52 protein-coding genes and 2 pseudogenes (2 of these 54 cut by a window edge) are annotated in these 56649 nt (G+C 72.3%); 23 read left to right on the top strand and 31 right to left on the bottom strand.

What is annotated here, in order from left to right; translation table 11 throughout:
* Positions 1-108: the end of an alpha/beta fold hydrolase gene (locus AB0M54_RS06675; RefSeq protein WP_364469564.1), read on the top strand. The gene continues 1152 nt to the left of window position 1, outside the view; 108 of the gene's 1260 nt are visible here — the last part of the coding sequence; the start codon falls outside the window, past its left edge; its stop codon occupies positions 106-108.
* Between the two features lie 123 nt (positions 109-231).
* On the top strand, positions 232-585 hold the full coding sequence (locus AB0M54_RS06670) for a hypothetical protein (protein WP_364469562.1): 354 nt from the start codon (positions 232-234) through the stop codon (positions 583-585).
* Between the two features lie 219 nt (positions 586-804).
* On the opposite strand, the gene AB0M54_RS06665 is transcribed toward AB0M54_RS06670, so the two are convergent.
* The 4 genes from AB0M54_RS06665 to AB0M54_RS06650 all read right to left on the bottom strand — a co-directional run bounded on the left by AB0M54_RS06665 (position 805) and on the right by AB0M54_RS06650 (position 4868).
* Positions 805-1644, bottom strand: a complete 840-nt coding sequence (locus AB0M54_RS06665; protein WP_364320299.1) for a class I SAM-dependent methyltransferase — start codon at positions 1642-1644, stop codon at positions 805-807.
* A gap of 71 nt (positions 1645-1715) precedes the next feature.
* Positions 1716-2639, bottom strand: coding sequence for an AEC family transporter (locus AB0M54_RS06660; protein WP_364469560.1), 924 nt, complete (start codon positions 2637-2639; stop codon positions 1716-1718).
* A gap of 10 nt (positions 2640-2649) precedes the next feature.
* Positions 2650-4215: an aminotransferase class V-fold PLP-dependent enzyme gene (locus tag AB0M54_RS06655; RefSeq protein ID WP_364469558.1), complete on the bottom strand. Its 1566-nt coding sequence runs from the start codon at positions 4213-4215 to the stop codon at positions 2650-2652.
* An 86-nt stretch (positions 4216-4301) separates the two neighbouring features.
* Positions 4302-4868: a hypothetical protein gene (locus AB0M54_RS06650; protein ID WP_364469556.1), complete on the bottom strand. Its 567-nt coding sequence runs from the start codon at positions 4866-4868 to the stop codon at positions 4302-4304.
* 114 nt (positions 4869-4982) lie between these two features.
* Between AB0M54_RS06650 and AB0M54_RS06645 the strand changes: the two genes are divergently transcribed.
* Positions 4983-6218: an alpha/beta fold hydrolase gene (locus tag AB0M54_RS06645; protein WP_364469554.1), complete on the top strand. Its 1236-nt coding sequence runs from the start codon at positions 4983-4985 to the stop codon at positions 6216-6218.
* A gap of 60 nt (positions 6219-6278) precedes the next feature.
* Here AB0M54_RS06645 and AB0M54_RS06640 read toward each other — a convergent pair whose 3' ends face one another.
* Positions 6279-6782, bottom strand: coding sequence for a cupin domain-containing protein (locus tag AB0M54_RS06640; RefSeq protein WP_364320291.1), 504 nt, complete (start codon positions 6780-6782; stop codon positions 6279-6281).
* Between the two features lie 321 nt (positions 6783-7103).
* Between AB0M54_RS06640 and AB0M54_RS06635 the strand changes: the two genes are divergently transcribed.
* On the top strand, positions 7104-7205 hold the full coding sequence (locus AB0M54_RS06635; protein WP_364469552.1) for a hypothetical protein: 102 nt from the start codon (positions 7104-7106) through the stop codon (positions 7203-7205).
* A gap of 16 nt (positions 7206-7221) precedes the next feature.
* Here AB0M54_RS06635 and AB0M54_RS06630 read toward each other — a convergent pair whose 3' ends face one another.
* Complete coding sequence (locus AB0M54_RS06630) at positions 7222-8706, bottom strand: M1 family metallopeptidase (protein WP_364469550.1); 1485 nt, start codon at positions 8704-8706, stop codon at positions 7222-7224.
* 348 nt (positions 8707-9054) lie between these two features.
* Between AB0M54_RS06630 and AB0M54_RS06625 the strand changes: the two genes are divergently transcribed.
* The 3 genes from AB0M54_RS06625 to AB0M54_RS06615 are packed head-to-tail and all read left to right on the top strand — an operon-like array spanning position 9055 to position 11772.
* Entirely contained in the window at positions 9055-10182 is a 1128-nt protein-coding gene (locus AB0M54_RS06625; RefSeq protein ID WP_364469548.1) for an acyltransferase, read from the top strand.
* Positions 10183-10213: 31 nt separating this feature from the next.
* Positions 10214-10918: an RNA polymerase sigma factor gene (locus AB0M54_RS06620; protein WP_364469546.1), complete on the top strand. Its 705-nt coding sequence runs from the start codon at positions 10214-10216 to the stop codon at positions 10916-10918.
* Positions 10915-11772, top strand: coding sequence for a hypothetical protein (locus AB0M54_RS06615; RefSeq protein WP_364469544.1), 858 nt, complete (start codon positions 10915-10917; stop codon positions 11770-11772). Before AB0M54_RS06620 ends, AB0M54_RS06615 begins: the two co-directional genes overlap by 4 nt.
* A gap of 11 nt (positions 11773-11783) precedes the next feature.
* Here the strand turns inward: AB0M54_RS06615 and AB0M54_RS06610 are convergent, their stop codons facing one another.
* The 4 genes from AB0M54_RS06610 to AB0M54_RS06595 form a co-directional block, all read right to left on the bottom strand.
* A complete protein-coding gene (locus AB0M54_RS06610) occupies positions 11784-13850 on the bottom strand; it encodes a S8 family serine peptidase (protein WP_364469542.1) in 2067 nt (688 codons plus the stop codon).
* Between the two features lie 2 nt (positions 13851-13852).
* Entirely contained in the window at positions 13853-14929 is a 1077-nt protein-coding gene (locus AB0M54_RS06605; RefSeq protein WP_364469540.1) for a S8 family serine peptidase, read from the bottom strand.
* Between the two features lie 150 nt (positions 14930-15079).
* The gene (locus AB0M54_RS06600) at positions 15080-15610 is read right to left on the bottom strand and encodes an EVE domain-containing protein (RefSeq protein ID WP_364320276.1); all 531 of its coding nucleotides are present in this window, start codon (positions 15608-15610) and stop codon (positions 15080-15082) included.
* Between the two features lie 45 nt (positions 15611-15655).
* Positions 15656-16885, bottom strand: a complete 1230-nt coding sequence (locus tag AB0M54_RS06595) for a cytochrome P450 (protein WP_364469538.1) — start codon at positions 16883-16885, stop codon at positions 15656-15658.
* 100 nt (positions 16886-16985) lie between these two features.
* Between AB0M54_RS06595 and AB0M54_RS06590 the strand changes: the two genes are divergently transcribed.
* Genes AB0M54_RS06590 through AB0M54_RS06575 form a run of 4 tightly spaced genes read left to right on the top strand, consistent with a single transcriptional unit; the run spans position 16986 to position 20095 of the window.
* Positions 16986-17795, top strand: coding sequence for an SAM-dependent methyltransferase (locus AB0M54_RS06590; RefSeq protein WP_364320272.1), 810 nt, complete (start codon positions 16986-16988; stop codon positions 17793-17795).
* On the top strand, positions 17792-18550 hold the full coding sequence (locus tag AB0M54_RS06585; RefSeq protein WP_364320270.1) for an SUMF1/EgtB/PvdO family nonheme iron enzyme: 759 nt from the start codon (positions 17792-17794) through the stop codon (positions 18548-18550). The genes AB0M54_RS06590 and AB0M54_RS06585 overlap by 4 nt, the downstream gene beginning before the upstream one ends.
* A 43-nt stretch (positions 18551-18593) precedes the next feature.
* Positions 18594-19265, top strand: a complete 672-nt coding sequence (locus AB0M54_RS06580) for a MerR family transcriptional regulator (protein ID WP_364469536.1) — start codon at positions 18594-18596, stop codon at positions 19263-19265.
* Positions 19262-20095: an alpha/beta fold hydrolase gene (locus AB0M54_RS06575; protein WP_364469534.1), complete on the top strand. Its 834-nt coding sequence runs from the start codon at positions 19262-19264 to the stop codon at positions 20093-20095. Before AB0M54_RS06580 ends, AB0M54_RS06575 begins: the two co-directional genes overlap by 4 nt.
* On the opposite strand, the gene AB0M54_RS06570 is transcribed toward AB0M54_RS06575, so the two are convergent.
* On the bottom strand, positions 20046-20291 hold the full coding sequence (locus AB0M54_RS06570) for a DUF3817 domain-containing protein (RefSeq protein ID WP_364320265.1): 246 nt from the start codon (positions 20289-20291) through the stop codon (positions 20046-20048). The genes AB0M54_RS06575 and AB0M54_RS06570 overlap by 50 nt on opposite strands.
* A gap of 1 nt (position 20292) precedes the next feature.
* Positions 20293-20694: a hypothetical protein gene (locus AB0M54_RS06565; protein WP_364469532.1), complete on the bottom strand. Its 402-nt coding sequence runs from the start codon at positions 20692-20694 to the stop codon at positions 20293-20295.
* A 114-nt stretch (positions 20695-20808) separates the two neighbouring features.
* On the opposite strand from AB0M54_RS06565, the gene AB0M54_RS06560 reads away from it, so the two are divergent.
* The gene (locus tag AB0M54_RS06560) at positions 20809-21774 is read left to right on the top strand and encodes a helix-turn-helix domain-containing protein (protein WP_364469530.1); all 966 of its coding nucleotides are present in this window, start codon (positions 20809-20811) and stop codon (positions 21772-21774) included.
* Here the strand turns inward: AB0M54_RS06560 and AB0M54_RS06555 are convergent.
* Genes AB0M54_RS06555 through AB0M54_RS06525 form a run of 7 tightly spaced genes read right to left on the bottom strand, consistent with a single transcriptional unit; the run spans position 21713 to position 27248 of the window.
* The gene (locus AB0M54_RS06555) at positions 21713-22408 is read right to left on the bottom strand and encodes a copper resistance CopC family protein (protein ID WP_364469528.1); all 696 of its coding nucleotides are present in this window, start codon (positions 22406-22408) and stop codon (positions 21713-21715) included. The genes AB0M54_RS06560 and AB0M54_RS06555 overlap by 62 nt on opposite strands.
* Positions 22409-22430: 22 nt before the next feature.
* A complete protein-coding gene (locus AB0M54_RS06550; protein ID WP_364469526.1) occupies positions 22431-22841 on the bottom strand; it encodes a DUF1257 domain-containing protein in 411 nt (136 codons plus the stop codon).
* A 19-nt stretch (positions 22842-22860) separates the two neighbouring features.
* Positions 22861-24381: an AAA family ATPase gene (locus AB0M54_RS06545; RefSeq protein WP_364469524.1), complete on the bottom strand. Its 1521-nt coding sequence runs from the start codon at positions 24379-24381 to the stop codon at positions 22861-22863.
* Complete coding sequence (locus tag AB0M54_RS06540; protein WP_364469522.1) at positions 24378-24950, bottom strand: 4Fe-4S single cluster domain-containing protein; 573 nt, start codon at positions 24948-24950, stop codon at positions 24378-24380. The genes AB0M54_RS06545 and AB0M54_RS06540 overlap by 4 nt, the downstream gene beginning before the upstream one ends.
* On the bottom strand, positions 24947-25159 hold the full coding sequence (locus tag AB0M54_RS06535; RefSeq protein WP_364320253.1) for a DUF2997 domain-containing protein: 213 nt from the start codon (positions 25157-25159) through the stop codon (positions 24947-24949). The genes AB0M54_RS06540 and AB0M54_RS06535 overlap by 4 nt, the downstream gene beginning before the upstream one ends.
* Before the next feature lie 11 nt (positions 25160-25170).
* Positions 25171-26760: an Hsp70 family protein gene (locus tag AB0M54_RS06530; RefSeq protein ID WP_364469520.1), complete on the bottom strand. Its 1590-nt coding sequence runs from the start codon at positions 26758-26760 to the stop codon at positions 25171-25173.
* Entirely contained in the window at positions 26760-27248 is a 489-nt protein-coding gene (locus tag AB0M54_RS06525) for a hypothetical protein (RefSeq protein WP_364469518.1), read from the bottom strand. The genes AB0M54_RS06530 and AB0M54_RS06525 overlap by 1 nt, the downstream gene beginning before the upstream one ends.
* Before the next feature lie 88 nt (positions 27249-27336).
* On the opposite strand from AB0M54_RS06525, the gene AB0M54_RS06520 reads away from it, so the two are divergent.
* Positions 27337-29208 carry a WD40 repeat domain-containing protein gene (locus tag AB0M54_RS06520; protein WP_364469516.1) on the top strand — a complete coding sequence of 624 codons (1872 nt, stop codon included), beginning with the start codon at positions 27337-27339 and terminating at the stop codon, positions 29206-29208.
* 239 nt (positions 29209-29447) lie between these two features.
* On the opposite strand, the gene AB0M54_RS06515 is transcribed toward AB0M54_RS06520, so the two are convergent.
* On the bottom strand, positions 29448-32228 hold the full coding sequence (locus AB0M54_RS06515; RefSeq protein WP_364469514.1) for an FAD-binding and (Fe-S)-binding domain-containing protein: 2781 nt from the start codon (positions 32226-32228) through the stop codon (positions 29448-29450).
* A 16-nt stretch (positions 32229-32244) separates the two neighbouring features.
* On the opposite strand from AB0M54_RS06515, the gene AB0M54_RS06510 reads away from it, so the two are divergent.
* The 5 genes from AB0M54_RS06510 (at position 32245) to AB0M54_RS06490 (ending at position 38556) form a co-directional block, all read left to right on the top strand.
* Positions 32245-32910: a GntR family transcriptional regulator gene (locus tag AB0M54_RS06510; RefSeq protein ID WP_364320243.1), complete on the top strand. Its 666-nt coding sequence runs from the start codon at positions 32245-32247 to the stop codon at positions 32908-32910.
* Entirely contained in the window at positions 32903-33463 is a 561-nt protein-coding gene (locus AB0M54_RS06505) for a hypothetical protein (RefSeq protein WP_364469512.1), read from the top strand. Before AB0M54_RS06510 ends, AB0M54_RS06505 begins: the two co-directional genes overlap by 8 nt.
* A gap of 10 nt (positions 33464-33473) precedes the next feature.
* Positions 33474-33941, top strand: a complete 468-nt coding sequence (locus AB0M54_RS06500; RefSeq protein ID WP_364320239.1) for a nitroreductase/quinone reductase family protein — start codon at positions 33474-33476, stop codon at positions 33939-33941.
* 111 nt (positions 33942-34052) lie between these two features.
* Positions 34053-37460 (top strand): DUF4020 domain-containing protein, encoded by a 3408-nt coding sequence (locus AB0M54_RS06495; protein WP_364469510.1) that lies wholly within the window; start codon positions 34053-34055, stop codon positions 37458-37460.
* A gap of 10 nt (positions 37461-37470) precedes the next feature.
* Positions 37471-38556 (top strand): Xaa-Pro peptidase family protein, encoded by a 1086-nt coding sequence (locus tag AB0M54_RS06490; protein WP_364469508.1) that lies wholly within the window; start codon positions 37471-37473, stop codon positions 38554-38556.
* Here the strand turns inward: AB0M54_RS06490 and AB0M54_RS06485 are convergent.
* Positions 38543-39379: a hypothetical protein gene (locus AB0M54_RS06485; RefSeq protein WP_364320231.1), complete on the bottom strand. Its 837-nt coding sequence runs from the start codon at positions 39377-39379 to the stop codon at positions 38543-38545. The two genes, AB0M54_RS06490 and AB0M54_RS06485, sit on opposite strands and share 14 nt — an antisense overlap.
* Before the next feature lie 38 nt (positions 39380-39417).
* Between AB0M54_RS06485 and AB0M54_RS06480 the strand changes: the two genes are divergently transcribed.
* Complete coding sequence (locus AB0M54_RS06480; RefSeq protein WP_364320229.1) at positions 39418-39804, top strand: nuclear transport factor 2 family protein; 387 nt, start codon at positions 39418-39420, stop codon at positions 39802-39804.
* Positions 39805-39828: 24 nt separating this feature from the next.
* On the opposite strand, the gene AB0M54_RS06475 is transcribed toward AB0M54_RS06480, so the two are convergent.
* The 8 genes from AB0M54_RS06475 to AB0M54_RS06440 all read right to left on the bottom strand — a co-directional run bounded on the left by AB0M54_RS06475 (position 39829) and on the right by AB0M54_RS06440 (position 48751).
* Positions 39829-41079, bottom strand: coding sequence for a flavin-dependent oxidoreductase (locus tag AB0M54_RS06475; protein WP_364469506.1), 1251 nt, complete (start codon positions 41077-41079; stop codon positions 39829-39831).
* Positions 41080-41226: 147 nt separating this feature from the next.
* A complete protein-coding gene (locus AB0M54_RS06470) occupies positions 41227-42768 on the bottom strand; it encodes a long-chain fatty acid--CoA ligase (protein ID WP_364469504.1) in 1542 nt (513 codons plus the stop codon).
* Positions 42769-42782: 14 nt separating this feature from the next.
* Positions 42783-43664: an SMP-30/gluconolactonase/LRE family protein gene (locus AB0M54_RS06465; protein ID WP_364469502.1), complete on the bottom strand. Its 882-nt coding sequence runs from the start codon at positions 43662-43664 to the stop codon at positions 42783-42785.
* Between the two features lie 9 nt (positions 43665-43673).
* Entirely contained in the window at positions 43674-44414 is a 741-nt protein-coding gene (locus tag AB0M54_RS06460) for an SDR family NAD(P)-dependent oxidoreductase (RefSeq protein ID WP_364320222.1), read from the bottom strand.
* Complete coding sequence (locus tag AB0M54_RS06455) at positions 44411-45376, bottom strand: ABC transporter permease (protein ID WP_364320220.1); 966 nt, start codon at positions 45374-45376, stop codon at positions 44411-44413. The genes AB0M54_RS06460 and AB0M54_RS06455 overlap by 4 nt, the downstream gene beginning before the upstream one ends.
* A complete protein-coding gene (locus tag AB0M54_RS06450; protein WP_364320218.1) occupies positions 45373-46287 on the bottom strand; it encodes an ABC transporter permease in 915 nt (304 codons plus the stop codon). Before AB0M54_RS06450 ends, AB0M54_RS06455 begins: the two co-directional genes overlap by 4 nt.
* Complete coding sequence (locus AB0M54_RS06445; RefSeq protein WP_364469500.1) at positions 46284-47759, bottom strand: sugar ABC transporter ATP-binding protein; 1476 nt, start codon at positions 47757-47759, stop codon at positions 46284-46286. Before AB0M54_RS06445 ends, AB0M54_RS06450 begins: the two co-directional genes overlap by 4 nt.
* Positions 47756-48751, bottom strand: coding sequence for a sugar ABC transporter substrate-binding protein (locus tag AB0M54_RS06440; protein ID WP_364320214.1), 996 nt, complete (start codon positions 48749-48751; stop codon positions 47756-47758). Before AB0M54_RS06440 ends, AB0M54_RS06445 begins: the two co-directional genes overlap by 4 nt.
* A gap of 110 nt (positions 48752-48861) precedes the next feature.
* On the opposite strand from AB0M54_RS06440, the gene AB0M54_RS06435 reads away from it, so the two are divergent.
* Positions 48862-49548 (top strand): TetR/AcrR family transcriptional regulator, encoded by a 687-nt coding sequence (locus tag AB0M54_RS06435; protein WP_364469498.1) that lies wholly within the window; start codon positions 48862-48864, stop codon positions 49546-49548.
* Here AB0M54_RS06435 and AB0M54_RS06430 read toward each other — a convergent pair.
* The gene (locus AB0M54_RS06430; protein ID WP_364469496.1) at positions 49531-50733 is read right to left on the bottom strand and encodes a serine hydrolase domain-containing protein; all 1203 of its coding nucleotides are present in this window, start codon (positions 50731-50733) and stop codon (positions 49531-49533) included. The two genes, AB0M54_RS06435 and AB0M54_RS06430, sit on opposite strands and share 18 nt — an antisense overlap.
* An 89-nt stretch (positions 50734-50822) precedes the next feature.
* Between AB0M54_RS06430 and AB0M54_RS06425 the strand changes: the two genes are divergently transcribed.
* The 3 genes and pseudogenes from AB0M54_RS06425 to AB0M54_RS06415 form a co-directional block, all read left to right on the top strand.
* Positions 50823-52217: an Nramp family divalent metal transporter gene (locus AB0M54_RS06425; protein WP_364320209.1), complete on the top strand. Its 1395-nt coding sequence runs from the start codon at positions 50823-50825 to the stop codon at positions 52215-52217.
* A gap of 74 nt (positions 52218-52291) precedes the next feature.
* Complete coding sequence (locus tag AB0M54_RS06420) at positions 52292-54283, top strand: tachylectin-related carbohydrate-binding protein (protein ID WP_364469494.1); 1992 nt, start codon at positions 52292-52294, stop codon at positions 54281-54283.
* 112 nt (positions 54284-54395) lie between these two features.
* A pseudogene (locus AB0M54_RS06415) lies at positions 54396-54794 on the top strand (sigma-70 family RNA polymerase sigma factor); the annotation flags it as partial.
* Between the two features lie 156 nt (positions 54795-54950).
* Here AB0M54_RS06415 and AB0M54_RS06410 read toward each other — a convergent pair.
* Positions 54951-56649, bottom strand: a pseudogene (locus AB0M54_RS06410) (BTAD domain-containing putative transcriptional regulator) (its annotated part continues 659 nt past the right edge of the window); the annotation flags it as partial.

Raw genomic sequence — 56649 nt, 5'->3', positions numbered from 1 at the left:
GGCAACGTGCGCACCTGGGTAACCAACGAACACGAGCACGACGGCCTGCGTACGTCGGGCGACGCCGTGCTCGGCCACCTGATGGACATGGCCGCGGGCCGGCTCTAGGCCGTTCCCCCGGGCGCCCATGCTTGCGCCGTGCTCGCCGCTGTTCCGATCAGGCAGACTCATGGGATGCCTTCGACAGATGTGCGGAAGCCTCCGTCGGATGCGGTGCAGGTGTGGTTTCCCATGTCCGGTGGACCAGCCTCCGCGCTGGGCGTTCCCGCCGAGGTGTTGGCGCCCGATCGGGTTCGCCTCCTCTTCGCGCCATGGGCCGCGTTGAACGCCGCGAGGGCCGACGTCTACCGAGTGCGGAAGGAAGAGGACGGCCGCCTGTGGGCTCAGGAGAAGCTCGACGTGGGTTGGGTCAACCAGACCGTCTACTTCCAGAACAACTGTGGCCGGACGATCACCTTCCGGGTCTTCCGGGCGGGGGCGAGCCTGCCCTGCGTGGCGGTCGAGCCCGGCGAGCAGGGCGGCTGGCGGTGGAACCGGGCCGCCTGGGTCACCGGCTACGAGCTCGACTGCGAGTTGGAGGAGTAGCCCGCCGATCAAGCTCAGCGCGGCTCGGTGGCTGGACCAGCGTCCGGCCCCCGAGCTGAGCCGGTCGGCATCGCTGACCACCGGCCGGTTCGCGCCGGGATCGTCGATGTCCCGGCCTGGCGGCCCTGCGCTTGACCATCGCAGCCGGGCGCACAATCTGCGGCGTGAGAGTGTGTCTCTACGTCAGAACCACGGGCGGTTGCGTTCAGCGCGACGCTGTCACGGCGATGTGGCCAGAGTGAAGCGCACCTGCTGGGTCAGATGGATTCGGCCGTCGGTGCCGCGAGCTTCTTCCAGGTGTTGGCCGGCGACGGCCTTGACGGTGTCGTGGTCGGCGTCCGGGATGGCCTCCCACATCGCTCGCTGGCCATGCGATCGGCTGAATTCATGCCACTCGTCGACGTCTGCGAACGTCACCTCGGCGTCGAAGTGGGTCGTCCGCACGCCGGTGTATCCCGCTGCGCTGACCAGCTCCTCGACGCCCGCGTCGCTGCTGAAAGGCCCGGCGGCACCGGTCGTCCGGGCGTCCAACATTCTTGCCGGTAGATATGGCCGGAAAGTCGCATCGACCGCTTCCCACGCCGGATCGCGGTGTCCGAAGGTCGAGATCGCCAGCCGGCCGCCCGGCGCGGCGAGGCGTCGCCACGCGATCAGGGCCGCGAGCGGATCGGGCAGGAAGAACACCACCAAGGACGAAACAATGAGGTCGTAACCGGCCGTCGGCAATGTCGGCGACGAGGCATCCATGACCTGAACGTCGATGTTCGAAAGACCGCGGCCGGCGAAGTCGGCCTCGCACGCCTCGATCATCCGGGGGGACAGGTCGATACCGGTGACATGACCGTCGCGGCCGACCGCCTCGGCCAGAGCGATCGTGGCGGCCCCCCGCCCGCACCCGACGTCAAGGGCCCGCGCGCCCGGCGCGGGCGCGGCCAGGCGGACCAGTTGGCGCGCGATGGGGGTGAACCACGGCACCCCCACTCCGTCGTACACGTCAGCCACCCGGTCGAACACCGCCGCTACCGCCGCACTTCGTGCCGCCCGCTCTGTCAGGTCCACCCGGTGATTCTGTTCCGCGTCACCGTTCGCAACAAGAGCTTTCCGGACAGGTCAATCCACCGGGCGGTGCGCTAGCCGAGCAGCGCCGCGACCACCACGAGGGTCACCGCCGAGACGGCCGTGGACAGCACGATGACGTCGCGGGCGAACGGCGCGTTGCGGCCGTAGTGGCTGGCGAAGACGTAGACGTTCTGGGCGGTGGGCAGGGCCGAGGTGACCACGGCGGCGAGCAGCATCGGCCCGTCCAGGCCGAACAGGAAACGGCCGATCAGGTACGCCAGCAGCGGCTGAACCACCGACTTGAGCAGCACCGCGGCGCCGCGCTCGGCGGCGTCCGGCCCGGACCGCAGCGGCCGGCTCCCCCGCAGCGACATGCCCAGCGCCAGCAGCGTCATCGGCACGGCCGCGCCGCCCAGCAGGGCGAAGGGCTCCAGCACCGGGCGCGGCGGGTCGACGCCGCTGAGCATGACCGCGATGCCGGCGGCGGAGCCGATCAGCAGCGGGTTCCGCAGCGGCAGGGCGGCCAGCCGGCGCCAGGACGGCCGGCCCTCGCCGGTCGCCACGTCCAGCACGGCGAGGGCGGTCGGGCTGGCCAGCAGCACCTGGAACATCAGCACCGGCGCGATGAAGCCGACGTCGCCCAGGATGTAGGCGGCGATCGGGATGCCCAGGTTGCCGGCGTTGACGTACCCGGCGGCGAGCGCGCCCACGGTCAGGTCGGCGACGTCCCGGTTGTGCCGCAGCCGGGCGAACAGGACGTGCAGGGCGGAGACGGCGAGCGTGCTGAGCACGAAGGTGGCCAGGGCGGCGGTGAAGATCCGCCCGGGCGAGGAGCGGGCCAGGGTGCTGACCATCAGGGCCGGCGCCAGCACGTAGAACGCCAGCCGGGTCAGCGTCGCCTGCCCGGCGTCGCCGAGCAGGCCGAACCGGGCGACCAGGTAGCCGACCAGCACGAGCACCCAGATGACGGCGAAACCGGTGACGACCTGCAGCACCCGCCGGACGTTACCTCGTGAACCAGCGCAGGTCCTCGACCTCGGGCGGAAGATCCCCGGCCGCTTCGTACGGAGGGTCCGGCCGTCCCCGCAGCAGACGCGACGCGTACTCCAGGGCTTCCTCCCCCACCGGGCCCTCATCGGCCGGGGCCGCGGCCATCAGATCGAAAAGACTGACCACCGCGGGTACGAACGACTTGTGCCGCCAGATGCCCGTACGCGCGTCGAAGTCGTAGTCCGGCCGCAGGCGGCGGCCGTAGCGGGCGATCAGGGCAACCGCCTCGATGATGTGGTCGACCACCGCCGGCGACTCCAGGTAGCTGAAGCTCAGCCTGGTCCAGCCCGGTTTGACGCCCGCCCAGCCGGCGCCGATCGCCGCCCGGAACCGTGCCGAGCGCTCGGCGTCGACCCCGAGGAGCCGGTGCCCGTACGGGCCGGCGCACGAGCAGCCGCCCCGGGACTGGATGCCGAACAGGTCGTTGAGCAGGGCCACCACGAAGTTGTGGTGCAGGACCCGGTCGCCGTCGCGGATCAGGAACGACACGATCGGCAGCCGGTCGGCGTCCAGGTCGCCGAGCAGCATCAGCTCGGGGATGTCGCGCCAGCGGTCGCGGGCCCGCCGCCAGTACTCCTGTTCCCGTTCGGCGATCAGGTCGGCGCCGATCGCCTCCCGGAGCGAGAAGACCAGCCCGGCCCGGATCGACTCGACGATCGCCGGGGTTCCGCCCTCCTCCCGGGCGACCGGATCGGCGACGTAGTCGTGCGTCGTCGCGTCGACGAAGGCCACCGTGCCGCCCCCGGGCGCCGTCGGGACGGCGTTGCGCAGCAGCTCACGCCGCACGACCAGGACGCCCGGCGTCTGCGGGCCGCCGGGGAACTTGTGCGGCGACAGGAACACCGCGTCCTTGCCGGCCATGCCGATCGGCCGGTGCGGGCCGGCCGCGGCGTAGTCCCAGAACGACAGGGCGCCGTGCGCGTGGAGCAGCTCGGCGATCGCGTTCACGTCGGTCAGCAGGCCGGTCACGTTGGACGCGGCCGAGAACGTGCCGATCCGCAGCGGCCGGTCGGCGTGCCGGATCAGCTGGCGCTTCAGGTCGTCGAGGTCGAGGCGCCCGCGCTCGTCGGCCCCGATCGGCACGACGTCGGCGCTGCTCTCCCGCCACGGGAGCTCGTTGGAGTGGTGCTCGAACGGCCCGACGAACACCACCGGGCGCCGGCCGTCCGGCCTGGGCGTACGCAGCCCCAGGACGCCGACCAGCTTGTTCACCGCGGCCGTCGCCCCCGACCCGCAGAACAGCACCACGTCGTCCGGCCCGCCGCCGACCGCCCGGTGTACGGCCGCCCGGGCCTGCTCGCGGAGGCCGCCGGTGTAGCGGCCGGTCGCCGACGCCTCGGTGTGCGTGTTGGCGTACCGCGGGAGCACCTGCCGGCGGATCGTCTCCTCGATCAGGTCGAGCGCCTGCGCGGAGGCGGTGTGGTCGGCATAGATCAGCCGGCGCCGGCCGTAGGGGCCGTCGAGCACCTGCCCCGTACCGATCACACCCTCTTGGATCTTGACCAGCAGATCTTCGTTCACACCTGGTCAATCGTTCACCACCGCCCGGGAGTTCGGCGCCTGCCCGTTCCGACCTCCGGCGGTGTCCGGACGGGCCGAGATCACCGTCAGACCTCCGGGGTGGCCTTGACCGTGAACGGGTTGAAACCCCAGATCCGCGACCCGGAACGCGGGACGGCGAAGGCGTACCAGTCGTCACCGAGCGCTTCGAACACGACGTCGCGGGCGGTGTCTCCCATGCGGGGCGACGGTCGCACGCCGGGCGTGCACCGCACCAGACCGGAGAAGTACGACATGCCACTGTCCTTGGTCACGTAGGCCACGCAACCGTCGTGGCTCCACACGGCCGAGAAGCGGTACAGGCCGTAGCTCCCACCGGGCGTCGCCGTCGCCAGCCGTTCCAGTCCCGGACGATGCAGCGGGAACAGCGCCCGGCCGGCCACCCCCGAGCAGGCCACCACCATGGTCACGACGGACACCACCGGCAGCACCGACCGGACCGCCCAGGACCGGCCGCTCAGCGACACCGCCCAAACCACGGCGGCCCCCGCCCACAGACCCATGGCCGTCCACAACCAGGTCAGGTAGCCACCGGGCAGAACCACCCCGTACAGCAGCGCGACGGCCGCCACCAGGGCAAGGGCGATCGGCCACCAGGTGCGGGATCGGCTCACGCCGACACGCTACCGAGCCGGGGCAATCCGGAGCGCGGGGTAGTGCTGGCTGTACCGGCGGGTGGGTAGTCACCGGGATGGATCTTGTCCGTCGCGGAAAATAGCGTTCTCGGTATGACCACGACAAAGAACTTTCGCAGCCTGGCGGTGGGCCTGACCGCCGCCGCCGTCCTCGCCGCGGGCGTTGGAGTCGCCCACGCCGACGTCATCGGCGGCGCGCCGGCCGGCGGCGCCGAGACCCTCACGGCCGCCACCCGCTCCGGTTGGGAAGGTGTCACTCGCGAGCAGGTGCGGATCGACTTCGGCAAGGGCTGGGTCACCAACGCCGAGCTCACCTACCCGAGCAGTGCCACCGGCCGTCTGCCGCTGGTCGTCTTCCTGCACGGCAGCGGTCGCAACGACATGAATCAGACGCTGCCGGACGGCAAGGGCTCGACCTTCGTCCCGCTCGCTCAGGCTGCCAGCCGGGAAGGTTATGCGACCTTGCGCTTCAACAAGCGCGGCGTGACCGACGTCGGGCCGGTGGAGAGCACCGATCCGGCCCAGCTGATGCCGAAGAACCCGTACCAGCAGATTCAGCTGGACGCCGCCTCGGTCGTACGGTTCGCCGCCCGGTCGTCGAAGGTGGACCCGGCGAAGATCTTCCTCCTCGGTCACAGCGAGGGCACCAACGTGGCCGCCAACCTGGCCGCCGACCCGAAGAGGTTCGGCATCCCGAAGCCGGCCGGTGTGGTCGAGATGGGGGTGGTCGGCAAGCCCATCAAGGATCTGCTGACCTTCCAGATCTACGGCCGGCTGCTGACGCAGATGCACGACGAGTTCGACATCGACGGTGACGGCCAGCTGACCGCCGTCGAGGCGACCGACGGCCTGGTGGGCCAGCCGAAGGAGATCGCCGACCAGTTCCGCTCCGTGCTGCTCGACGGCAAGAAGGTGCGGCCCGGCACCGACCGGAACCACGACGGCCGGATCGCGATCGACGCCGAGGCCGGCCCGGTGCTGCGCAAGGCCACCCACATCGACGACTACCCGAACGTGCCGGGCCTCGACCCGTACGTGGTCGCCTACGCCAAGGACCTCGGCCGCTTCCCGACCGTGACGCAGGCGCTGCCCAAGTTCGCCGGCCCGACGCTGCTGCTCAACGGTGAGAACGACATCCAGACCCCGGCCCGCGCCGCGATCGTCGCCGACGCCGCCGTCGCCGCGGCCGGCAACAAGGACCACAAGCTCGTCATCTACCCCGGCATGGCCCACACCATGAACATCACCCCGAAGTTCACCCCGGTGTTCGGCGAACCCGACCGGCAGGTCATCACCGAGATCCAGGGCTGGCTCAAGTCCCACCGCTGAGAACCCCTGCGAAGCGGCCGCCGACCAGGCGGCCGCTTCGGTGTGGATTGCCGCGACGGCCTAGGTGGTCAGCCCGAACCGTTCGACGATGCCCGGCAGCCAGTCCGGCTCGCCGAACTGCAGGCCGTAGCGTTCCGCGAGGTCGCCGCCCTCCCCGGCCGCCACCGGCCCGGCCGCGATCAGCTCCGCCACCTCGCGGAAGAAGTGCTCGAAGCCGGCCGGCGTGATGATCTCGATCATCCGGGCGGGGACCGCGCCGGCGTTCCACATGGCGTGCAGCTCGCCGCGCGGCTTGGTGATGTAGCCGCCCGGCCCGAGCACCACCTCCCGGTCGCCCGAGCGGAAGCCGATCTCGCCCTCGGTGACGATCGAGTATTCGTCCTCCCGCGTGTGCAGGTGAGGCGACACGAGCGCGCCCACCGGGAAGGGATGCTCGACGATGGCCAGCGCGCCGCCGGTGTCCTCGCCCCACAGCTTGAAGTGCACGCCGATGTCGCCGAGTTCGCCCACGCGTCCGCCGCCCGGCTCGACCACGGTCAACGGCGGCGGCTTCGATGTCGTCATGCGATGTGCCTACCGCATCCGGTGGGCCTCCGGCCAACAAATACGGGCCATCACGGCGCCAGGCGGACACCAGCGCCGAGTACGGGCCGGGCACCTCGGCCAGGGTGCGGTGCGGGCCCGACTGCACGAGGCTCGACGCCAACATGCTGGCCGCGATCGGCTTCCCGGACGGCGGCGGGGCGCTGCTGATCGTGCAGACCGACGGCGGCCCGGAGGAGGCGGCGCGGGCGATCGAGGTGCTCGGCCGGACCGCGACGACGCTGCGATCCACCACCGGTCCGGCCGAGACCACCGCGCTGCCGGCCGCCCGCCGAGCACGGGGTGGGCACGCTGAAACGCGCCTGGCTGGCCCGCGAGCTGGGCGAACAGAACCTCGACCTGCAGCTGCAGATCAAGGCCTGTTCGACCCCCACAACATCTTGAATCCCGGCAAAGCCCATTAGCTGATGCCGTGCCGCGCCGCCACGATCTGCGGCCACGACTTCGGCTGAGATGACACGGCCTTGGCGGATTTCGCCAGGGCCGGGCGGCCGGGTGTGTAGAGCCAGGTCTGGAAGAAGGCGTCCAGGTCCTGGCCGGAGATCTGCTCGGCCAGCGCGATGAACTCGGACGTGATGCCGTCGCCGTAGCGTTGGCTCGCGGCCCACCCGCGGAGGATGGCGAAGAACTTCTCGTCGCCGACCTTCTCGCGGAGGTATTGCAGGGTCAGGGCGCCACGGTCGTAGACGGCGCCGTCGAAGAGGCGGTCGGCGCCGGGGTCGCCGGGCAGCACCTGCCAGAACGGGTCGTCGGCCGGGTAGACCTCGTGGTAGACGTACGACGCGAGCTCCGCCGTCGTACCCTCGCCCTGCTCCTCGCTCCACAACCACTGCGCGTAGGACGCGAAGCCCTCGTTGAGCCAGATGTCCTTCCACTGCCCCACCGAGACCGAGTCGCCGAACCACTGGTGGGCCAGCTCGTGCACGATCAGCGAGTTGTTCGAGCCGCGGGCGAACGACGCGCCGTCGTACACCGGCCGGGTCTGGTTCTCGAGGGCGAAGCCCTGATCACCGGCGGCGGTGACCACACCGCCGCGCGCGCCGAACGGGTACGGCCCGAACAGCCCGGCCTCCCAGTCGAGGATCTCGTCGGTGCGCTCCACGCTGGTCTTCGCGGCCGCGAGGGCCGCCGGGGCCAGACGCTTGTTGTACGCCGTGACGATCGGGCTGCCGTCGGCCGAGGTGTCCTGGTAGGTCTCGAAGTCACCCAGGGCCAGGAACGCCAGGTACGGGGCCTGGGGCCGGTCCTGCCGCCACGACCACCGGTTCCACCCGCCGATCACCGGCTGCGCCCAGCGCGTCGGCACGCCGTTGGAGATGGCCTCGATGCCCTCGGGTACGAGCACCGACACGTCGTAGGTGGCCTTGTCAGTCGGGTGGTCGTTGCTCGGGTACCACCACCACGAGATCTCCGGCTCGTTCACCGCCAGGGCGCCGTCCGGGGTGCGGTTCCACGAGGTGAAACCGGAGGCGACGACGTTCGAGGGCACGTCGTCGTACTCGACCACGATGGTCAGCGGCGTGCCGGCGGCGACCGGCCGGGCCGGCGTGACGACGAGTTCGTGATCACCCTGCCGGGCGTACGTGGCGGGCCGGTTGTTGACCCGCACCGACGTCGTGGCGAGCACGAAGTCGAGGTTGAACGCGGAGAGGTCCTGGGTGGCGGTGGCGAGGATGGTGGTGGTGCCGGTCAGCCGGTCGGTGCCCGGGTAGTAGCGCAGGCGGATGTCGTAGTGGGCGACGTCGTAGCCGCCGTTGCCGTACTCGGGGTAGTAGACGTCGCCGGCGCCGGGACTTCCGGGCGCCGGGGCGGCCTGGGCCCCGGACTGGACGGTCAGCACGGCGGCGAGGACAGCCGCCGTGACGGTGAGACTTCTGCGGAGCACGAAGGTCCCCTTCCATGAAGATCCGACTCGCGGAAGGTACCAACGGATTGATAACAATAAAGTTCAGCTTTTGCCACATTTGCCGGGTGGCTCAGGCTGACGGGCCCGAGCGGCGGTAGGCCAGCAGGGCCAGGACCACGGCAATCACGCCGAGGACGGTGCCGGCGATGCCCCAGACGCCGGGCGAATCGATAGCCTTCCGGGCATGAATCGCCTGGGCCTGCTCCTGCTCGCCGTCCTGGACCGGCTCGCAGAACGTTCCCCGGTCTGAGGTAGCACTCCGGGCCGCTCCGCACATGTACGGGCCGGACGCGTTCTCCGCGCGTCCGGACCCGACAGGAGCAACCGATGACGTCAGCGACCGTGGAACGCCCGGCCGCGCCACCCAGCCCTCCCGGCGAGCGGCGGGCGCCGCGGCTGTACGCGCTGGACGGGCTGCGGCTGGTCTGCGCGCTGGCCGTGGCCGGGTTCCACTTCGGGAACTCGTGGCGGCTGGACGGCGTGCACGGCGGCTCGTACCACCTGCCCGGCGCGGCGCCCGTCCTGATCTACGGCTTCCTCGGCGTGGAGACGTTCTTCCTGATCAGCGGGTTCGTGATCCTGATGAGCGGGTGGGGCCGCACGGTACGCCAGTTCGCCGTCTCCCGCGCCGCCCGCCTCTACCCCGCCTTCTGGGCCGGGGTCCTGCTGACGACGGTTGTGGCCACCCTGCTGCCGATCACCGGCGGGCTCCCGTTCAGCCGCCTGCCCGAAGGCGGCCGTGACGTCGTCGTCAACCTGACCATGCTCGCCGAGCCGCTGAACGTCCCGCTGGTCGACACCATCTACTGGACCCTCTGGTACGAGATCCGCTTCTACCTGATCGTCGCCTGCCTCATCGCCGGCGGGCTGACCGATCGTCGCGTGAAGATCTTCGGCGCCGGCTGGCTGGCCGCGGCCCTGGTGCTGCCCGCCTTCCCCGGCGCTTGGCTGACCGAGCTGGTGATGCCCGGCTTCGCCCCCTACTTCATCGCCGGCATGACGCTCTTCCTGCTCCGGCGCCACCGCCGCGACGGCTGGCTGTGGCTGCTGCTGGCGGCCTGCTGGCTGGTCAGCCTGCAGCGGGTGCACCTGCGGGTGCTCGACCTGCGGCCCGGCTTCGCGGTGGCCGAGTGGCCGGCCCTTGTCATGATCACCCTTGTGTACGGGATGCTGCTGGCCATCGCGCTCGGGGCCGCCGACCGGCTGCGGTGGCGGTGGCTGGTGACGGCGGGCGCGCTCACGTACCCGTTCTATGTGATCCACCAGCGTGCCGGATACAGCCTGATCCGTACCCTTCAGGCCCGCACCGGCTGGGACGCCGGGGTGGTGATCGCCCTGGTCGTGGGCGCCCTGCTCGCGGCGGCCTGGCTGATACACCGGCTCGTCGAGCGCCCGCTGGCGCCGCGGCTGACCAGATTTCTCTCGGCTCGGCATTTCTCCCGGATCGGCGGGTAGCAGGTGGTGCCGTGCCGGACATGAGGCGGATATGAGACGACCGGACGCCGAGACCGCCTTCCGCGAGCTCTTCGAGGCGGCGTACGACGACCTGCTGTGTTTCGTCGAACGGCGGATCCACCTGGCCGTGGCCGACGACGTGGTGGCCGAGGTGTTCCTGGTCGCGTGGCGCCGCTTCGACACCGTGCCGGAACCGCTCGACGAGGCCCGCGCCTGGCTGTTCACCGCCGCGCACAACGTCCTGCGCAACGGCCGGCGCAGCCACCAGCGTCAGCACAGCCTCGCGCTGCGCATCCAGCAGGAGCCGGATGACACCGGTGGCACCGAGGCCGACGGGGTGGCCGCCCGCGTCGACCTGGGCCGGGCCTGGCAACGCCTCTCCCCCGCCGACCAGGAGGCGCTCACCCTCACCGTCTTCGAGGGCCTGACCGGCACGCAGGCCGCCCGCCTGCTGAACATCTCCCGCCCCGCGTTCAGCCTCCGCCTCCTCCGCGCCCGCCGCCGCCTCCACCACCTGCTCCGGCCGCAACCGGAGAGCCCGCCCCTCCGGCCGCAACCCGACAGCCCGCCTCTTCGGCCGCGACCCGACAGCCCGCGCCTTCGGCTGCAACCCGAGAGCCCGCCCGCGGAGAGCCCACCCGTGCCCCGCCCGCGGCCGGAGCACGCGCGACCTCACCCCGCGCGACCGGGGCAGGCGCCCGCCGCACACCCCACCACCACCGGAGCGTCAGCATGAAGCACAACCTCGACCGGGCGCTCCGCGACGCCGCCGAGCCGGTGCCCGCCCGCGTCACGGAGCCGTTCGCCCAGCAGCTGCTCGACGACATCCTGCGCAGCGACCCAGGCATCGGCGCGGCGCCCATGGCGGCGGGCGGCTCGGCGCCCATCACGGAGACCGGCGCCGTGCCCATCGCGTCGGGCGGCGCGGCGCCGATTGCCCCCTCGCGTCCTCGACCGCGTCCCCGGCTGCGCCTGGCCGTCGCGGGCGCGGCCCTGGCCTTGGCCGCGACCGCCGTCCTCGCCGTGAACAGCGTCGGCGCCGAACGCGCCTACGCCTCGTGGACCCCCGACCCCAGTCCCCTGCCCGCCGCCGAGGCCCAGGCCCTCATCGGCATGTGCCTCCCGCCGAGCGCGGCGGCGGGCGCCCGCGTCGCGATCAGCGAGAAGCGGGGCCGGTACGCGTTCGTCAACGTGGTGACCGCCGAGGACACCCGTACCTGCTTCCGCGACCGCTCCGGCGGCGTGCACGAGTCCAGCATCCTGCTGGGCCCGGCCGGCGCCGAGCAGCTCGGCGCCAGGGGCATCGAGATGTACGCCTGGCCCCAGTTGCGTACCGGCGAGGGCTGGGCCCGCCTGATGGCGGGACGTCTGGGCTCCCAGATCACCGGTGTCACGATCACCGTCCGGGGCGGCGGCGAGACTCGCGACGTGCGGGCCACCGTGCGCAACGGCTACTTCGCGGCCTGGTACCCGGAGGACGACCGGGGGTTGCAAACCAACGACACCACACTGCGGCTCCAGTTCGCCGACCACCGCCCCGGCCGCAACCTGGACGCCGGCGATCTGCTCATCCAGCCCGTGCTCGACTAGGGGCCAATCGATCAGCCGAGCCCGGTCTCGTACGCCCGCAGCACGGTCACCACCGCCCGGTTTCCGGCCGGGCCGGCGACGGTCGCGCGCAACGAGACGAAGCCGGCGGCGGGGTTGTCCACGCGCAGCGTCCGGCGGTCGCTCATCGGGGCGGGCCGCCACGTGCGTCCGTCGTCGATCGAGTATTCCGCGCTCAGCGTGTCCCCCCGCGCCACGGTGGCCGGGATGGAGAACCGCCCCGGCGGCGCGATGTTGTCGTCGTCGAGGCGAGGGCGGAAACCCACCGTGGGCAGCGGCAGGGCGGTGTCACCGTTCGCCGAGGAGAAGGTCCACACGCCACTGACCGAGGTCGACAGCCGGAACGGCGCGGACCGGGTCGCCGACATCTCCAGCCGGTAGTTTGTCGGCTCGGGCGGCACCTCGAACTCCGCGTAGTCGGCCGGCTCCTCGCCGACCAGCTCGCCGCCGGCGTAGAGCGCGGTCCGGGCGCGGTCGGTCGCCGACCGGGTCCACTGTCCGTCGCCGGAGGCGAACAGCGGGATGCCGGCCACGATCACGTCGCCGGACCGGGCCGCGGTGAACCGGGTGTCATCGACCGCCGGCGCGAACACCGCCCGGTTCCACCGCTGGCGATACACCCGGCCGGCGGCCAGCCGCTGGGCCGGGCCCACGGCGATGCTGTGATCACCCTCCTCGAACCGGCCCAGCCATCGCACGCCGCCGTCGGTGTTGACGTGTTCCGTGCGCACGGCCGGCACCGCGAACCGGTGCGCCGCGGTCAGCCCGCCGACGCCGTCGTCCCAGATCGGCACGTTGGTCTTGAAGCCGTCGACGCCCGCCGCGTTCCGCGCGTACCCGGCCTTGATGGTGGCCAGCTCGCCCGCACTGACCTTGCGCGTGAGGCCGGTGAAGAAAGTGCCCTTCCGGCGGTACGCGACGTCGTACGAATGCGCGCCGTCGAAGGAGGCGGCCACCGAGCTGTGGAAGCCGTCGACCTTCTCGTGCGGGCCGACCAGCGCGGTGAACGTGTCGCCGGCCCGCTCCGCGAACGTGATGGCCCCGATGAACTGGGGCTGCCACAGGGTGTCGACGCCGATCTGGGTCAGGCGGGCATCCGTCGCGGGCACGGTGATGTCGAACGGCCGGCCACGGCGGGCGTCCAGGGTGACCGTCTCGGGGCCGTCCACCACGAGCCGCGGCTGCACGAGCATGGTCTGGCCGGCCTCGCCGGTGATCCAGCCGTACAGGCCGTAGTCGCCCTTCGGCAGCCGCAGCGCCTCGACCGCATCCGGGCCGCCCAGGTTCACCACGCCCGGCCCGTCGAGCCGGTTCAGCGAGGTGTAGTGGTCGCCGGCGGGCTCGCCGTCCCGGCCGATGTGACGCACCGTGACGTCGTAGCTCTCCGCCTCGCGGTTCACCGCGACCGGCGTCTCCACCTTCACGTCGCCGGGGCCGATGGCGATGATCCGGCCGGTCTTCAGGCCGTCGCTGCCCGCGCCGTTGGTGTCGGCGGTCACCGTGGTCGTCGCGCCGCCGCCGGCCGGCACCGTGACCTCGGCCGCGCCCAGCGTGAAGGTGCCCGCGCCGTCCTCGAGGGCGAGACCCAGGGTGATCGGCCCGGCTCCTTCGTTGCGGTACGTGAGGGTCCTCGTCACGGGTTCGTCATCGTCGTGCGGCCACGCCTGGCGGCCGAAGCTGACGCTGCCCTCGTCGGCCCACACCGCCTGGCGCACCGCGCGGGCCACGTCGACCCGGCCGGCGCCCTGGCCGAAGGCGTCGACACCGGGCGTCGGCCGAGCGGTGCCCATCAGCAGCGCCTTGCGTTGTCCCGGCGACCAGCCGGGGTGCTGCTGGGCGACGATCGCCGCCGCGCCGGCCACGTGCGGCGCGGCCATGGAGGTGCCGTCGAGGCTGACGTATCCGTCGCCGGCCGGCGTGCCACCGGTGCCATGCGCCGCCGCGGCGGCCACGATGCCCACGCCCGGCGCGGTGATGTCCGGCTTGATGGCGTCGTCGCCGTCGCGCGGGCCACGGCTGGAGAAATCGGCCAGCCGGTCCTCATCGTCGACGGCGCCCACGGTCAGCGCCGACGCGCGCTGCCGAGCGGGCCGATCGTTCCCGCGCCGCCGTCGTTGCCGGCCGCCACCACGAACAACGCGCCGTACCTCGCGGTCAGGTCGTCGACCGCCTGCTCCAACGGGTCGACACCCTCGGTGTCCCGGCCGCCGAGACTCATGCTGACCACCGGAGCGATCCGGGCGGCCCACTCCATCCCGGCCAGGACGGCCGACTCGGCACACCGGTCGACCTCGCACACCTTGCCGATCGCCAGCCGCGCCCCGGGCGCCACGCCACGGAGCCGGCCGCCGGACCGGGCGCCGCTGCCCGCGATGGTCGAGGCGACGTGGGTGCCGTGTCCCACGGTGTCATCGGCGGATGGGTCGGAGGTGAAGTTCTCCACGGCGGCCAGCCGACCGGCGAAGTCCGGGTGGGTCGCGTCGATGCCCGAGTCGAGCACCGCGACCGTGACACCGGTGCCGTCGAGCCCGGCCTGCCACGCCACCGGCGCCCCGATCTGCGGCACGCTGACGTCGAGCGCGAGCGTCCTCCGCCCGTCCAGATGGATCCGCTCGACTCCGGGCCGCAGCACCCGGCCGGTGGCCGTGGTCATGGTGGCCGCGTCCCAGAAGGCGCCGGGACGCACCCGCGCCGCGAGCATGCCGACCCCGGCGAGATCGCGGTCCACCCGGGCCGCAGCGCCGGTTGCCGCCCGCGCGGCCGCCGGCCCCTTGCGGTTTCCCGAGCGCGGGTACGAGATGAGCACCGGCAACGCCTCAGCGGGACGGCCGAGATCGCGCAGCGTGGTGACGTCGAACAGCCGCTGGTCGAGGCGCCCGTCGCGCACGAGGGGCAGGGCGTCGGCCGGCACGACGTACCGATGACCCGGGCTTGTCCAGCCGACGAACCGGACACCCGCCCGACCGGGCCCGCGCGTCACCGAGATCGCGTCGCCGGCCACCGTCACCTGGTCACCGGTGACAAGCGTGACGGTCGCCGGAGGCGCCATGGGGGCGGGGGCGGGGGCGGCAACGGGCGCCGATCGCGGAGCGGCCACCGGAACCAGCACGACAGCCATGGCGATGGCGAGCAGCCTCATGCGATCTATTGTGGACCATCGATGTCCCGCCGGCGAGGGTCGGCGGTCCGGGGCGCGAAGGTGCTCGCCAGCCGGTCGAAGGCCTCGCGAACACCGCCTGGGACGTCGACGTGCGCGATGAACCCGCGCCCGGCCGGCGGGACGGCCTCGTCAGCCGACCGCCGTTCGGAACGCCTCCTTGACCGCGCTCGCGCCCGCCGTGACCACCGCCGCCGCTCCGGCCGCCGCCCCGCGCACGGCCGTGGCCACCACCTGCGGTCCGGCCGGCGGCACCCGGTCGACGATCGCCGCCCACTCCTGGTCCTCCAGCGGGAACGGGTTGCGCCCGCCGGCCATCCGCAGGATCAGCGCGTGCGCGAACCGCGGGTCCCCCTCGAGCTTCTCGCGCCCGATCGGCCGGTTCACAAAATGCTGGGCGAACTCGACCGGTACGAGCCACTGCTCGCCGTCGCGCCCGGTCCAGTACGGGTCGTCGGCGGTGCCGAAGTGCGGCTCCGCGGTCACGTGCCCGAGCGCGACCACGCCACCGCCCGGCCCGGAGAGCCAGATCGCGACGCCGTCCCCGGCGCTCATCCGCTTCCAGTGCTGCCGGATGGTCCACGTGGTCGCGGTGTGACCGTCGGTGAAGAAGTCACGGATGCGCCAGTGCGAGATGTTGCCCTGCATCAGCCAGTACGCCATGGGATCAGTCTCGCGATCACACGTCGCCACCGTCGGGAAACGGCGTCACCAGCGCAGTTCGAGTGACAGCGGCCCGCGCACGTTGATCGACCGCCGCAGAGCGAAAGAACGTTCGTTCTCTCCGGCCAGCCCCGGCAGCCGCTCGAGCAGGGTCTGAAGTGCGACTTTCGCCATCGCGCGGGCCGGCCCGGCGCCGACACAGGTGTGAACGCCGGCCCCGAATCCGAAGTGGCGCGTCGGCGTGCGGGTCACGTCGAAGCGGGCCGCGTCCGGATAGCGGTCCTCGTCGCGGTTGGCCGAGGCGAACACGAGCAGCACGTCGGCGCCGGCCGGCAGGTTCACGCCGGCGACCGTGGCCGGGCGGGTCGTGCGCCGGAAGAGGGTCGGCACCGGGGACTCGTACCGCAGAACCTCCTCGACCGCGCCCGCCACCAGCTCGGGCCGGCTCCGCAGCAGCGCCCACTGGCCGGGGTGGGCGAGCAGCAGGCGCAGGGCGTTGCCGATGGTGTCGGTGGTGGTGATGTGGCTGGCCCCGAACGTGCTGGCCAGGGTGCCGACCAGCTCGGCCTCCTGATCGAAGGTGAGCGGCTCGTCGCCCGGGGCGAGCGCGGCGATGACGTCGCTGATCAGGTCGCCGGCCGGGGCGGCGCGCCGGCCGCGTACCCGATCGGCCAGCAGGTGCTGGAACGAGACGACCGCGCGGGCGGCGACCTGCTCGTCCTCCTCGGTCAGGTCGGCGCTGCCCAGGCTGAACAGCGCCTCGCTGCCCTGCTTGGCCGCGGCGGCGTCGCCGGGCTCGAGGCCGAACAGCGCGGCGGCGGTCGCCACCGGCAGCGGCGAGGTGAACTGGGTGACCAGGTCGGCGCGGCGGGTGTCGATGAACCGGTCGACCAGGGCGTTGGCCCGCACCCGGATGCCCGGTTCCATGCCCTTGACCCGGCCCGGCTCGGTCAGATGCCGGGCGTACGGCCGGCGGTAGCGGCGGTGGGCGTCGCCGTCGGAGGTGATGTGGTCCGGCTTCGGCGGGTACCCGTCGGCCAGCACGGCGAACGTCGGCGGGTAGAGGGCGCGTACCGGTCGCAGGCTGTGGGCCGAGGAGAAGGTGGCCGGGTCCCGGAGGATGGCGTCGACGTCACGGAAGCGGGTGACGACCCAGGCATCGAGGCGCGGCGAATGGAAGACCGGCTGGTGGTGCCGGGCTTCGGCGTAGAACGCGTACGGGTCGTCGAGGTGTCTTCCGAGGGGGTCGTAGCTCTCCGCGAGCTCGCTGGCCATCGTTCGAGAATGGACGAACGGGCGACTCAGAGCAACGGTGTAACATCGGCCGGCATCGCACCGGCACCGCTCCGCCGACGAGTCCAGAAGAAGGGCCGACATGGCTGACGAACCCGTCCTCGAGGACGACCTCAAGGCGGACGTGCCGCACACGGCCCGCATCTGGAACTACTGGCTCGGCGGCAAGGACAACTTCGCGGTCGACCGGCGGGTCGGCGACGAGGTCCGCGAGATCTTCCCGGTGGTGATCGAGCTGGCCCGGGCCGACCGGCTCTTCCTCGGCCGCGCCGTGCGCTACCTGACCGGCGAGGCCGGCGTCCGCCAGTTCCTCGACATCGGCACCGGCCTGCCCACCCAGGACAACACGCACGAGGTGGCCCAGGCGATGGCCCCCGAGGCGCGGATCGTCTACGTCGACAACGACCCGCTGGTGCTGGCCCACGCCCGCGCCCTGCTGACCAGCAGCGACGAGGGCGCCACCGAGTACCTGCACGCCGACCTGCGCGACCCCGACACCATCCTCCGGGCGGCCGGGTCCACGCTGGACTTCGCCCGGCCGGTGGCGGTCATGCTGCTCGGCATCATGCACTTCGTCAACGACGACGAGCAGCTCCAGCAGATCGTCGACCGCCTGGTCGAGGCGATCCCGTCGGGCAGCTACATCGCCGTGGCCAACACCACCACCGCGGTCAACGGCGACACCACGGCCGAGGCGGTACGGGTGTGGAACATCGACGCCCAGCCGAAACTCAAGCTCCGGAGCCCCGAGCAGATCGCCGGGTTCTTCCGCGACCTCGAGGTCGTCGAGCCCGGCTGGGTCTCCTGCTCCCGGTGGCGCGCCCAGCCCGGCCCGGACGGCAACCTGCCGATCGAGGTCGACCAGTGGTGCGGGGTCGTGCGCAAGCCGTGACCACGTGGACCGCGGACGTCGTGGCCGGGAAGCCGGCCTGGCGGCACGACCCGTCCGGGGTGGTGTTCCGCGAGGTCCCGGGCGGGACGTTCCGGATGGGCCTGTCCGACGACGAGCTCGCGGCGGTACGCGCCATCGAGCGCGACGGCGGCGCCGAAGACGACCTGAGCGGATTCCTCGAGAGCGCACCGGCCGACGCCGGGCCGGTGCGCGTGGTCCGGGTCGAGCCGTTCCTGATCGCGCGTCACCCGCTGACGGTCGCGCAGGTCCAGCACTGGCTGCCCGGCTTCGACGACGACTACGCCAAACACGACGCGTGCGCGGCCCGGCTCGAGGGCGAGCTCGACGACCTGCTCGCGGCGCTGCCGTTCCGGCTGCCCAGCGAGGCCGAGTGGGAATACGCCGCCCGCGCCGGCACGACCGCGCTGACCTTCCGCGGTGATCGGAAGCCCGGCGAGGACCAGCTTCTCGACGACTTCGGCGACGAGGAACGCACGGCGGCCGCGGAGAACGCGTTCGGGCTGGCCGGGTTCGGCTCGGCCAACGAGATCTGCGCGGATGTGTGGATCCCGGGCTTCGTCGACGCCCCGCTGGATGCCCGCCCCCGCCTCGGCGACGGCCCGCGTACCGCCCGCGGCGGGGCCGCCGACCTCTACCCGTGGCAGGGCTGCGACGAGTGGCTGCTCCTGCTGGCGGCCACCCGCTACGAGCACCACCAGTTCACCTCGGTCCGCCCGGCCGCGCCACTACCCTGAGGTTCGATGACAGCAGGACTGTGACAGTAGTACTGTCACTGTTGTGCGCTTCTCCATCGACGACCTGGCCGCCGCGACCGGCACGACCGTGCGGACGGTGCGGTTCTACGCGGCCGAGGGGCTGCTGCCGCCGCCCGATCGGGAGGGCCGGGTGGCCTGGTACGACGCGCGGCACCGGGTCCGGCTCGATCTGATCCACCGGCTACAGGACCACGGCTACACCCTGGTCGCGATCCGGCGGGTGCTCGAGGCGATCCCGGCCGACGCCTCGCCCGACGAGTTCGCCGTCCGCGGGTCGCTGCTCACGCCGTGGGCGCCGCTCACACAGGTGGACGAGCTGATCGGGCGGGACGGGCAGCCGCTCACCGCCGAGCAGGTCGCCTTCCTGGAGGACGTCGGCATCGTGCGGCGGCTGCCCGACGGACGGCACCAGTCGACCCCGTCCCAGCTCGCCCTGGCCCAGGACCTGCTGGAGATCCCGGTGCCGCTGGCCGTGCTGCGGGACGCGGCCGCGGTGGTCACCCGGCACACCGAGGCGCTCGCGGCCGACCTGACCGAGGTGTTCCGGGCCGGCATCTGGCAGCCGATGCGCAACGGTGAGCTGCCGGTTGATCCGGCCCTGCTGCCCGAGATGGTCAACCGGCTACGGGCCGTGGCCGTGCAGGGCCTGGTCGTCGCGTTCGAACACGCCGCGGATCGGGTGATCGGGAAGTGACGGCACAGACGCACCGGCTCGACGTCGACGGGGTTCAGGTCGGGGTCCGGGAGTACGGCGAGCCCGGCGCCGGGCCGTCGGTAGTATTCCTGCCCGCGATGGGGGTGCCGCTCCGCTACTACGAGCCGTTGTTCGAGGCGTGGCCGCGGCATGTCATCGGTGTCGAGTGGCGGGGCCAGCCCGAGAGCCGGGTCGCCGACCTGCGCCGCGCCCGGTTCGGCTACTCCGACCTGTTACGCGTCGACCTGCCCGCCGTCGTCGCGCTGGCCGCCGACCGGGGCGCACCTCAGGTCGTACTCGTCGGTCACAGCCTGGGCGGGCAGATCGCGCTCCTCGCCGCGGCCAGCGGAACCGTGCGCCCGGCCGCGGTCGTGACCGTGGCCACCGGCACCAGCTCGCCCACCCACCTGCCCCTGGTGCTGAGGTGGCAGCGACGGCTCGGCGTCTCGGTGGTCCGCACCATCACCTGGGCCGCGGGCCACTGGCCGGGCGACCGCTTCCGGTTCGCCGGCCGCCAGCCGCGAACCTTGATCAGGGACTGGGCGTACGAGGCCCGCCACGGCCGGTACCGCTTCGCCGGCGACCCCACCGACTACGAGGCGGCGCTGGCCGGCTCGCGGGTGCCGGCGCTCCTGATCGACCTGGCCGGCGACCGGATGATCCCGGCCGGCGCCGTCGACCACCTGGCGGCGCGGGTCGGCGGGCCGGTCGAGCGCGCGTCGCTCTCGCAGCGGGCGGGCTTCGACCACTTCAGCTGGGCCCGCCGTACGCCGCGGGTGGTCATCGATCGGATCGAGACGTGGCTCGGAGCGCCAGCAGGCCCCCGATGACCGGGATCACCGCGAGCAGCGTGGTGCGGGCCGACCGGGTGAGGTGCCACGCGGCCCCGATGACCAGCAGGTAGGCGCAGCCGTGGATCGGGCCGACCAGCGACGCCACGGCCGGCACGTGCACGGTGGCGAGGTTGGTCAGGAGCACGGCGAGGCTGAGCAGTTCGACGATCGCGGCGGTTCTGAGCAGCGGCACGTCACACCCCCGTGGTGGAACCGGGGCGGACGATCATCAGCACCACGACGACCGCCCACAGCAGGTTGAAGATTCCGGTGACCATGCCGAGCCGTGCGGTCTCGCGTCTCGCCTGCCGGGGCAGGATGACCAGGCCGAGCAGGCTGCCCGCCACGACCGTCAGCCCGATCGAGGTCAGCAGCCACGCGTCGCCGAGCACCCCGAGGCTGCTCGCCGTGGCCAGGCCGAAGACGGGCACCAGGATGCCGATCATGGCGTAGACCCGGCAGATCCGGTGCAGCAGGCGCAGGGCCGGCTCGTCGCCGCGGCGGGCGACGGCCGGGAACATGCTCGCCGCCACGGTCACCGGGCCGATGGCGATGATCGCGGCGAGCACATGGATGCTGAGAAGCACTTTCGTCACGGATGTCGAAGTTAGGGGAGATTCGCGGACCTATACACTGGCCGGAATGCCAAGAGCCAACTGATTCGCGCCAGGGGAAGAACACCAGGGACGAACACCAGGAAAGAGGCGGCCATGCACATCGTCGCGATTCTCGCCCTGGACGGCGTGGTCCCGTTCGACCTGGCCACGCCCGAGGTCTTCGACCGGGTCCGGCTGGCCGACGGCACCAGCCCGTACGAGGTGCGGGTCTGTTCCCCCGGCCCCGGCCCGGTCGACGCCGGAGCGTTCACCCTGGTCACCCCGTGGGGCATGGACGCCCTGGACAGCGCCGACACGATCGTGCTGCCCGGCCGGGCCGACGTCACCGCCCCGATCGACGACGAGGTGATCAAGGGTTTGCGGGCGGCCGCGGCCCGGGGCGCCCGGCTGGTGTCCATCTGCTCCGGCGCGTTCATCCTGGCCGCCACCGGCCTGCTCGACGGGCTGCGCGCGACCACTCACTGGATCGCCGCCGACGACCTGGCCCGCATGCACCCGGCGATCGAGGTCGATCCCGACGTGCTCTACATCGATCACGGCGAGCTCGCCACCTCGGCCGGCGCGGTCGCCGGGCTCGACCTCTGCCTGCACCTGATCCGCCGCGACCACGGCTCGGCGGTCGCCGCGATGGCGGCCAAGCTGTCGGTCGTCCCGCTGGAACGCGAGGGCGGTCAGGCCCAGTTCATCGTGCACGAGCAGCCGCCGGCGCCGCGGGGCTCCACGATGGAGCCGCTGCTGCGCTGGCTCGAGGAGTCGGCGCCCGCCGAGCTCACCACCGCGCAGATCGCCGCGAAGGCCAACATGAGCACGCGTACGCTCAACCGCCGATTCCGCGAGCAGACCGGCACGACCCCGCTGCGCTGGCTGCACCGGGCCCGGGTGCGCCGGGCCCAGCACCTGCTGGAGACCACCGATGACACCGTCGACCTGATCGGCGACCGGGCCGGCTTCGGCTCCCCCACGGCCTTCCGCGACCGCTTCAAGAGCGTGGTGGGCATCAGCCCACAGACCTACCGCCAGGCTTTCCGCTCGCGCGGCGCCGCAGCTGCGGAACGATGAGCAACGCGCACAGCCCCACCGCGACGACCAGCAGCACCGGCACCAGCCAGACCCACACGGTCGTCTCGTTCTTGACCGCCTTGCGCAGGATCTGAGCCTCCGCCACCGGCGAGGGCGCCTGCACGGGCGCCTGCAGGGGCGCCGCCGAGGCCGGGGCCTGCCAGCCGGGCGGCGCCGCGACCACCGCGCCGTGATAGGTGAACCGGATCTCGCCCTTCACCGCGTCGCCGTCGGAGACCGTGTGGTGGTAGGTCACCGTGTACTCCCCCGGCGCCGGCAGGTGGGACACGGCGATCTTGACCGGGAAGCCGGTCTCCAGCAGCAGCGGCTCCCACTGCCCGTCCTTGAGCTGGTATTCCCGCACCGGCGTGGCGAGGCGATGTGGCTCACCGTTCGACCAGCCGCCGTCGACGCGTACCCCGGTCGGCGCTTTGATCGTGAACTGCGCGCCCGGCGGCGGCTTCTCGGTGAACGTCAGCGTGACCGCCTCGACCCGCTCCTGAACCGTGCTGCCCTGTGCGGGCTCGCTCGTGACCAGGGTGCCGTGCGCCAGCGCGGCCGAGGGCGCGACCACCGCCCCGGCCAGCACACCGACGAGCAGAAGACCGAGAAGGGTACGAGGTGAGCGGCCCATCGTCGCAGGCTATCGGAATGCCTCAATATTGAGTGCGTCGCAGGACCATGCGTACCGTGCCGTCGCGTTCGGTCTGTTCGTCGACCAGGTCGAAACCCTGCGTGGCGAGGGTCTTGGAGGTGACCCGGTAGGCGTGCCGGGCGGTGACCTGGCCGAGCCACGCCTCGTTGTGCTTGCCGAGGTCGTACTCGCTGATCAGGGCCAGGAACGTGCCGCTGTCCTGGCGCAGGAAGCCGATGTCGTTGGAGGCCAGGCCGACGTGCTTGCGGCGGATGATGACGTGCGCCCGGTCGCCGCGCGGGTCGCCCTGGAAGCCGACGAGCCGTTGCGGCTGGTCGTACACCTCGAGGTCGTCGTAGCCGACGTCGGCGAGCGCGCCGCACAGCGCCTCGGTGTCGGTGATGCGGGTGGTCAGGGTCGTGTAGTGCGACATGGAACCTCCTCGGGACGGATCAGATCGGTTCGAGCGGGACGACGAACTGGCGTTCGGCCTCGATCGCCTCGGCGAACGACGCCGACTGGGCGCGTCCCTCGCGCAGCCAGCCGCGCAGCGAGCCGATCGTCTCGCGCTGCGACACCGACAGCGGCACCTGCCGGCCCAGCGCGGCGCGGATGTCGGCGGTGGTGAACTCGCGGCCGGCGCTGAAGCCGACGTACATGGCGTCGACCACGGCCTGCTCGATCTCCGAGCCGACGTAGCCCTCGGCGGCCGCGGCGAGGCCGGCGACGTCGAAGTCGGCCGGGATCCGCCGCCGTTTGCGCAGGTGCACGGTGAGGATCTCGGCCCGCTCGTCGGCGGTCGGCAGGTCGAGGAAGAAGATCTCGTCGAACCGGCCCTTGCGCAGCACCTCGGGCGGCAGGCTGCTGATGTCGTTGGCGGTGCCGACCACGAAGCACGGCGCGGTCTTCTCCTGCATCCAGGTCAGGATGGTGCCGAACACCCGGGTGCTGGTGCCCGAGTCGCCACCGCCGTGGGCGAGCGCCTTCTCCATCTCGTCGATCCACACCACGCACGGCGCCACGGTCTCGGCCAGGTGCAAGGCCCGCCGGGTACGCTCCTCGGCCTCGCCGACCAGCGATCCGAACAGGGCGCCGACGTCCAGCCGCAGCAACGGCAGCCGCCACAGGCCGCCGATCATCTTGGCCGTCAGGCTCTTGCCGGTGCCGGGGATGCCGATCAGCGCGATGCCCTTCGGCGCCGGCAGGCCGTAGTCGCGGGCCTCCTGGGTGAACGCTCGTTCCCGCAACCGCAGCCACTGCTTGAGGACGTCGAGACCGCCCACGTCGTCCGGGGTCTCGTGCACGCCGTAGAACTCCAGCGCCTCGCTCTCCCGGATCACCTCCTGCTTCTCGCGGACGACGACGTCGATGTGCCGGTCGTCGAGGGCGCTGTCCCGGACGATCGCCTTGGCGTACGACCGGCGGGCCTGCGCGGCGGTCATGCCCAGCGCCGCCTGCCCGAGCTTCTCCCGCCCGGCCGGCGTGAGGTCGACCTTGACCCCGGGCGTGCCGGTGAGCGCGCCGAGCACCTCGTCGAGCTGGGTCGCGTCGGGCAGCGGCAGCTCGACGATCACCGCGTCGTCCTTGAGCTCGTCCGGCACCGACCGGCTGGGCGAGATCACCACGATCGACTTGCGGGTGAACTTCAACCGCTGGGCCGCGCTCCGGAGCTTGCGCTTGACCTGCGGGTTGGTCCAGCAGTCGTGAAAGTCCTTGAGTACGAAGGTGACGTCGCCGTCGGCCTTCTCCACCTGTTCGATCACCGACAGCGGGTCGCGGGCCGACGGCAGCGAGCCGGTGTGCCCGGACAGCGCCGCGAACCCGTCGGCCAGGTCCCAGGCCAGGCACGGCCGGTGCCGGCGCTCGCACACCGCGGTGACGGCCTGGAGGGCCCGTTCCTCCTCGATCGTCACCACCACCACGAGCGTGTACCTCGCCCGCAGATACAGATCGAGCTCGCCTTCGAAACTCACCGCACATCTCCCAGCAGCGTCGGCGGGTTGATCCCGCTGATGGACAGGACACCGTCCGGCCGGATCACGATCTCGGCGTCCGGTACGTCGTCCAGTTCGTCGGCGCGTACCCGGTCGCCGAAGGTCAGCACCCGCTTGTTGGCCGACCCGCGCAGCCCTCGACCGAGCCTTTGCGAGCGCTGGTAACGCCCGGCGACCAGCACGTCGACACGCTCACGAAGCAGGTCGGCCCCGGGCATCCGCCGTACCGCCGGCCATTCGTAGCCGGTGAACAGGATGCTGGTCAGGGTCGTCTCGGCCCGGATCCGGCCGAGCAGCGCCAGCACGCCGTCGCGCTGTTGCAGGGGCTCGCCGCCGCTGATCGTCACCCCGCTGATCCGGTCGCCGAGCCCGGTGATCCGTTCGAAGAGGTGGTCGACGGTCACTTCCTCACCGTCGCGGCCGTGCGTGCCGGGGTTGAAGCAGCCCGGGCAGCCCAGCGTGCAGCCCTGAACCCAGACGACCGCGCGCAGGCCGGGACCGTTGACCGCGCTGACCGGTTCGAAGCCGTGGATCCGCAGCGGCGTCATCGCTCGCGTTCCCGCCGGAGCCGGGCCGGGTCGGTGCGTTCGAGAGCGGCCTGCGCCTCGGCGGTCAGCTCCCGGGACAGCACCTCACCGCCCAGGGCCTGTTCCAGGCCGGCGGTGAGGTCGAGGCAGCCGGCCCCGGCCAGCCCCCGCACCTGCACGGTGGTGGTCCCGTCCGGGGCGATCACCACCTCGATCTCGTGCAGTTCCATGACGGCGCTCCTCACGTGAGCTTCACGACCGGGAAGTCGCGGTGGGTGATCCGGCCGCCGACCAGGTCGTGCGCGGTCAGCAGCAGGCGCTTGTTGGTGTCGATGCTGAACTCGACCCGGAACCTCGGCTGCCCGGCATTGGCCGGTGGGTCGGCGCGCAGGAAGGTCGGGGCGCGTTCGTTGACCCAGAACCGGCTGCGGCCGTCCTCGTCGTCGGGCGTCACCGCGGCGACCCGCCAGGCGCCGCCCTTGTCGAGCACCAGCTCGGTCTCGGTCTCGGACCCGGTGCGGCGGCGTTCGCCGAGCTCGTAGATCGCGATGCCGAGGTCCTGCTGGCCGTTCTGGGTGGCCCGGACGGTCATCGTGTGGACCGGCTCCTTGCTGGGGTACGCGGTGCCGGCCCGGACGCAGGTGCGGAACTCGTACCGGCCGGTGGTCCGGTCGTACCACCGGACCGCGTAGTCGTGCTGGATGTGGTCGTAGAAGCCGGTTCCGGCCGCGTACGCCGCGGCGCCACGGGCCACCACGTCGAGCGGGCGGTCGGAGAAGACCCGATCACGGCCGAAGATGCGTTCCATGGTCCGGCGTACCGACGGGATCAGGCTGCTCCCGCCGACCATCAGGACCGCGGTCACGTCGTCCTCGTCGTACCCCCGGGTCGAGGCCGCGCGCAACGCCCGCCGCACCACACGGTCCAGGCGGTTGAACAACTCGTGCCGGTCGAGCAGGTCCTCCAGCCCGTCGCGGTCGAGGTCCATGCTGGTCACCGCGCCGGAAGCGGGGTCGAGCACGCTGATCTCGGCACCGCTCCGGGCCGGGTCGGATAGCAGTTCCTTGGCGCGCTCACACTCGACCAGCAGGGCCCGGCTGATCCGGCGCACGTCGTCGTCGCTGTCGGCCCGGCCGTTGCGCGCCAGCAGCTCCTGGAAGATCCACTGGTCGATCGTGGAGCCGCCGATGTCGTCACCGGCCTTGCCCAGGACCCGGCACGACCGGCCCCCGGCCTCCTCCTGGATCAGCACCACGGCCGCCTGCACCGTGCCGCCGCCGAAGTCGAACATCAGGTAGACGTGGCCCGGCTGGATGTGCGCGCCGTAGCCGAGCGCGGCCGCCGACGGCTCGTCGATCAGCCGGAACCGGGACACCCCGGCCGCCTCGGTCACCTCGCCCAGCCAGTCCTCGTAGTGCTCGAACGACTCGACCGGGGCGGTCAGCGAGATCTCCTCGCCGGCCGCGTCCGCCTCGGTGGCGGCCAGTGCCAGCACCGTGGCCAGGAAGTCGCGGCCGGCGTCGAACGGCGAGATCTGCCGCCCGTTGACCGCCGTCCGCAGTGGACTCCGGTTGGCGATGTATCGCTTCATCCAGCGGAACGTGCCGTGGGCGTGGTACAGGTTCGCCGCGTGCACCTGGGCGCCGAGCAGCTGCCGGTCCTCGTCCGTGTAGTGGATGACCGACGGGATGACCGGCACCTGCTGGTCCCCGTGACCGAGCGGGCGCCCGTACCCGGGAATCCGCAGGGTCTTCGCACTTCTCGTGGTCTCGTCCCACGCGGCGATCACGGTGTTGCTGGTGCCGAAGTCGATACCGAGCCGTCCCGCCATCAGCCCTCCACCGCCTCGACGCCCGCCTTCCGCAGCACCTTCCCGCGAAGGTCCAGGCCGGCCACGCGTACGACGACCGGGTCACCACGCTTCGGCGAACCCGCCAGGCTCAGCGGGTCGTGACGATCGGGGTCGAACGGGACCGTCGCACCGACCGTGCCCACCCGCACACCCTCCCGTTCGAGCGCGCGGACCAGCCGCAACCCGATGGCCAGCAGGTCACCGGCGGCCGGGTCGCTCCCGCGCAGATGAGCCACGGTCACGAACTGCACCAGCGGCGCCCCGACCGCGGTCACGAGACGCTCCACATCGGCCTGGGCCCGCTCGTCGGCGAGGTCGCCGGCGTCACCCCGGGCCCGGGCCAGCTCGCCGCGCAGCCGCTCCTGGGTGCGGTCGCGCTCGGCCAGCTCGAGGCGCGCCCCGGCCAGCGCGCGCTCCAGCCGGAGCACGTCGTCACCCGCCGTCCGGCGCCGGAAGAATCGCAACACCATTCGAAGATATTCGATCGCGTATATGCACGGTACAAATGCAATACATTCATTTCACCCGGCGGGCAATTCCTTTTAGATTGGTACGGTGGGCCAGCCGGAAATGGACGAACTGCGCGCCGGACTCTTCGACTCCTCGAGGCTGTTCGGGGCCCGGCGACGCCGGCGGGCCGCGACCACGCTGGCCGCCCGGCCCGAGCCCGGCGCCCTGGCCGCGCTGGCCGAGGCGTACACCCGGAGCCGCGACGACGACGTGGTGGCGATCGCCCGGCGCACCATCGAGGCGGCCCGGGAGAGCGACCGGATCGACGCGGCGGCCGAAGTGGTCTTCACCACCGGCCACGTCGCGCTGGCCGAGGTGATCGCCCGCCTGCCCGAGCCCCCGTCGCAGCCCCGGCTCCGGGCCCTGGTCTATTTCCTGGGCGGCCGGTTCGACCGCTACGAGGAGGTGGACTTCGACGGCACGCTGCTGCGCGCGATCCACGGCGCGGCCGGCGAATGGTTGCGCCGGACCCTGGCCGAGTGCGCCAGCCGCGCCGGCCGGCTCGACTGGGTCCGGGCCGTGGCCGGCGAACGCGCCCGCCGCCACCGGGCCCTGACCAGGGTGGAATGGGAGATGGCGGCCGATCTGCTGGCGTCGCACGACCAGTGGGACGAGGCGCTGCGGCTCGCGGCGGCCGCCCCCGCCACCTGGGTCGCGCCGAAGATGTCGGCGTGGCCGCTGCCGCCCGCCGAGAGCCACCTCGCCGGCCTCGCCGCCGCCGCGCACGCGTCACCGCTTCCGGCCGCCACCAGGTTCGGCGAAACCCCGCGGAACACGCTGAACGCCGGCGGCAACGTGCACAGTCTCGCCGTCACCACCTCCGACACGGTCTACACCGGCGGCGCCGACACACCCGTCCGGCGCTGCGACCTGCCGGCCCTGTCCGCGACCAGCTTCCTGGTCCCGGCCGTGAACGACGTGCTGGCCATGGCGGTGTCCCCCGACCAGCGTCTGCTCGTCACCGGCGACCAGAACGGGCGGCTGCGGATCTGGAAACTGCCCGGTGGGGAGCTCCAGGGTCCGCTGATCGGGCACACCAAGCGGATCATCGCCATCGCGATCAGCCCCGACGGGAAAACGATCGCCACCGGCGGCCACGATCGGATCATCCGGCTGTGGAACACCCATTCCCGCTCCCTGATCACCACGATCGACCCCGATCCGGTGTGGACCGCCTCGCTGGCCATCACGCCGGACGGCTCGACCCTGATCAGCGGGGGCGCGCTGGGCAACCTGCGGCTGTGGCGGCTGCCCGGCGGCACGCACCTCAAACGGCTGACCGGGCACACCTCCCACATCGCCGCGATGGCCGTCAGCCCCGACGGCACACTGCTGGCCACCGGCAGCTACGACCACACCATCCGGCTCTGGCGGCTGCCCTCCGGGAAACCGGCCGGGGTGCTGCGCGGCCACACCCGCCACATCCTGACCATGGCCATCACCCCCGACGGCACACTGCTGGCCAGCGCGGGCAAGGACCGCGTCATCCGCCTGTGGCACCTGCCCTCCGGCGAACCGGCCGGCGAGTTGCGCGGGCACACCTGGCAGGTGGAGTGCCTGCGGATCAGCCCCGACGGCCTGCTGCTGGCCAGCGGGGCGCCGCTCGGCTCGCTGATCTGGTGGACCCGCCGGGACAACCAGATCGGCGACCTGACCGAGCGGCGCCTGGAGGACATCACCCTGGGCCGGATCGACCAGCTCAAACGCAAGGCGTCGTCCTTCTCCCCCGACGAGAAGGCCTGGTTCGAGCTGGTCGAGGCCTTCGTCCGCTGGCGCGGCCGGCACGACATCGAGGTCACCGACACCGCCCCCGCCGCCGGCGAGACCTGGGACATCGAGGCCGGCGACGACATCGACGGCACCATGCCCCCGCCGGCCCGCCGCAAGAGCCGGAAGCGCGGCAAGAAGCGCCGCTGACCTCCGTGCGCCGCCCACAGATCCGATCGGGCTCCAGCCGGACCCGCATCACCGTGAACGGCAGGCGGGGATTCTCGACCTGCCATTGGCCGGTGGCGGGTTCGGCGCGTAGCGCCGGAGGGTGACCACTCACTCAGAATGAAGGGTGTGCGGCTCTGTTCTGGACGCGCCAGCGGCCAGGAGCCGCGCGCCCGGCCTCGGCGGGAGCGACGGTCAGCACCATCCACCCAGCTAGGACATCACGCTCTTGATCTTGATCTTTCGTCGAGGAGCTGGGCGAGGTGGACGGAAGGCCGGTCGCGGAGGTCAGCGATCTGGGTGCGGCACGAAAACCCATCCGCCAGCACGACCGCGTCGGGCGCCCGATCGAGCGCCGGCAGCAAGTTCTGCTCGGCGACGGCCATCGACACCTCGTAGTGTCCGATCTCGACGCCGAAGTTGCCGGCCAGGCCGCAGCAGCCGGCCAGCCGCCGCACGGTGGCGCCGGTGCGGGTGAGCAGGTCGGCGTCGGCCGTCCAGCCCAGCACGGCGTGGTGGTGGCAGTGCGGCTGGGCGACGACCTGCACGCCGGACAGGTCGGGCGGCGTCCAGCCGGGGGTCTTGGCGAGCAGTTCGGCCAGGGTGTGCACCGAGCCGGCGACCGCGGCCGCGTCCTCGTCGCCGGGCAGCAGCTCGTGGATGTCGGAGCGCAGCACGGCGGTGCAGGACGGTTCGATGCCGACGATCGGGATGCCGGCGCGGGCGTCGGGGGCGAGCGCTCCGACCGTACGCGTGAGGATCTTCTTGGCCGCGTCGAGCTGGCCGGTGGTGATCCAGGTCAGGCCGCAGCAGACCGGGCCGGACGGCAGCCGCGGCTGGTAACCGGCGGCCCGCAGCACGCGGACGGTGGCCTCGGCGACCTCGGGTGAGAACGCGTCGGAGAACGAGTCGGCGAAGAGCACGACCGGCTTGCCGCCGGCCTCATTGCGATGGGTACGCCGGAACGGGCGCCGCGCGAAGGCCGGCACCGAGCGCCGCTGGTCCACGCCGGCCAGCCACAGGGCCAGGCGGCGGATGCCGGGCAGCCGGGTCGCCAGGTTGGCCAGCCGCGGCGTCCACCCGGCCAGGCGCGCCCAGAGCGGGAGCCGGCCGAGCGTGTAGTGCGAGCGGGGGCGCAGCCGGCCCCGGTAGGTCTGGTGGAGCACCTCGGACTTGTAGGTGGCCATGTCGACGCCGGTCGGGCAGTCGGAGGCGCAGCCCTTGCAGGACAGGCAGAGATCCATGGCGTCGTGTACGGACGGGTGTGACCACGGGAGCTCGCCGCGGACCACCTCCTGCAGCACCCGGGCCCGGCCGCGGGTGGAGTCCTGTTCCTCGCGGGTGGCCAGATAGGACGGACACATGACACCGCCCGCCGCCGAGTTGTCGGCCCGGCACTTGCCCACGCCGGTGCAGCGGTGCACGGCCTGGGCGAGGTCGCCGTCGTCGTGCGGGTACGCCATGGCGAGATTTCGCAACGGGAACCGGCCGGCCGGGCGGATGTCGGCGTCGATCGGGTCGGGGTCGACGAGCACGCCGGGGTTGAGCAGGTTGCCGGGGTCGAACGCGTGCTTGATGCCCGCGAACAGCGCGATCGCGTCGGGCGAGTACATGTGCGGCAGCAGCTCGGAACGCGCGCGGCCGTCGCCGTGCTCGCCCGACAGCGACCCGCCGAACTCGCCGACCAGCCGGGCCGCGTCGGTCAGGAACTCGCGCATGATCTTCGTGCCGCCGGGCTGATCGAGCGGCAGGTCGAGGCGGACGTGCATGCACCCGTCGCCGAAGTGGCCGAACGGGGCCGAGGTCATGCCGTACGACGCGACCAGCTCGTCGAAGCGGGCCAGGTAGTCGCCCAGCCGCTCGGGTGGCACCGCGGCGTCCTCCCAGCCGGGCCAGGCCGGCCGGTCGGAGGGCGCGCGACCGGCCAGGCCGGCGCCGTCCTCGCGGATGCGCCACAGCCGGGCCTGCACGGCCGGGTCGGTGACCACCAGCGCCTCGCCGATGCCGTCGGCGGCCAGCCGCCGGGCCCGCGCCTCGACCTCGCCGGCCTCGTCGCCGGCCAGCTCGACGAACAGCCAGGCGCCGCCCGGCGGCAGGGGCGGCACGGCGTCGGGGCCGCGCCGGGCCCGCAGCACGTCGAGCAGCCGCGAATCGAGGCCTTCACAGCTGGTCGGGCCATGCGCCACCACCGAGGGCGAGGCCTGGCCGGCCGCCACGATGTCCGGGAAGCCGAGCACCACCACGACCCGGACCGGGGCGTCGACGACCAGCTTGACCGTGGCCCGCGTAACGACCGCGAGGGTTCCCTCGGAGCCGACCAGGGCCCGGGTCAGGTCGAAGCGCTCGGGCAGCAGGTGTTGCACGGCGTAGCCGGAGACCTGGCGGCCGAAGCGGTCGAACTCGGTGCGGGCGGTGGCGAGCCTGGCGTTGACCGCTTCCTTGACCGCGGCGATGACCGATTCGCCGCCGCTTTCCTTGGTGCCCGTGGTGAGCCGCTCCCCCGCTGCGGTCAGCACTTCCAGGCCGGCCACGTTGTCCGAGGTACGCCCATAGGCGAGCGACCGTGACCCGCAGGCGTTGTTGCCGATCATGCCGCCGATGGTGCAGCGCGGATGGGTCGACGGGTCGGGGCCGAAGCGGACGCCGTGCGGGGTGGCGGCCCGCTGCAGGACGGCGTGCACGGTGCCCGGCTCGACGACCGCGGTGCGGGCGTCGGGGTCGATCTCGAGGACCCGGTTCAGGTGGCGGGAGAAGTCGAGCACGATGCCCCGGCCGACGGCGTTGCCGGCCACTGAGGTGCCGGCGCCGCGGCAGGTCAGGGGCACCCCGGTGGCGCGGGCGACGGCCAGCGCGGCGGCCACCTCGTCGACATCGCGGGGGCGGACCACGGCCAGCGGCGGGATGCGGTAGAGCGAGGCGTCGGAGGAGTACATGCCCCGCGTACCCGCGTCGGATCGAACCTCGAGACCGGCCTTGGCCAGCTCCGCTGTGACGTCGTCCATGAGTAACATGTTACTCGTGAAGGAAGTGGTCGCGCTCGCGCTCCCGCCGGAGGCCCCGTCCCTCGCCGACGCGGTGGCCCAGGCGGTCCGCGACGGTGTCGCCGCGGGCCAGCTCGCGCCCGGGACGACGTACTCCGTCTACCAGCTTGCCGAGATCCTCGGCGTCTCCCGCAGCCCGGTCCGCGAGGGTCTGCTGCGGCTGGCCGAGGCGGGCCTGGTCGAGATCCGGCGCAACCGCGGCTTCCGCGTGCTGCCGCCCCGCGCCGACGACATCGAGGAGATCATCGGCATCCGCCTCGCCCTCGAACCGCCGGCCGCCCGCGACGCCGCCGAACAGGGCACCGACCAGCAGCACGCCGAGATCCGGGCCGCCCTCGACGCCATGGCCGCGGCGGCCGACGGCGCCACCTTCTGGCCGGCCGACCGTGCCCTGCACGACCTGCTGCTGCGTGCGTCCGGCCGGCCCCGCACCGCCGCCATCGTCGACCGGCTCCGCAGCACCACCGCCCTGCTCGGCCCGCCCACCACCGCGGGCGGGCGCACCCTGAGCGAGATCCACGCCGAGCACGAGCCGGTGGTCACCGCCGTCCTGGCCCGCGACGGCGCCGCCGCCGAGGCCGCGATGCGCACCCACCTCGAAGCCACCCGCGACGCGCTGCGGAGAATCAGCGGTCATGGATGACGATGCGCGGCGCCGGCTGAGGTACCTCTGGCTGCCGCTCGGGCTGCTGGTCGCCGCGCTGGCCGCCTACACGCTGTTCGTGATCAAGCCGTTCAGCGACGAGTACCCCGACGTGCCCGGGTGCCGGCGGATCAGCGACGACCTGTGGTCGGTGACCGGTCACACCTGGGCCGTCGACAACACCAGCGCCCCGATGGCCGGCGGACCGTACCCGTCGGCCCTCTGCACGTTCGGTTACCGCGCCTCGGACGGGACCGTCGAGGGCAGCGTCGTCCTCGAGCTCACCGGCGACACGGACGACGAGCGGGTCCGCGCCGAGGTCGACCGCACCGCCTGCCAGGGCGAGACGGCGGTGGCCGACCCCGGTGGCGCCTTCCGCATGTGCGTCCGCCGGATCGGCGGCAACGACGAGGTCAGCGTGGTGGCGGCCGACCATCCACGCTGGACCACGGTCACGGTCACCGCGGTCGCCGAGGGTGACCGGATGCCCTTCGCCCGCGACCTCGCCCAGACCGTCGCCAACCGGGCGCTGACCCTGCCGGCCGCACCGTAGGATCACGCGGATGTGGTGGCAGTCGATGTGGCGCTCGATCGGGCGGACCCGCGTCTTCGCGCCGGTGGCCAGCCGCCTGCTGGTGGCCGACCGGTGGCTGAGCCGCGTCAGCAAGGGCCGGGTGGTGGCCCTCGGCATGACGCCGTCCCTGCTGCTCACCTGCACCGGCCGGAAGAGTGGCCAGCCCCGGCGCAGCCCTCTGCAGTACGTGCGCGACGGTGACGCGTACGTCGTCGTCGGCTCGAACTGGGGCCGCGACACCGACCCGGCCTGGGTCCACAACCTGGCCGCCAACCCCGACGCCACCGTCGGCCTGGCCGGCGCCGACCTTCCCGTGACGGCCACCGAGGCGACCGGCGCCGAACACGACCGCCTGTGGCGCCTGCTGCTCGACCAGTGGCCGGGCTACGACCTCTACCTCAAGCGGGCGCCGCACCGGACGTTCCGCATCTTCCGCCTGGCGCCGCGCCCCGAATAGGCCGGGCGGCCCCGCCACCCGTCGATGTGCTTGTCTGGTCTGGTGGGAACGACGGTATTCGTCCTCGGCATCACGGCCGGCAACATCGCCGCTGTGGCCTGAGGCGCCGACATGTGGATCGGCGCCGAACTGCCGCAGGAGCTGGTGTCCGCCCACCAGTCGGGTGATCTGGTCATCTTCGTCGGGGCGGGCGCCTCGATAGCGCCGCCCTCGAACCTGCCCGACTTCCGCGGGCTGGCCGAGGCCATCGCCGCCGACGCCGGGGTGGCGTTCGGCAAGGACGACCCGCTCGACGTCGTCCTGGGCAAGGCGGACGCGCCGGCGAACATGGACGTCCATCAGCGGGTGGCCGAGCGGATCGACGATCCCGCCTCCCGGCCGAACCGCCTGCACCGGGCGATCGGGAAGCTGGCCAAGGCCGGGCCGGTCGTGCGCGTGGTGACCACGAACTACGACCGCCACCTGTCCAAGGTCCTGGGCCGCAAGGTGCCGGAGTACCGCGCCCCCGCGCTGCCGCTCGGTGACGACTTCGAGGGCATCGTCTATCTGCACGGCACCCTGGGCCAGGATCCGCGCCACCTGATCGCGACCGACGAGGACTTCGGCGCCGCCTATCTCCTCGACGGGTGGGCGGTCCGCTTCCTGGAGCGGATGTTCCGCCGCTACACCGTGCTGTTCGTCGGCTACAGCCACAACGATTTCGCGATGACCTATCTGGGCCGCGCCCTGCCCCCGTCGACCAGGCGCTTCGCGCTCACCGAGGACACCGCCGGCCAGGCCGAACACTGGCGGCGCTTCCGGGTGGTCCCGGTTCCGTACCCGAACCCCGACAAGAAGCACACCCAGCTGCCGATCATGGTCGGCGAGTGGGCCGAGCTCGCCGGCATGTCGCTGCTGGACCACCGCCGGCGCGTCGCCCAGCTCACGGCCGGCTCACCGACGGGCATCCCGGAGGAGGACTCCTACCTCGAGGACGTTCTCGCCGACGAGGACAAGAGCAAGTTCTTCGCCGAGTACGCCCGGGGCCCGCACTGGCTGGCCTGGGCGACCGAACGCACCGAGTTCAAGCGCCTGTTCCACCGCGACTCCAGCCCGTCGCCGCTCGCCGGGTGGTTCGCCGAGCACTACGTCGCGGACGAGAGCCTCTCCCAGAAGGCTCTCGAAGCCCTCGAGAACTGCGGCGGCCGCCTCGGACCGCATCTCTGGTCGGCGATCGGCCACCGGCTGCACACCATCAGGTCGCCCCGGCCGCCCTGGCTCGCGCGCTGGCTGGTCCTCCTGATCCGGGACGATCCCGGCGGCTACGACTGGCTGGAGTACGCGCTGGCCGCGTCGCGCCTGCCGGCGGACCGCGATGTCGCCCTGATGCTCTTCGCGCACCTCACCACGCCGAGCATCGACTTCCACCATCCGCGGCGACCCCGGCTCGGCGCCTCCTTCGAGCTGACCATCCGCGGTGACGTCGACAGTCTGCTCGACACCTGGTCGACGGTCTTCGTTCCGGAGCTGCCGCAGACGGCGGCCGAGGTCCTCGCCATCGCCGACGCGCAGCTCCGGCAGGCCTACCGCCTGACCAGCGCCACCTATCCCGGTCGCTTCTGGGATCTGGAGTCACGCCAGCGATTCGCCATCGAGCCACATGCGCAGAACAGCTTCCACCGGCCGCTCGACATCCTGATCGACGCCTGCCGCGACAGCGTGAAGGCCCTGCTGGACAGCGGTTCGGCCGCCGCCGTGCAGCAGTTGAACGCCTGGGAAGCCGAAGATCATGAGCTTCCGCGGCGACTCGCGGTCCATGGCTGGACCCATCGTGGCGACGTGACCGCGACGGCCAAGCTGGAATGGCTCCGCGAGCGCGGCTGGCTGCTGGAACACGGACTGTGGCACGAGATCGCCGTCCTCATCCAGGAGACCGCCGGGGCGGCGGACATGGCCGTCCTCGAAGGCCTGATCAGCGACGTCGGGAAGGCGTCCGCCGACGCGGCCACCGAGCACGAGAAGGCCAACGTTCTCGCCTGGATCGCGCGCCATGCACCAGAGCTGAAAAGCGCCGCTACGGCCGCCTACCCGGACTTCCGCCCGGGGAAGTACCCCGACTTCCACCGCTGGAGCGAGGGCGGCTTCGTCCCGGATCGCCCGCCGACGACCGTGCCCGACCTGCACGCCCGGATCGACGCCGACCCGGTGGCCGCCATCGCCTACCTGAAGCAGTTCGAGACGAAGGGCTGGAGCTACGACGAGACGAGCTGGGACGACGCCAGCCGGCTCCTCCGGCAGACCGTCGCGGAGCACCCCCGGGACGGGTTCGCGCTGATCGGCGCCGGTGACGAGGCGATCAGCGGCGCCGTCGTCCGCGGCTGGTCGGAGGCCGCCCTGGACGCGGCCACCGCCGAGGAGGTGGTGCGACGCCTGGACGGCGCCACCCACGCGAGGGAGGTCGCCGCGATGCTGAGCGGCTTCGGCCGGTCCTCCGAGGGCGCCACCGTGTGGCGGGATGTCCCCGGCGGCCGCGACCTGGCCGACCGGACATGGGCGGCGCTGGACCGCGAACCCACCCCGGAACGAGATCGTGATTGGTTCAGCTGGGCCATCAACGAGCCCGGAGGCTGGCTCACCGAGTTCTGGGTGCATGTCATCGAGGCCGAATGGAAAGCCGGCACCGACGGCTGGCCGGGACTGTCGGCCGAGATGAGGTCCCGGCTGGAGTCGATGATCGACGGCTCGGACGAACCGGTGGTGGCCGCCCAGACAATCGCCGCTCACCACCTCAGCTTCCTGCACGCCGCCGACCGCGACTGGGCCGAGTCCGTCGTGGTTCCGCTGCTCGACTGGTCCCTCGACGAGGAGCGCGCGGACCGGTGCTGGGACGGCTTCCTCGCGAGCGGCCGCTACAGCGACCGCCTGCTGGAAGCTGGTCTCCGGGACAACCTCATCGAGGCCGCGAGGCGGGTCAGCCCGGACGACCGGGACAGGGCACGGCAGATCAGCAACGGCCTGGCCGTGATCGCGGTGCACGCCACCGCGGATCCCACGGCCTGGCTTCCGGCCTTCACCAGAACCGTGGCGCCCGCCGGTCAGGCCCGCTGGATGGAGAACATCGGCGACCTGCTTCGTGAGATCGGACCCGAGGCGGCCGAGGAGCAGTGGGCGCGGTGGATGCGGTCCTACTGGCGGGACCGGCTCACCAGCAAGCCCGTCGGCCTCACCGACCTCGAGGCGTCGGCGCTGGCCGGGTGGGCGATCCACCTCGACGACTCGACCGCCGAAGCCGTCGACCTGGCCGCCGCCCGGCCGGCCCGGGTCGAACCGCACTCACGGCTCCTCGACGACCTGGCGGACCGGGCCGAGGCGCACCCCGCCGCGTACGCCGAACTGCTCCTGCATCTTCTGAAGCACACGGAGAAGCCCTTCCACGACGGCTACCACCTGCCGCCGATCCTCGAGAAGCTGAGCCCGCTGGTCGACGTCGACGCCCTCCGCAACGAGGCGTTGCGGCTCGGCTGGGGCGAGCGACGGTAGCGTGGCGACCATGCCCATCGACGACGACGACCGGCTCGACCGCGCCCGGCAGGCGCTTCGTGACCACGGGTGTCAGGTGCTGCTCGTGACGCCGAGCGCCGACCTGCGCTATCTCACCGGCTACCCGGCGCACGCCCTGGAACGGCTCACCTGCCTGGTGCTGCCGGTCGACGGGGAGGCCACGCTGGTCGTGCCGCGGCTCGAGCGGCCGGCCGCCGAGGTCGCCACCGAGGGCATCGCCATCGTCGACTACCCGGACGGCGCCGACGCGTGGGCGCTCATCCCGCCGGCCGCGGGCCGGGTCGCGGTGGCCGACTCGATGCCCGCCCGCCACCTGGTGCCGTTCCAGCGGCGGTGGCCGGAGGCGCGGTGGGAGACCGCGGGCCCGATCCTGGGGCCGCTGCGGGCCGTCAAGTCGGCGGCCGAGGTCGAGGCGCTGGCCGAGGCGGGCGCCGCGATCGACCGGGTGCACCAGCGGATGCACCTCTGGCTCGAGCCGGGCCGCACCGAGGCCGCCGTCGCCGCCGACATCGCCGCGGCGATCCGCCAGGAGGGCCACGCCACCGCCGACTTCACCATCGTGGCGTCCGGGCCGAACGGCGCCAGCCCGCACCACGGCAGCAGCGACCGGGTGATCCAGGCCGGCGACCCGGTCGTCGTCGACATCGGCGGCACCATGCCCAGTGGCTACTGCTCGGACTGCACCCGCACGTACGTCGTCGGAGCCACCGCCCCGGATGATTTTCTGGCCTACTACGGCGCGCTCCAAGAGGCTCAGCGGGCCTCGGTCGCGGCCGTCGCCCCCGGTGTCACCGCCGAACACCTCGACGCGGTGGCGCGCGACCAGCTGACCGCCGCCGGCTTCGGCGACGCGTTCCTGCACCGCACCGGCCACGGCATCGGGCTGGAGGGCCACGAGGATCCGTACATCGTCGAGGGCAACCGCACCCCGCTGACCGAGGGCATGGTCTTCTCGATCGAGCCCGGCGTCTACCTGACCGGCCGCCACGGCGCGCGCATCGAGGACATCGTCGCCTGCACCGCCGCCGGCCCGCGCCTGCTCAACACCACCAGCACCGACCTCACCTACCTCTGAGTCGCGCCACGCCGTAGACCAGTCCGGGGATCGCGCCGATCAGACAGAGCAGGGCGATGGGTACGAAGAGCAGGTGCCCCAACGGCCCGCGCACCTCGGGCGGCCGGCCGATCCGGCCCCGCGGGCAGTCGACGGCGACCCGGCCGGGCGCCGACAGGTCGAAGACACCGAACAGCACGGTCACGATGCTGTCGCTGTTGTCGGTGAACTCGACCGACGGCTGGCGCACCTTCAGGACGGCGCCGTCACCGGACTTGATCGTGCAGGCGCCGGGCTGGTCGTTGTAGGTGGCGAACACCGCGTGCCGCCCCGCCCCCAGGTCGAGCGACGTGGCATCGGAGGTGTCCCCGGGCTGGAACCGGGCGGTGGCCCACTCGGCCCCGACCCGTACGAACCCGGTGACCGCGTACACGCCGACGAGGGCGATCACGAACGCCAGGGCGTACCCCTGGATCTGGGAAAACCCACCGACCGGGCGCCGCACCAGCAACCCGGCGCCGAACCCCACCATGGCGGCGACGATCGGCAGCGGAATCATGAGGACCAGCGGGATGGGGAAGTCGAGCGGGATCACGACGTGGTAGACGAGCACGGTCACCCCGGCGTGGACGATCGAGCCGGCCACCGCCCCGAGCAGCACCCAGTACCACCGGCGGCCGCGGTTGGCCCAGCCCAGCAGCAGCCCGGCCACCACCGCGAGAATCGTCGCCGTGATCGCCAGGTCGTCGCTCTCCGGCGCGAAGCCCTCGTACTCGCTGCCGTCCAGCCAGACCGGCGTCAGCAGGACGGCCCCGACGATGAAGGCTCCGATGCGTGCGATCATCCCGATCACTCTAGGGTGGCTGCGGTAGCGTCGCCCGCATGGATTCCTTCCGCCGGGCCGCCGAGGCCCGCGACGCCGCCGCGCTCGAGGCGCTGCTGGCCGACGATGTGGTCTTCACCAGCCCGGTCGCCCACAAGCCCTACCCGGGCAAGGCGATGACCGCGGCGATCCTGCGCGGGGTGCTGCGGGTGTTCGAAGACTTCCGGTACGTCCGGACGATCGTCAGCGCCGACGGCCGCGACCACGCGCTGATGTTCCGGGCGACCGTGGACGGCAAGGACCTGCAGGGCTGCGACTTCCTCCACCTGAACGAGGCCGGCTTGGTCGACGACCTGACCGTGATGGTCCGGCCGCTGTCGGCGGCCAACGCCCTGGCCGCGGCCATGGCGGCACAGTTCCCCCGGATCGCCAGTGAAGCTGTGTGACTCGCGCCGGGCCGGGTGGCAGTTCTACGTCCGGGACTTCCCGTCCCGCGCGGCCGGGGTGTTCCCGGTGCTGAAGCCGGCCGTCGCCGCGTAGCCCTTGATGATCGCCTCGATCTCCTCGCGGGTGGCGACCTCGTCGAGGTTGGTGAAGCCGTCCGGCGCGCGCTGGGACACCATGTCGATGACCCCTTCGGGGCCGCCCTGGCGGTTGAGCCGCACGATCTCCGCGGTCGGCGGGAGGCGCTCCGCCTCGTACCGCTGAAGGGCCTCGACGGGGTCGCTCGAACCGGCGAGCAGCGGCGCGAGGCAGCGGGCGTCGAGGATGGCCTGGCTGGCGCCGTTGGAGCCGACCGGGTACATCGGGTGGGCGGCGTCGCCGAGCAGCGTGACCCGGCCGAACGACCAGCGCGGCACCGGGTCGCGGTCGCACATCGGGAACTCGCCGCACCGCCCGCCGGCCCGGATCACCGCCTCGATGTCCACCATGGACAGTTTGAACTCCCGCCGGACGTGGGGCAGCACCTCGTCGATGTCGCCGGGGCGGTTCCAGTCCTCGCGGCGCGGCGGCGGATCCGAGCCGTCACCGAGCTTGACCCCGACCGCCCAGTTGAGCAGCGGCGTCTCGATCCCGTGCTCGTGCGAGATCGGATAGACCACGAGCTTGGCCCGGTCGATCCCGCCGGCGATGATCATCGAGCGGCCGGTGAGGAGGCGCGGGTACGGCACCGCGCCACGCCACATCATCATGCCGTTCCAGGTCGGCGGCCCCTCGTCCGGATACAACGCCGCCCGCACCACCGAGTGGATGCCGTCGGCCGCCACGAGCACGTCGCCGGTCACCCGCCGATCGGCCAGAACCGCCGTGACACCGGTGTCGTCCTGCTCGAACCCGACCAGCCGGCTGGAGGTGTGGATGCGCTCCGGGCCGATCCTCTCCCGCGTGGCCTCGTGGAGCACGCCGTGCAGCCGGCCACGGTGGATCGACAACTGCGGGTACTCGTGCCCCGCGTCGAGACCGCGCGGTTCCCGCCAGATCTCCTGACCGAGCTGGTTGGTGTAGATCAGTTCCTGGGTACGCACACCGGCGGCGTCCAGCCGCTCGAGCAGGCCCAGCTCGGCCAGCTCCTTCACCGCGTGCGGCAGCATGTTGATGCCGACACCCAGCTCGTGCATCTCCCGCGACTGCTCGTACACCTCGCAGTCGACGCCGGCCGCGTGCAGACTCAACGCCGTCGCCAGCCCGCCGATCCCGCCCCCGATGACGAGTACCTTCACGTCTGGAGACGCTAGGACATGAGCCCATTCACGTTCGACCCTTTCGATTCCACCCGAATCAGGTTGACGCGAGGCGGCGCCGAGCGCCCGGAGGCCGCCGAGCCCGGCGGAGGTCTCAAAGGGAAGGCCGGCGCACAGGGCGGGCTCTCAGAGGGACCGGCGGAGGGCGACCTTGGCGAACTTGCCGGTCGCGGTCTTGGGGATCTCGGCCACGAACCGGAACTCGGCGGGGACCCACCATGACGCGACCCGGCCGGTCAGGTGCTCCCGCAACTCGTCGGCGGTCAGCGTGCGGCCGGACGCGACCACCACGCAGGCCAGCGGCCGTTCACCCCAACGATGATCGGGCACCGCGACCACCGCCGCCTCGACCACGTCGGGATGGGCCATGATCTCGTTCTCCAGCGTCACCGACGAGATCCACTCGCCGCCCGACTTCACCAGATCCTTGGTCCGGTCGACGATCCGCAGGTAGCCGCCGGGGTCGATCGTCCCGACGTCGCCGGTCCGGAGCCAGCCGTCCTCGCTGAGCGACGCCGCGGTGTCGCCGAAGTAGCCGCCGGCGACGGTCGGCCCGCTGACCTGCACCTCCCCGGGTGTGACGCCGTCGTGGGCGACCACGTCGCCGTCCTCGCCGATCAGCCGGACCTCGGTCAGCGGGACCGGCCGCCCCGGAAGAATCCGCACGTCGAGGGGGTCGTCGGGCCGGGCGCAGGTGACCAGCGGGCTGGTCTCGGTCATCCCCCACGAACTGCTGAGCGGCACCCCGGCGCCGGCATAGGTCCGGGCCAGCGACTCCGGCAACGCGCTGCCGCCACTCACGGCCATCCGGAGCGACGACAGGTCGAGCCCGGGCAGCAGCGGTTCCAGGCCGCGCCAGATCGCCGGGACCGCCGCGGTGACCGCGACGTGGTGCCGGGTCAGCTGCGACGCGAGGTCGCCCGGGGTCATCCGGGGGCCGGGCAGCACCAGGTCGGCGCCGGCCATCGCCGCGGCGTACGGCAGGCCCCAGGCGTTGACGTGGAACATCGGCACGATCGGCATGACCACGTCACGCTCGCTGATGGCGAAGCTGTCCGCGGCGAGCAGGAGCAGCGTGTGCAGCACGATCGACCGGTGGCTGTAGAGCACGCCCTTGGGGCGCCCGGTCGTGCCGGAGGTGTAGCAGAGGGCGGCGGCGTCGGTCTCGTCGACCACGGCCGGGCCCGCCGCCGAGGAAGACCCGAGCAGTTCCTCGTACGAGAGCACCCCGGCGGGGATCGGCTCGTCCCCACCGTCATCCATGACCACGACGTGTCGCACGGACGCCGCCCCCCAAGCTACCGACCAGACGGTAGGTAGCAGGGACCGGTCGACGAACAGCACGTCGTCGGCCGCGTCGGCCAGGATCCAGGTCAGCTCGTCCGCGAACAGCCGATGGTTGAGCGTGTGCAGCACCCGCCCGGAGCTCGGCACCGCCAGGTAGAGCTCCAGATGCCGCTGCGAGTTCCACCCGAAGGTCCCCACCCGCGCTCCCGGGGGCACGCCGAGCGCATCGAGAACGCCCGCGAGGCGTCGGGCGCGGGAAACCACCTCGCCCCAGGTCGCGGCCACCTCGTCGACGGCCGTGTTGGTGATGACCCGCTTGTGGGCGAAGACCCCGGACGCGCGCCGCATCAGCGAGGCGACATCCAGCGGCCGATCCTGCATCAGCCCCCGCATCGTCAGGCGGCCGGGACGGCGACGCGGGTCGCGAGGAGCCGGGCCTCGGTGGCCGCCTTGCGCGGCTCGGCGTGGAAGTCCGGCGCGGCGCAGGCGTACAGGGTGCGGCCGTCGGCGCCGCCCAGCGCGCAGGCGTACACCGGCGTGCCGGTTTCGATCTCGTCGGTGATCGTGCCGCCCTCGACGACCCGGAGCAGCCGGCTGCCGGTGGCGTCGGCGATCCAGAAGCCGCCCTCGGCGTCGAGGCAGGCCCCGTCCGGCGCGACCGCCAAGGCCGGCAACACCACCTCCACCGAGCGGTCGGTCGGCAGCGGTCCGAAGGAAGCCCACACCCGGTGGTTGGTGAGCCGCCCGTCGTCGGTGAGGTCGAAGGCGCTGATCCGGTTGCCGAAGGTCTCGCCGACGAGCAGGACGCCGTCCGGCGTGATCGCGCTGCCGTTGGGGAACCACAGGCCGTCGGCGACCTCGGTGACCGTGCCGTCCGGGTCGACCCGGTGCAGCGAGGTCGGCTCGATCGGTGCGCCACCCATCAGGTCGAACCCGAAATTCCCCACGTACGCGCGGCCCCGCGCGTCGACGGACATGTCGTTGATCGGCCCGGCCGCGTGCTTCGACAGGTCGCCGTGGGTGACCAGGGTGCCGTCGGGCTCGCGGCGCAGCACCCGGCGATCGGTCATCGAGACGACCAGCAGCCGGCCGTCGGGCAGCCAGCCCAGCCCGGACGGCTGCCCGGGCACCTCCGCCTCGACCCTCAGGTCGGAACCGTCCTCGTTCGCCGACGAGACGCCCAGGCCGTAGAAGTCGGAGAACCAGATCCGGCCCTCGTGCCAGCGCGGCGCCTCCAGGAAGTGCGCGTCCGACACGACGGTGGTGAAGTCAGCCATGATTACTCCTCACAGTGAGAGTCCTCCGTCGACGGGGAGGACGACGCCGGTGATGTAGGAGGCCTCGTCCGAGGCCAGGAACGCGACCGCGGCCGCCATCTCCGAGGTCTCGGCGAAACGGCCCATCGGGATGGCCCTGGTGAGGGCGGCGAGCTTGTCCGGCGGGACCGAGGCGATCATCCGGGTCCGCGCGTTCGGCGAGATCGCGTTGACGGTGATGCCGAACCGCGCCAGTTCCTTGGCCGTGGTCTTGGTGAACCCGATGATCCCGGCCTTGGCCATCGCGTAGTTCGACTGCCCCGGGTTGCCGTGCAGGCCGGTGTACGAGGTCACGTTGATCACCCGGCCCGAACCCTGCCGCCGGAAGTGCGGCACCGCCGCCCGGGTGAACCGGAACGTGCCGCCCGCGTGCACCGCCATCACCGACTCATAGTCGCCGTCGCTGAGCTTCCACACCACGCCGTCGCGCAGAATGCCCGCGTTGTTGACCAGCACGTCGATCCGGCCGGTCTCGGCGACCACCCGGTCCACCACGGCGTCGACCTGGGCGCTGTCGGTGACGTCGGCGGCCAGCCCGACCGCCCCGATCTCGGCCGCGGTCGCCTCGACCACGTCCGCCTCCAGGTCGACCAGGTAGACGGTCGCCCCGGCCAGCCGGAAGTGCCGGCCGATCGCCTCGCCGACGCCGCGGGCGCCCCCGGTGACCAGGACCGTACGCCCGGCGAAGTCGAAGGTCAGGTTGCCCGTCACGCCGCCGCCCGCCGGGTCCGCGCCCGCAGGCGGTCCAGGGTGCGCCGTAACCCCGGTGAGTCGATCGCGACGACCACCGCGAGCAGCGCCGCGTAGAACAGCTGGGTCGAGTAGTCCGGCAGGTAGGCCAGGGTGACGATCTGGGCCAGCAGGGCCACCGCGAGCGCGCCGGCCAGCAGTCCGGCCGGCGTGCCGCGGCCACCGGCCAGCGACACCCCGCCGAGCAGAGCGGCCACCGCGGCGATCAGTAACGGCCGCAGTCCGGGGTCGGGGTTGGCCGAGGCGAAGCTGACGCTGAGCAGCGCGCCGCCGAGCGCCGCGAGCGTGCCCGACATGGTGAACAGCAGCACCAGGCGGCGTTCCACCGGCACCCCGGCGACCCGGCCGGCCCGCCGGTCGCCGCCGATCGCGCGCAGCTCCGCCCCGAGCCGGGTGAAGCCGAGCACCACGGCCGCGACCGCGAACGCGGCCAGCGTGATCAGGCTGCGCGGCGAGAAGACGCCGGCCACTGTCTGGTCGACCCAGAGCGTGGCGGCCTGGTTCTTGAAGGTCACGCTGAGCCCGCCGGACAGCGCGTACGCGAGCCCGAGCAGCGCGATGTACGCCGCCAGCGTCACGGGCACCGACGGGATCCGCAGCCACGCGATCAGGCCGCCCTGCAGGGCGCCGATCAGCGCGCCCGCGGCGACCGCGATCAGCAGGCCGAGCAGCGCCGATGACTGCCCGGTGAGCACGGTGATCATCCCGCCGACGGCGTAGGTGCCGACCACCGAGAGGTCGAACTCGCCGGCGATCATGGTCAGCCCGATGGCCAGCGCGAGCAGCCCGATCTGCGCGAAGCCCTGCAACGCGTTGTAGACGTCGAAGGACGCGAGCGGCACGCCGGTGCCCAGCGGCGTGAGCGCGAAGACGATCACGACCAGCAGCAGGGCCGCACCGGGCACGAGACGTTCCGGTCTCATCGACGCCTCCGGAGGTGGACCAGCACGACGACACCGAGCACGAGGACTCCCTTCACCAGGATCTGGATCCCGGTCGAGTAGCCGCGGAGGAGGAGCACGTCGGCGATGACGGCGATCAGCACCGCGCCGCCGAGCGTGCGGAGCGCCGACCCCTTGCCGCCGGCGATCGCGGTGCCGCCGAGCAGGACCGCGGCGATCGCGTCGAGGGTCAAGGGGCCGGCCAGATTGGTGGTGGCGCTGGTGTTGAAGGCGGCCAGGAAGACGCCGGTGAGCGCCAGGCACAGCCCGGAGAAGGCCCAGGCGACGGCGATCACCCGGCCCACCGGCAGGCCGGCCGCCCGGGCCGCGGCCCGGTTCTCGCCGACCAGGTACATCTGCCTCCCGGCCGTGGTCCGCCGCAGCATCCACTGGGCCAGCACGGCCAGCGCCAGCAGCACGTAGACCGCGAGCGGCAGCCCGAGCACGGTCGCGTTGAGCACCTGGTAGCCGCCGCCGGCCGCGGCCACCGGTGTCCCGCCGCTGAACCAGACCGAGCCGCCGCCGATCGCGAAGCCCGCGGCGATGGTCAGCACGATCGGGTTGGCCTCCCAGTAGCCGACCACCAGCCCCTGGACGACCGTGACCACGACCCCGGTGAGCAGCCCGAGCAGGGTGGCCACGAGCAGGCCGTGGCTCAGCGTCCAGAGGAAGACCATGGCGACGAGGGTGGCGGTCTGCGAGGCCGCCATCGAGACCGCCGACCCGGCGATCATCACCAGGGTCGCCCCGATCGCGGTGATGCCGACCAGCGCGGCCGAGGCCAGGATGGCCCGGGCGTTGGCCAGGGTGAGGAAGCGGTCGGTGCTGACGGCCAGCGGCAGGAGGATCAGGAGCAGGACGGCCAGGGCCACCGGACCTCGGCGTACCGTCATGCTTTCTCGCCCGTCATGTCCCGCATCAGCACGGTGCCGTCGGCGCCGCCCTGGTAGGTCTCGACCACCCGGCCGTCGCGCATGGTGAGGATGACGTCGCCGAGTTCCAGCAGTTCCTCCAGCTCGGTCGAGGCGAAGACGACGACCAGCCCGGCGTCGGCGGCGTCGCGGAGCAGCCGGTGGATCGCCGCCCGCCCGCCGATGTCGACGCCCCGGGTCGGCTCGTCCAGCAGCAGCGCGTGCACGTCGGGCCGGTCCAGCGCGCGGCCGACGAACACCTTCTGCTGGTTGCCGCCGCTGAGCGCGAGCACCGGTTCGGCCAGCCGGACCTCGTCCAGGCCGGCGCGGGCGGCGAGCGGCCGGGCGGCCGGGACGAGCGCCTTCCCGCCGAGGCGGTTCAGCCGGGTGCCGACCAGGTTCATCGCCACCGACTTGTCCAGGAAGAGGCCCTCGCCCTTGCGATCGTTCGACACGTACGCGATCCCGGCCCGCGCCGCGCCGACCGGGCTGCGGAACGGGACGGCGCGGTCGCGCAGGCTGACCCGGCCGGTCGCCCCCGGGTGCAGCCCCGCGAGGGCCCGCAGCACATCGGACGCGCCGCTGCCCAGCTGCCCGGCCAGCGCGTAGATCCGGCCCGCCCGCGCGGTCAGCGTGAAGTCCGTCAGGCGCCCCGGGACCCGCAGTCGCGAGATCCGCAGCGCGTGGGTGAGGTCGGGATCGGGCCGTCGATTCGCTGAGAGGCGATGAGGCGCCTCGCCGAGCATCTCCACGATCAGCCGGTCGACGGTCAGCTCGGCGGCCGGCCTGGTGGTGATCCGCCGCCCGTCGCGCAGCACCGTGACCGTGTCACACAGGTCCAGCACCTCGGCCAGCCGGTGCGACACGAACACGACGGCGCACCCACGGGCGGCGACCCGGCGTACGGCCGCATGGACCCGCCGGCTCTCCGCCTCGCTCAGCGTGGCGGTCGGCTCGTCCAGGATGACCACCCGCGCCCGCTGGCTTAGCGCCTTGGCGATCTCGATCAGCTGCCGCTCGCCCATGCTCAGCGTCGAGACGAGCTGATCCGGCCGCACGTGGTCGAGTCCCAGGTCGCCGAGCACCTCCCGGCACCGGGCCACCGCGGCCCGCCGCCGCTTGACCAGCGGCGCGTCGATGTCGCCGAGCATCAGGTTCTCCAGCACGGTCAGCGCCGGCACCACGCTCAGCTCCTGGTCGACCAGGGCCACGCCGAGGCGCTGGGCCGCCTGCCGGCTTCCCAGCAGCACCGGCTCGCCGGCCAGCAGGATCCGGCCGGCGTCCGGTGCCAGCTGCCCGGACAGCATCTTGACGACCGTGCTCTTGCCGGCGCCGTTGTGCCCGCAGACGGCGTGGATCTCGCCCGCCCCGACGGTGAAGGAGACCTCCCGCACCGCCGGGACGCCGGCGAAGCTCCGGGCCAGCGCGTCGATGACGACCAGCGGTTCGCTCATGCCTGGCTGCACTGCTCCTCGAACTGGGCGATGGTCTCCTTGGTGACCCGGTCCTCCTTGACCAGCTCGCTCTTGGGCGGGTTCTCGCCGTTGAGGAAGCGGGTGAGGTAGGAGGCGGTCTGCTTGGCGATGGTGATCGGGTCCTCGGTGGCGGTGCCGTACATCTCGCCGGCCTTGATCGCGGTGATGCCGGCCTTGAAGCAGTTGCCGCCGGTGACCACCAGGCCGTCCGTGCCGCCGACCTTGCACCCGGCCTGCTTGGCCGCCTGGACGATCGGCAGCGCCATGTAGTCGGCCATGCCGTACGCGGCCTGGATGCCGTCGCAGCCGTGCTTGGCGAACAGCTGCTGGGCGACCTTGCCGGAGGCCGTCGGGTCCCAGTTGGTGTCCTGGTCCTCGATCACCTGATATTGCGGCGCGGCCGCCATCGCCTTGCCGAAGCCCTCCATCCGGTCCTGGGTGACCAGCATCGCCTTGGTCCCGGAGAGCACGATGACCTTGCCCGAGTCGCGGCCCTGCGCCTTCAGGCCCTCGATGATGTTCTGGGCGGCGTACTCGCCGAGTTTGACGTTGTCCGAGAGCACCGACATCACGTCACCCTCGACCTGGGGGTCGGGCCGGCCGTCGACGATGAGTACGGGCACACCCGCCTGTTTCGCCTTCTGGATCGGCACGACGGTGGCCGTGGTGTCCCACAGCGCGGCCACGATGAGGGCGGGCTTCTGGGACACCGCCTGGTTGAAGTTCTGCACCTGGGTCCCGGCGTCCATGCTGGTCAGGTCGTTGATCTTGACGCCGGACGAGGCGAGCTCGGCCTTGAAGGTCTTGTTGTAGGCGGCGCCCCAGGGGCTGGCGTCGCCGTAGCCCACGAAGGCGATCGTCTTGCCCTGGGTGCCGGTCTCCTTGGTCGACGCCGCGGGTGAGCCCCCGCATCCCGCAGCGATCAGGGCCATGCCGAGCACGGCGGCTCGTAGTGATCGTGTCCGCACCATCGGCCTCTCCTTCGAGGTCAGACGTGGTTACTAAGCGCATAGTCACCTGGTAATCTGCGTGTGTCAACCGTCACATGAAAGTGACGGATCGGTAATGGGAGATTCAGGTCATGGCGAAGCGACGACAGGCCAGGTTCACCACCGACGACCTCGAAGGGCTCCCCGAACTGGACGACGAGTCCCCCGCGCTCTGGGACGAGTCACGCGGCGAGGTGCCCCGCAAACTGCTCACCTCGGCCGTGCGCTGCTTCGCCTCCAACGGCTTCCACGCCACGACCACCCGCGACATCTCCGGCGCGGTCGGCCTCAGCCCCGCCGCGCTCTACGTCCACTTCCCGTCGAAGGAGCACGTGCTCTTCGAGATCGTCCGGACGGCGCACGACCGGGCCCTGGCCTGCGCGACCGACCCGGCCGTGGCCGGCCTCGACGACCCGGTGGAGCATCTCCGGGCGCTGGTGGCGCGATACACCGAGTGGCACGCCCGCTACCACGTCGCCGCCCGGGTCAGCCAGTACGAGCTGGCCGGGCTCTCGGCCGAGCACTACGAGCAGATCCTGGAGACCCGGCACCGGACCAACGTCGTCTTCCGGACCGCGGTCGAGCGGGGCGTCACCTCGGGCGCGTTCGCCGACGTCGACGTCAAGCGGGTCGCCCGGGCCATCCTCTCGCTCGCCATCGACCTGGTCCGGTGGTACCGCCGGGACGGCGCCGACTCCCCCGAGCAGCTGGGCGAGTTCACCGCCCAGCTGGCGCTCACGATGACCGGGGCGCCGGTGGCGTCAGTCCACCAGGGCTGAATAGACCAGCTGCCGCAGCTCCTGGCCCAGGGGGTACGTGTTGGAGGGCATGAGCTGGGTGAAGAACGACGCGGTCAGCCGGTCGGCCGGGTCGACCCAGAACGCGGTGCTGGCCATGCCGCCCCAGTAGAACTCGCCCGCGTTGCCCGCCGTGTGGCCGGGCCTCTTGTCCTCGACGACGGCGAACCCGAGGCCGAAGCCGACCCCTTCCAGGGTGGTCTCGGCGAAGCCACCGGTGGACAGGGCCTCCAGGTCGCGGCCGCCGGGCAGGTGGTTGCGGGTCATCGTGCGCAGGGTGCGGCTGCCCAGCACCCGGTTGCCGTCCAGCTCGCCGCCGTTGAGCAGCATCTGGGTGAACCGGTGGTAGTCGTGCGCGGTGGAGATCAGGCCGTGCCCGCCGGCGTGCATGACGGGTGGGCGCAGGCCCGAGCCGGCCAGCAGGGGCGACGTCACCGCCTGGCCGGTGGCCGGATGAGGCACGTACAGCTGGGCCAGCCGCTCGGCGTCCGGCTCGTCGGCCCACCACCGGGTGTCGGTCATGCCCAGCGGCCCGAGGACCCGCTCCTGGAACACCTCGTCGAGCGGCTTCCCGGCCACCACCTCGACCAGCCGGCCGAGCACGTCGGTGGCCACCGAATAGCCCCACGCGCTGCCCGGCTGGAACAGCAGCGGGAACGTCGCGTACCGATCGACGGTCTCGGCCAGGTCGTACTTCCCCTCGTCGAGTCCGAAGCCGGCCTCCCGGTACAGCCGGTCGACCACCGAGGTCTCCATGAACCCGTAGGTCAGCCCGGCCGTGTGGGTCAGCAGGTGCCAGACCCGGATCGGCTCGGTCGCGGCCACCGTGAACGGCTTCAGCGCCGAGCCCTTGTCGTACACCCGCATGTCCTGGAACGCGGGCAGCCAGCGGCTGATCTCGTCGGTGAGCTGGAACCGGCCCTCCTCCCACAGGCTCATCGCGGCGACCGAGGTGATCGGCTTGGTCATCGAGTAGATCCGCCACAGCGTGTCGTCCTCGACCGGCGTGCCGGCCGCCACGTCGCGCAGGCCGTAGCGGCTCTGGTGGGCGATCTCGCCGTGGCGGGTCACGAGGATCTGCCAGCCGGGCAGCCGCCCGTCGTCGACGTACCGCTGGAAGTGCTTGTCGAGGGTCTGCAACCGGTTCGCGTCGAAGCCCAGGGTCATGCGGGAAGACTATCCGCGGCCCCGGCCTGTGACCCTTGACACTCCACGCTAGATCCATGAGGGTTGATGCCCCTAGCTCAGGAGGCGTTGTGGCCGCTCCCACCCGCTATCTGCCCGCTCATGAGATCCGTGACATGCCCGACGCGCCGCGGAACTACCGGCGGCTGATCGGCCCGGGCATCGTCACCGCCGGGGTGGGCCTGGCGTCCGGCGAGTTCGTGCTGTTCCCGTACATCGCCTCGCAGGTCGGTCTGGTCTTCGTCTGGGCCGCGCTGGTCGGGGTGGTGACGCAGTACTTCCTGAACATGGAGATCGAGCGGTACACCCTGGCCACCGGGGAGACCGCGCTCACCGGGTTCAGCCGGTACTGGCGGCACTGGGGCCTGGTGTTCGCGATCCTCACCTACTTCGCCAACCTGTGGCCGGGGTGGGCGACCAGCTCGGCCACGCTGACCACGTACATCTTCGGCGGCAACAAGACCGTGATCGCGGTCGGCATGCTGGTGGCCATCGGGCTGATCCTGACCCTGGCGCCGGTGGTCTACGTGGCCCTGGAACGCACCCAGATGGTCAAGGTCGCGGCGGTGATGACGTTCATCGTCGTCGCGGCGATCTTCGCGGTCGGCGCCAAGGCGTGGAGCGACGTGCCGCACATCGTGACGCAGCCGCGGATCCCGACCGAGCTCGGGTTCGCGCTGCTGCTCGGCGCGCTCGCCTTCGCCGGGGCCGGCGGCGGCCAGAACCTGGTGCAGTCCAACTGGATCAGGGACAAGGGCTTCGGCATGGGTACGTACGTCCCGCGCCTGGTCAGCCCGGTGACCGGTCAGCCCGAGGCGGCGCCCAGCACCGGGTACGCGTTCGAGCCGACGCCGGAGAACCTGACGCGCTGGCGGGGCTGGTGGAAGTTCGCCAACATCGAGCAGCTCACCACCTTCGTGCTCATCACGTTCGTGACGATCCTGTTCACCTCGCTGCTGGCGTACGCCACCGTCTTCGGCCGCGACGGCCTGGAGAACGGCATCGGCTTCCTGCAGATCGAGGGTCAGGTCCTGGCCGAGCGGGTCGGCTCGTGGTTCCAGTACCTGTTCTGGTTCATCGGCGCGTTCTCGCTCTTCGCCGCCGCGCTGGGCATCGTCGACTACACCAGCCGGCTGGCCGCCGACGTGATCAAGACCTCGTACGCCCGCGAGGCCAACGAGTCCAAGGTGTACGCCGGCCTGGTCTGGGGCCTGGTCGCGATCGGCATCGTGGTGCTGCTCGCCGGGGTCAGCCAGCCCATCGTCCTGCTCGTCACCTCGGCGGTGGTCGGCGGCTTCATGATGTTCATCTACTCGGCCCTGCTGATCCTGATCAACCGCCGGACCCTGCCCGAGCCGATCCGCGTCCGCGGTTTCCGGCTGGGCGCCCTGATCTGGTCGTTCCTGCTGTTCGGGGTGCTGTCGGCGCTGACCTTCCAGGACCGCATCGGCGCCCTCTTCGATTGACGCACCACAATGGATTGCCCCCGTTCCCGGCGGCCGTATAGCGTCCCGGGAAGCATCACCAACGGGGAGGACAATTGAAGACTCAGTGGAGCGGCCGCCTGCGAACGGCGGCCGCGGCGATCGCGGTCGCCGTGCCTCTGGTCGTGGCCGGCGCGACCGGCCCGGCCCAGGCGGCGGACACCTGGCAGTGCTCGGGCAACGCCTGGGGCTTCGCGGTCAACACCGCGGGCAAGAACAACCGGTACCCCTTCACCGCGCCGGGGACGACCAGCGCCGCCCACGGCACGCCGGTCGACCTCGGCGGCGGCTGGAACACCTACCAGCGCGTGCTGGGCGGGCCCGACTCCAAGATCTACGGCATCAACGCCAACGGGCTGTTCCGCTACCGCAACGTCGGCGCCGGCTGGGAACAGGTCGACGGCGTCATCAACTGGAAGATCAGCTCGGACTTCACGCTCTACGGCGGAACGGCGTGGAAGGACAAGATCACCGTCGACGAGATCGGCGACTTCTACGCCGTCGACCAGAGCGGCCGGCTGCGCCAGTGGCGCTTCGACGAGGCCGGCCGGACCTGGACCATCAACGGCCGGGTGATCAGCACCGGCTGGGACCGGTACAACCTGATCTTCGCGTCCGGCCCCGGCGTGATCTACGGCCGCACCCCCGACGGCAAGCTCTACCGCAGCCGGTTCGAGCCGGCCAGTCAGCGCTGGCTGACCGAGCACTTCGAGGTCGGCGCCAGCTCGTGGGGCCAGTACAAGACGATCTTCGGGGTCGGCGGCGACACCTTCTACGCCTCCCGCACGTCCACCGGTGAGCTGGTGACCTACCGCTACCGCGAGGACAACAACACCTGGGTGGTGTCGAACCGGAAGGTCGGCGACTCCGGCTGGGCCGCCTTCACCAACCTGACCGGCCTCACCAACTCGTGCAAGCTCACCGACCGGCACGAGCCGGCCCGCCCGGCCACGCCGTACCAGCCCGGCAGTCCGATCGTCGCCATCCAGGAGCAGGCCGACGGGACCTCGCTCGGCGCGCTCGACTACGTGTACGCCGACGACATCGGCCGGCTGCGGCACGGCTACCAGGCCAACCCCAACGTCTTCACGTCGGTCCAGTGGTCGGCCCTGCCCAACGACGCCGGGTTCACCGGCCGCCCGGCGCTGTCGATCAACCCGCAGGGCAAGGTCCGCATGCTGGTGCACAGCACCTCCAGCGACGCCTGGTCGTTCACCCGGCAGGCCTCGCCGAGCACCTCGTGGGACGCCGGCACGAGCCTCGGCGGCGCGCTGAGGTCGCGGCCCACCGTGGTCCGGCTGAGCGACACCAACCCGGTCGCGTTCGGCCTCGACGCCGACGGTGGGCTCTGGTCCCGCCGGTACAGCGGCACCGAGGGTGACGTCGACCTGTTCCCGTGGCGCAAGGTGAACGGCGCCGGCCTGACCGGCGAGCTGACCGCCATCCCCGGCGCCGACCGCAAGGTCACCCTGTTCGCGCTGGACGCGGATGGCACCCCGGTGACCGCCACCTACCTCGACGGGACCGTCTCGGCCTGGACCGAGCTGGGCGGCAGCGGCTTCACCGCCACCCCGGCCGCGGTGAAGCTGCCCGGCCAGATCCTGCGGGTCTTCGCCCGGTCCGCCGACGGTCAGATCCTGACCCAGCAGCAGAGCGCGAGCGGCGGCGCCTTCCCCGGCTCGTGGAGCGCGGTGGGCGACTTCACCAGCGGCGGTCCCCCGGTCGCGGTGCTCGACTCGCAGACCAGCCGGCTGGTCGTGGTCGCGCGGGGCGCCGACAACGAGGTCTACCGGGTCTTCGAGACCGCAGCGGGCTCCGGCGCCTGGGGTGACTGGCTGCGGCTGTCCCCCGACTTCCCCGACCCGACCGTGACCGACCCGACCATCACCCCGTTCGCCGACGGCAACGGCGACTCGTACCTCATCGCCTTCCGCAACCAGAACGACGCCGCCCGCGTCTACACCCGCCAGAGCGGGTCCGGCCTGGCCGCCGGCAAGACCGCGACGCCGTCGTTCACCGCGCACACCCTGCCCGCGCCGCCCAGGTAACTCCACCGAGCACACCGAACGCCGCCCGGACACCCGTCCGGGCGGCGTTCTTCGCACTTCCGCCTCAGTCCGGTGTCAGTGCCACGTCAGATGTCGTTCGTAGCGTCGCGGCATGACCTGCATCGATCAGCTGCACGCCACACATGCGAACAGCGTCCTCCGCCACCTGCTCCGGCTCACCAACGGTGACCGGCCGACGGCCGAGGACATGCTGCAGGAGACGATGCTGCGGGCCTGGCGGAACGTCGAGAAGCTGCCGGCGCACGAGGAGGAGCAGCGGCGCTGGCTGCTGACCGTGGCCCGGCGGATCGTGATCGACTCGGCCCGCGCCCGCAACGTGCGGCCGGCCGAGCTGCCGATCTTCGACCTCGACCGGATCACGCGGGTGGAGGACACCACCGACGCGGCGCTGGCCGGGGCGGCGATCGTGGCCGCCTGGCGCCGGCTCAGCGCGGCCCACCGCGAGGTGCTGACCCTGCTCCACCTGCGGGGACGCTCGGTCGACGAGGTCGCCGAGGAACTGAGCCTGCCGATCGGCACGGTGCGGTCCCGCTCGCACTACGCCTTGCGCGCTCCGCGAGGGCATGGCGGTGGTGGACTGAAGCGCCTGCGCGCTCCGGCCCCGGATCAGCTCGGCGGTGGCCGGGTCGAACTGGTCGTAGATCGCGGCCGACCGGCGCCACGCCTCGTACGCCTCCTGCCGGGCGCCGTGCCGCAGGTGGGCCTGGCCGAGGTGGTCGAGGATGATCGCCTCGGTGTTGCGGGCCGGCGAGTCGCGGAACAGCTCGATCGCGTTCCGGTAGCAGGCGATCGCCTCCTCGACCTCGCCCAGGTGGAAGTGGGTGTAGCCCAGGCTGTCCCAGGCCGCCCCCTCGCCGTGCTTGTCGTCCAGGTCCTGGAAGATGCGCAGCGCCTGCCGGCAGGGGTTGAGCGCCCGGCGCGGCTCCCCCATCTCGGTCAGGATGTTGCCGACCGCGTTCAGCCCCATCGCCTGCCCGACCATGTCATCGATCCGGCGGTACGCCTCCAGGGCCCGCTCGCTGTAGCTCAGCGCCTCGGCCCAGTGGCCCTGCCGCTCGGCCAGGAAACCGATGTAGTTGAGGCTGCTCGCCACCCCGTTGCCGTCGCCCTGACTGGTGAAGAGCCGCAAGGACAGTTCCAGATGGGTACGCGCGGCTTCGTCGCGCCGCAGCTTGTTGAACGCCCGGCCCAGGCTGCGATGGGCGTGGGCCTGGGCCACCGGGTCGGCCAGCTCGCCCGCCGCCGCCACCGCCATCCGGGCGAACGCGGCCGCCTCGTCGAAGTGGCCCAGCCGGTCGAGGAAGAACTCAAGGCTCCAGACCAGCTGCCAGGTGTGCCGGTGATGGCCGGTCGCGGCGGCCAGCCGGAGCAGCTCGCGCAGCACCGGCTGTTCCCGGTCGAACCAGGCCAGCGCCTGCTCGCGGTCGCCGATCGCCTCGGGTGTCACGCCGGGCCCGGGCTCGGGCAGCGCGACCGGGATCAGCGTGGTGGTGTAGCGCTCGGCGGCGACGCGGGCGGTGTGCAGGTAGTGGTCGAGGACCCGCAGGCGGGCCGCGGCCCGGTCGGCCGGCGGGTCGGCCGCCTCGGCCAGCTCGCCCGCGTACGACCGCAGCAGGTCGTGCAGCACGTAACGGCCGGGCACCCGCTCGATGAGCAGGCTGGCGTTGGTCAGCTCGTCGACCAGCGCCCGGGCGTCCCGCCGGCCGGCCGCGATCGCCGGCAGCCCGATGTCGGGTGGCGGGTGCAGGGTCAGGAGGCGGAACAGCCGGGCCGCGTCCGGTGTCAGGGCGGCGTACGACCACGAGAAGACGTCGGTCCCTCCGACGGCGTCCAACGGGCCGGCGCCGGTCCGGAGCTCGGCCGCGAGGTCGGCCAGGCGGAAGGACGGGTTCATGGCCGCGCGCGCCGCCATCACGGCCAGCGCCAGGGGCAGCCGGCCGCACCGCTCGACCAGGTCCTTGACCGCCTCCGGCTCGGCCGCAACCCGGGCGTCGCCGAGCCGCCGGGACAGGATCTGCCGGGCCTCCCCCTCGGACACCTCGCCGAGCGGGACCGGGACCGCGCCGTGCGTGGTGACCAGGGCCGGCAGCCGGTGGCGGCTGGTGATCAGGACCAGGCTGCCGCCGGCGCCGGGCAGCAGCGGCCGGATCTGGCCGGCCTCCCGGGCATTGTCCAGCAGGATCAGCATGCGCCGCCGGGCCAGGTGGCTGCGGTAGAGCGCGGCCCGGGCGTCGAGCCGCACCGGGATGCGGTCGGGTGGCACGCCCAGCGCCTCGAGGAACGTGGCCAGCACCTCGCCCGGCGCGACCGGCTCGCCGGGCCCGAACCCGCGCAGGTCGGCGTAG

The sequence above is a fragment of the Actinoplanes sp. NPDC051470 genome (assembly GCF_040682035.1).
GTDB lineage: Bacteria > Actinomycetota > Actinomycetes > Mycobacteriales > Micromonosporaceae > Actinoplanes.
Note: the sequence above shows the minus strand (reverse complement) of the source record. Positions and strands in the feature narration are given on the sequence as shown.

Excerpts from the sequence above, each read along its gene's own strand:
- AB0M54_RS06670 (WP_364469562.1), top strand. The coding sequence starts at position 232 with ATGTCCGGTGGACCAGCCTCCGCGCTGGGCGTTCCCGCCGAGGTGTTG.
- AB0M54_RS06645 (WP_364469554.1), top strand. The coding sequence starts at position 4,983 with ATGACCACGACAAAGAACTTTCGCAGCCTGGCGGTGGGCCTGACCGCC.
- AB0M54_RS06640 (WP_364320291.1), bottom strand. The coding sequence starts at position 6,782 with ATGACGACATCGAAGCCGCCGCCGTTGACCGTGGTCGAGCCGGGCGGC.
- AB0M54_RS06625 (WP_364469548.1), top strand. The coding sequence starts at position 9,055 with ATGACGTCAGCGACCGTGGAACGCCCGGCCGCGCCACCCAGCCCTCCC.
- AB0M54_RS06620 (WP_364469546.1), top strand. The coding sequence starts at position 10,214 with ATGAGACGACCGGACGCCGAGACCGCCTTCCGCGAGCTCTTCGAGGCG.
- AB0M54_RS06615 (WP_364469544.1), top strand. The coding sequence starts at position 10,915 with ATGAAGCACAACCTCGACCGGGCGCTCCGCGACGCCGCCGAGCCGGTG.
- AB0M54_RS06605 (WP_364469540.1), bottom strand. The coding sequence starts at position 14,929 with ATGAGGCTGCTCGCCATCGCCATGGCTGTCGTGCTGGTTCCGGTGGCC.
- AB0M54_RS06600 (WP_364320276.1), bottom strand. The coding sequence starts at position 15,610 with ATGGCGTACTGGCTGATGCAGGGCAACATCTCGCACTGGCGCATCCGT.
- AB0M54_RS06595 (WP_364469538.1), bottom strand. The coding sequence starts at position 16,885 with ATGGCCAGCGAGCTCGCGGAGAGCTACGACCCCCTCGGAAGACACCTC.
- AB0M54_RS06590 (WP_364320272.1), top strand. The coding sequence starts at position 16,986 with ATGGCTGACGAACCCGTCCTCGAGGACGACCTCAAGGCGGACGTGCCG.
- AB0M54_RS06560 (WP_364469530.1), top strand. The coding sequence starts at position 20,809 with ATGCACATCGTCGCGATTCTCGCCCTGGACGGCGTGGTCCCGTTCGAC.
- AB0M54_RS06555 (WP_364469528.1), bottom strand. The coding sequence starts at position 22,408 with ATGGGCCGCTCACCTCGTACCCTTCTCGGTCTTCTGCTCGTCGGTGTG.
- AB0M54_RS06550 (WP_364469526.1), bottom strand. The coding sequence starts at position 22,841 with ATGTCGCACTACACGACCCTGACCACCCGCATCACCGACACCGAGGCG.
- AB0M54_RS06540 (WP_364469522.1), bottom strand. The coding sequence starts at position 24,950 with ATGACGCCGCTGCGGATCCACGGCTTCGAACCGGTCAGCGCGGTCAAC.
- AB0M54_RS06535 (WP_364320253.1), bottom strand. The coding sequence starts at position 25,159 with ATGGAACTGCACGAGATCGAGGTGGTGATCGCCCCGGACGGGACCACC.
- AB0M54_RS06530 (WP_364469520.1), bottom strand. The coding sequence starts at position 26,760 with ATGGCGGGACGGCTCGGTATCGACTTCGGCACCAGCAACACCGTGATC.
- AB0M54_RS06515 (WP_364469514.1), bottom strand. The coding sequence starts at position 32,228 with ATGGACGACGTCACAGCGGAGCTGGCCAAGGCCGGTCTCGAGGTTCGA.
- AB0M54_RS06505 (WP_364469512.1), top strand. The coding sequence starts at position 32,903 with ATGGATGACGATGCGCGGCGCCGGCTGAGGTACCTCTGGCTGCCGCTC.
- AB0M54_RS06500 (WP_364320239.1), top strand. The coding sequence starts at position 33,474 with ATGTGGTGGCAGTCGATGTGGCGCTCGATCGGGCGGACCCGCGTCTTC.
- AB0M54_RS06495 (WP_364469510.1), top strand. The coding sequence starts at position 34,053 with ATGTGGATCGGCGCCGAACTGCCGCAGGAGCTGGTGTCCGCCCACCAG.
- AB0M54_RS06490 (WP_364469508.1), top strand. The coding sequence starts at position 37,471 with ATGCCCATCGACGACGACGACCGGCTCGACCGCGCCCGGCAGGCGCTT.
- AB0M54_RS06485 (WP_364320231.1), bottom strand. The coding sequence starts at position 39,379 with ATGATCGCACGCATCGGAGCCTTCATCGTCGGGGCCGTCCTGCTGACG.
- AB0M54_RS06480 (WP_364320229.1), top strand. The coding sequence starts at position 39,418 with ATGGATTCCTTCCGCCGGGCCGCCGAGGCCCGCGACGCCGCCGCGCTC.
- AB0M54_RS06470 (WP_364469504.1), bottom strand. The coding sequence starts at position 42,768 with ATGCAGGATCGGCCGCTGGATGTCGCCTCGCTGATGCGGCGCGCGTCC.
- AB0M54_RS06465 (WP_364469502.1), bottom strand. The coding sequence starts at position 43,664 with ATGGCTGACTTCACCACCGTCGTGTCGGACGCGCACTTCCTGGAGGCG.
- AB0M54_RS06455 (WP_364320220.1), bottom strand. The coding sequence starts at position 45,376 with ATGAGACCGGAACGTCTCGTGCCCGGTGCGGCCCTGCTGCTGGTCGTG.
- AB0M54_RS06450 (WP_364320218.1), bottom strand. The coding sequence starts at position 46,287 with ATGACGGTACGCCGAGGTCCGGTGGCCCTGGCCGTCCTGCTCCTGATC.
- AB0M54_RS06445 (WP_364469500.1), bottom strand. The coding sequence starts at position 47,759 with ATGAGCGAACCGCTGGTCGTCATCGACGCGCTGGCCCGGAGCTTCGCC.
- AB0M54_RS06440 (WP_364320214.1), bottom strand. The coding sequence starts at position 48,751 with ATGGTGCGGACACGATCACTACGAGCCGCCGTGCTCGGCATGGCCCTG.
- AB0M54_RS06435 (WP_364469498.1), top strand. The coding sequence starts at position 48,862 with ATGGCGAAGCGACGACAGGCCAGGTTCACCACCGACGACCTCGAAGGG.
- AB0M54_RS06430 (WP_364469496.1), bottom strand. The coding sequence starts at position 50,733 with ATGACCCTGGGCTTCGACGCGAACCGGTTGCAGACCCTCGACAAGCAC.